Genomic DNA, 56,905 nt, shown 5'->3' with positions numbered 1-56,905 from the left:
AGACGTTGCTCTTCGGCTTCCGGATCTTCGCGGCGAACCTGAACGTGCGAGAGCACACGGATCGAGTCGCGCTTGATCGAATCGAGCAGCTCGGAGAACAGCGTGAACGACTCGCGCTTGTACTCTTGCTTCGGGTTCTTCTGGGCGTAACCACGCAGGTGGATACCGTGACGCAGGTGATCCATGGTCGACAGGTGGTCTTTCCACAGGTCATCCAGCACGCGCAGAACGATTTGCTTCTCGAAGGAGCGCAGTGCATCGGCACCGGCCTGATCTTCTTTCTCGTTGTACGCCGCCATCAGCTCGGTCATGAGCTTCTCGCGCAAGGTTTCTTCGTAGAGGTGATCGTCTTCGTCGAGCCATTGCTGAATCGGCAGTGTCACGCCGAAATCGCTGGCAATCGACGCTTCCAGACCGGCAACGTCCCACTGTTCCGGCAGCGATTGCGGCGGAATGTGTGCGCTGACGGTGGCGTTGAGCACGTCCTGACGGAAGTCGGCGATGGTCTCACCGATGTTGTCAGCGGCCAGCAACGTGTTACGCATGTGATAAATCACTTTACGCTGTTCGTTGTTGACGTCGTCGAACTCGAGCAGTTGCTTACGAATGTCGAAGTTACGGCCTTCAACCTTGCGCTGCGCCTTCTCGATCGCGTTGGTCACCATGCGGTGCTCGATCGCTTCGCCCGGCTGCATGCCCAGGGCTTTCATGAAGTTCTTCACCCGGTCAGAGGCGAAGATACGCATCAGGCTGTCTTCCAGCGACAGGTAGAAGCGGCTGGAACCGGCATCACCCTGACGACCGGCACGACCACGCAACTGGTTGTCGATACGGCGCGATTCGTGACGCTCGGACGCGATCACCTGCAGACCACCGGATTCCAGCACTTGCTGGTGACGCTTCTGCCAGTCGGCCTTGATCTGGGCGATTTGCTCAGGGGTCGGGTCTTCCAGCGAAGCAACTTCCACTTCCCAGTTGCCGCCCAACAGAATGTCGGTACCACGACCGGCCATGTTGGTGGCGATGGTCAGCGCGCCCGGACGACCGGCCTGCGCAATGATTTCAGCTTCTTTTTCGTGGAACTTGGCGTTGAGAACCTTGTGTTCGATGCCTTCCTTCTCGAGCAGTGCAGACATGTGCTCGGAGGTTTCGATGGTGGCAGTACCCACCAGCACCGGACGACCGGCAGCCATGCTTTCTTTGATGTCTGCAACGATTGCCGTGTATTTCTCTTCGGCCGTCAGGAACACCAGGTCGTTGTAGTCCTTGCGCGCCAGCGGCTTGTTCGGCGGAATGACCATGACCGACAGACCGTAGATCTGATGGAATTCGAACGCTTCGGTGTCAGCAGTACCGGTCATACCGGACAGCTTGGTGTACAGACGGAAGTAGTTCTGGAACGTGGTCGAGGCCAGGGTCTGGCTCTCGGCCTGAATGTTCAGACCTTCTTTGGCTTCGATGGCCTGGTGCAGACCTTCGGACAGACGGCGACCCGGCATGGTACGGCCGGTGTGTTCGTCGACCAGTACGACCTGGCCGTCCTGCACGATGTATTCGATGTTGCGGTTGAACAGTTTGTGCGCACGCAGACCGGCATAGACGTGGGTCAGCAGGCCCAGGTTATGCGCCGAGTACAGGCTCTCGCCTTCAGCCAGCAGGCCGACGCCGGTGAGCATGTCTTCGATGTACTGGTGACCGGCTTCGTTGAGTTCGACCTGACGGGTCTTCTCGTCAACGGTGTAGTGGCCAGCCTTGGTGACTTCGCCTTCAACTTCTTCGACGTGCAGTTCCAGCTGCGGGATCAGTTTATTGATCTCCATGTACAGCTTGGAGCTGTCCTCGGCCTGACCGGAAATGATCAGCGGGGTACGCGCTTCGTCGATGAGGATGGAGTCGACTTCGTCGATCACGGCAAAATTGAGTTCGCGCTGGAATTTTTCTTCCATGCTGAACGCCATGTTGTCGCGCAGGTAGTCGAAACCGAATTCGTTGTTGGTGCCGTAGGTGATGTCGGCGGCGTAGGCGATACGCTTCTCTTCCGGCGGCTGGAACGGCGTCACGACGCCGACGGTCAGGCCGAGGAATTCATACAGCGGACGCATCCAGTTGGCGTCACGGCGGGCCAGGTAGTCGTTCACCGTCACGACGTGCACGCCCTTGCCGGACAGTGCGTTGAGGTAAACGCCCAGTGTTGCCACCAGGGTCTTGCCTTCACCGGTACGCATTTCTGCGATCTGACCTTCATGCAAGGTCATGCCGCCGATCAGCTGGACATCGAAGTGACGCATACCCATGACACGCTTACCGGCTTCGCGGGCGACCGCAAAGGCTTCTGGCAGCAGTTTGTCGAGGGTTTCCCCTTTGGCGATGCGGGCCTTGAACTCGTCGGTCTTGGCGCGCAATTGATCGTCCGAAAGGGCCACCATTTGCTCTTCGAAGGCATTGACGAGCTGCACCGTCTTGAGCATGCGTTTGACTTCACGCTCGTTCTTGCTTCCAAAAAGTTTCTTTAACAAAGGCGCAAACATATCGGCAGGATCTTCCACACTAAAGGGATGGAGGGCGGCCCCGTGAGTCGCCCGAGCAGCCCTCATGGCCGCATGCGAACGAGCATTCTACCCGGAAACGGTGGTGAGGAAAGTGGCGATGTTCCACGATGCTGGCACTGCGCTTTGACGGGGCTCACTTAAAATAGGGGCGTTTTGCTCAACTTCAAGTCGTACGGAAAAGAAGTTAGTCGTTGATTTAATGGGTAAAGCAGGGGCAATTGCAATGGGCGAGTGAAAAGTCCGCTTTCTGCTACCATGGCGTTTCTGTTACTTCAGGTGTTCGATCATGGCATTTCGCCCTCTTACGGCCAGAGCACCCGCCGTTCTGCTTCGCGAAGCCAAACCGCTCAAGGCCATCCTCGGCCATGCCCAACGACTGGGGCATTTGCAACGCCTGCTCGAAAGCCAACTGCAACCCGCCGCCCGCGAGCATTGCCATGTGGCGTCGTGGCGTGAGGGCAGTCTGTTGCTGATTGTCACCGATGGTCATTGGGCCACGCGTCTGCGTTACCAGCAAAAGCGTTTGCAGCGCCAGTTGCAGATGTTTGATGAGTTCGCCAGTTTGACGCGGATTCTGTTCAAGGTGCAGCCGCCGACGATTCAGCGCGCGGTGGTGGGTAATACGATGGATTTGTCGACGGATGCTGCGGCGACGATTCAGGCGACGGCGGACGGGATCAGTGATCCGGGGTTGCGCGCGGCGCTGGAGCGTTTGGCGGCGCACGCTAAAGACAAGTCCTGAAGCTAGATCAAAAGATCGCAGCCTGCGGCAGCTCCTACAATTGGAAATGCATCCATCTGTAGGAGCTGCCGCAGGCTGCGATCTTTGCTTTCAGCGGCGTTTGCTGCCGCCTAATAAAGAGCCCATCAGGCCTCGTACCAATTGTTTGCCGAGGTTGTTCGCGGCTTGGCGCATCGCGGATTTCAGTGCCTGCCCGGCGGCGGTGCCGAGGAATTCTCCGGCTCTGTCGGCGAGGCTTGGCTCTTCAGCCGCAGGTTTTCCGGCAGGTGTCTCAGCCTCCGGCGCCAGGCCTTTGCGACCCATGAGGATTTCATACGCCGACTCGCGATCAATCGGCTTGTCATACCGTCCCTTGAACGGCGATCCGGCGATCAGCGTGGTGCGTTCGGTCTCAGTCAACGGCCCAATCCGCGATTGCGGCGGCGCCACCAGCACACGCTGCACCATCTCTGGCGTGCCCTTCTCTGCCAGCGTGCCGACCAGCGCCTCGCCGATCCCCAGCTCCGTCAGCACCGACAACGTATCGAACGCCGGATTCGGCCGGAAGCCGTCCGCCACCGCGCGCAGTGATTTCTGTTCCTTGGCAGTGAACGCGCGCAGACCGTGCTGGATGCGCAAACCGAGCTGCGCCAAGACGTCATCGGGCAAATCCGCCGGCGACTGCGTGACGAAATACACACCAACGCCTTTCGAACGGATCAAGCGCACCACCTGCTCCAGCCGCTCCTGCAAAGCCTTCGGCGTATCGCCAAACAACAAATGCGCCTCATCGAAAAACAGCGCCAGCAGCGGTTTGTCGGCGTCGCCGCGCTCTGGCAACTGCTCGAACAGTTCGGCCAGCAGCCACAACAGGAACGTCGCGTAAACCTTCGGCGCCTCATGCACCAGACGACTGGCGTCGAGCAAATGAATGCGCCCACGGCCATCAGCCGCCGGTTGCAGGATGTCTTCGAGTTGCAGCGCCGGCTCGCCGAACAAAGCTTCCGCGCCTTGCTGTTCCAGAGTCGCCAAACGGCGCAACAGCGCCTGACTGGAACCGGTGGTCATCAGCGCGGCGTCTTCGCCCAACAGCTGCGGATTTTCCTTGAGGTGATTGAGCAGCGCTTTCAGATCTTTCAGATCCAGCAACAACAACCCTTCGCGGTCAGCGACCTTGAACGCCGCGTACAGCGCCGACTGCTGACTGTCGGTGAGTTCCAGCAGGCTGCCGATCAGCAGCGGGCCCATTTCACTCAGCGTGGTGCGCAGTGGATGACCGGATTCACCGTGGATATCCCACAAGGTCACCGGGTAAGCCTGCGGCGTGTAGTTGAGCCACGGCATGCCGGCGATGCGTTCGGCGATCTTGCCCTGCGGGTTGGCGGCGGCACCGAGGCCGCACAAATCGCCCTTGATGTCGGCGGCGAACACCGCCACGCCGGCATCACTGAACGCTTCAGCCAGACGCTGCAAGGTCACGGTTTTACCGGTACCGGTCGCGCCGGCGATCAGCCCGTGACGGTTCGCCAGGCGCATGGCCTGGCCAATCGGTTGCCCCGTGAGATCGGCGCCGATTACGAGTTGCGATGAGTCAGGCATTTTGTCACCCATGGTTAATCTTTGATTCGCTTTGGCCGATAGATAAAACGTGAACCTGGCTGAAAAGTCGGTAGGACATTTCCCTAAGGAGAGACGGAAATATTCACGTGTACTCACCCTTGCCCATAGTGCGCGCCTTTATAAAAGCACGCCCAGGACATTAAGACCTTAGCGGAACCCCAAGCCATGAACAAAAATCTGCGCTTCAGCCATAAAATTTTGCTTGCCGCCGCCCTCATCGTCATTGCCGCTTTCGCCTCGTTTACGCTGTACAACGACTGGTTGCAGCGCAACGCGATCCGCGATGACCTGAACAACTATCTCAACGAGATGGGCGAAGTCACTGCCGGAAATATTCAAACCTGGCTCAACGGTCGCATCCTGCTGATCGAAAACGCCGCCCAGAACATCTCGATCAACCCCGAGCCCGCCAACGTCGCCAGCCTGCTGGAACAGAAAACCCTGACCTCGACGTTCATGGCCACCTACCTCGGCGACGCCACCGGCCACTTCACCATCCGCCCGGACACGAAGATGCCAGAGGGTTTCGATCCACGGGTGCGCCCTTGGTATAAAGGTGCCGAAGGCAGCAGCACCTCGACCCTGACCGAACCGTACATCGACGCGGCCACCGGCCAGTTGATCATCTCCATCGCCACCGCCTCGAAAAAGGCTGGCCAGAGTGTCGGCGTGGTCGGCGGCGATCTGAGCCTGCAATCGCTCATCGACACCCTCGCCGCCCGAGATTTCGACGGCATGGGTTATGTGTTTCTGGTCAGCGCCGACGGCAAGATCCTCGTGCACCCGGACAAGGCCTTGGTGATGAAATCACTGAAAGACGCCTTCCCGCAGGACACCCCGCGCATCAGCGGCGACTTCAGCGAAGTCACTGTCGACGGCAAAACCCGTATCGTCACTTTCGCGCCGATCAAAGGTTTGCCGTCGGTGAACTGGTACATCGGCCTGTCGGTAGACAAAGATCAAGCGTTCGCCATGCTCAGCGAATTCCGCACCTCGGCGGTGATTGCGACGGTGATCGCGGTGGCAATCATCCTTGCCCTGCTCGGCATGCTGATCCGCATTCTGATCCAGCCGCTGCACGTGATGACCCGCGCTATGGAAGACATCGCCGACGGCGAAGGCGACCTGACCAAACGCCTGACCATCGTCAATAACGATGAATTTGGTGTGTTGGGCACAGCGTTCAACCGTTTCGTCGAGCGCATTCATGGCTCGATCCGCGAAGTGTCGTCGGCCACCGGGCAAGTCAACGAAGTTGCGCTGCGCGTGGTCGCCGCGTCGAACTCGTCGATGTACAACTCGGATCAACAAGCCTCGCGCACCAGCAGCGTCGCCGCGGCGATCAATCAACTGGGTGCCGCCGCTCAGGAAATCGCCCGCAATGCCGCGCAGGCTTCGAACCAGGCCAGCGATGCGCGTGGCCTCGCCGAAGACGGTCAGCAAGTGGTGGATCGCAGCATCAAGGCAATGAATCAGTTGTCGAGCATGCTCAGTGCGTCGAGCAGCAATATCGAATCGCTGAACAGCAAAACCGTGAACATCGGCCAGATTCTTGAAGTGATCACCAGCATCTCCCAGCAAACCAACCTGCTGGCGCTCAACGCAGCGATCGAAGCGGCGCGTGCCGGTGAGGCCGGGCGTGGCTTTGCGGTGGTGGCGGATGAAGTGCGCAACCTCGCGCATCGCACGCAGGAATCGGCGCAGCAGGTGCAGACGATGATCGAAGAGTTGCAAGTCGGCGCCCGGGAGTCGGTGAGCACCATGAGTGAAAGCCAGCGTCACAGCCAGGACAGCGTCGAGATTGCCAACCTTGCCGGCGAACGTTTGAACAGCGTGACCCTGCGGATTGGCGAGATCGACGGGATGAACCAGTCAGTGGCGACGGCGACTGAGGAGCAAACGGCGGTGGTGGAGTCGATCAATGTTGATATCACCGAGATCAATACGCTGAATCAGGAAGGGGTCGAAAACCTGCAGGCGACGTTGCGGGCGTGTTCGGATCTGGAACAGCAGGCTTCGCGGTTGAAGCAGTTGGTGGGTAGTTTCAGGATTTAAGATCAAGAGCTTACCCCCTCACCCCAACCCTCTCCCCCAGGGGGACGAGGGGGAAAGGGAGCAGATCTTCAAGCCTTTCAAAACCTGAGCTCGACTCAGGTCTCTCACGTCGGCGTACCTCCAACATCCACCCCAATCAGTCCCCTCTCCCTCCGGGAGGGGTGAGGGGCTCTTCAAAACCTGAGTTCACCTCAGGTCTCTCAAGTCGGAGTACCTCCAGCATCCACCTCGGTCAGTCCCCTCTCCCTCGGGAGAGGGTTAGGGTGAGGGGCCGCTTCAGCGCGGATTCCGACCGAACCATCCATTGCGCACATAGGTCAACCAAGGGAGTACCACGCAGCGGAGGGTTGTTCACCGTGCACATCGCCGACATCACCATGTTTTACGCCCCGGCCAGCGGTGGCGTGCGCACGTATCTGGATGCCAAACATCGTCGTTTGGGCATCAAACCCGGCATTCGCCACAGCCTGCTGATCCCTGGCGCCCGCTTCGGCGAACACGACGGCGTTTACACGGTTCCCGCCCCCGCCCTGCCCTTCGGCAAAGGCTATCGCTTCCCGCTGCGCCTCGCGCCGTGGCGAAACGTCCTGCAGGATTTGCAGCCAGATCTCATCGAAGTCGGCGACCCCTACCTCACCGCGTGGGCCGCACTGGATGCCCGACGGCAATTGGATGTGCCGGTGATCGGCTTTTATCACTCGGATCTGCCGCTGCTGGTCGGCAATCGCATGGGCCATTGGGTTACGCCGAATGTCGAAGCGTATGTCACCAAGCTTTACGGCAACTTCGACCGCGTGCTCGCGCCAAGTCAGGTAATGGCCGACAAGCTTATCGGCCTCGGGGTGCGCAATGTCTTCGTGCAGCCGCTGGGCGTCGATCTGCAAACCTTTCACCCCGAGGCCCGCGACCCGAATCTGCGCGCAGAACTCGGCATCGCCGACGACACCCGCCTGCTGATCTACGCCGGGCGCGGTTCGAAAGAGAAAAACCTGCCGGTGCTGCTCAAATGCATGCAACGCCTCGGCCCGCGCTATCACTTGCTGCTGGTCGGCTCGTCGATGCCCGCCGTGGTGCCGGACAATGTCAGCGTGATAGATGAATTCTGCCCCGCACCGCGTGTCGCGCAATTGATGGCCAGCGCCGATGCGCTGATCCATGCCGGCGATCAGGAAACCTTCGGCCTGGTGATTCTCGAAGCCATGGCCTGCGGCCTTCCGGTGGTAGCGGTGGCGGCCGGGGCATTTGAAGAGATCGTCAACGAATCCTGCGGTTTGCTCTGTGCACCGAATAATCCACAGGCGATGGCCAATGCCGTGCGCGAAGTGTTCAGTCGCGGCACTGTGAAACTGGGCGAGCAAGCGCGACAGCACGTTGAACAGCATTACGCGTGGGACACGGTGGTCGACAGTTTGCTCGGCCACTATCACGCCGTCCTCGGCCATGCGCTGCCCAAGGTGGCCAATGGCTGAGGCGCTGAATCGCCCCGCCGTGTTGTTGGTGCTGCATGACGTGGCACCGTCGACGTGGGCGGATTACCAACCGTTTGTCGAAGCCGTCGACGCACTGGGCAGCGTGCCGATGACCTGGCTGGTCGTCCCCGATTTCCATCGGCGCAACGCCCTCAACGAGCATCCGGCGTTTTGTCGATTGCTCGATGAGCGTGTTGCCCGCGGCGATGAGTTAGCCTTGCACGGTTTTTTCCACGATGACCATGAACCAGGCCCGACCACCCCGCGCGACTGGTTCATGCGCCGTGTTTACACCCACGAAGGCGAGTTTTATCGTTTGTCCCGCGAAACCGCCCTCGCCCGTCTGCGCGATGGCATCGAAGTCTTCCAGCGCCACGACTGGCCGTTGCACGGGTTCGTCGCCCCGGCGTGGTTGATGAGCGACGGCACCCGCCAAGCCCTGCGTGAATTACCGCTGAGCTACACCAGTGATCCACAGCATCTTTATCGATTGCCGGATTTCACCGCCATCGACGCGCCGGGTCTGGTCTGGAGTGCCCGCAGCGCCTGGCGTCGCGGTTTATCGAAAATTGTCAGTGAGCAGCGGCAACAGCGTTGGCGCCAGGCGCCGGTGATTCGGCTAGGCTTGCACCCAGTGGACATGCGCCACGGTTTTTCCCGCGATTACTGGCTGCACACCTTGCAGCGACTACTGAATGAAGGACGCGTACCGATGACCAAAATCCACTGGCTCGCCCAACAGCGCGGTCAACTGGGATCCGCTGCATGAGTCGCGGCATTCTGTTGTTGATCGGCCTGCTCGCGGCGGTGTTGATCCCGGTGGTGCTCGGTGGCGGCGAAACCTGGGCGCGCCTGCAAAGTTTTCCACTGTTATGGCTGTTGATCATGTTCGGCATGATCCTGCTCTGCTGGGGCATTAATACCCTGCGCCTGCGCTTGTTACTCGGCGATCAGCGCGACCGCATCACGCCGCTGAAAAGCCTCGGCGTGGTAATGGCCGCCGAGTTCGCTTATTGCGCCACGCCCGGTGGCAGCGGTGGGCCGCTGACCATCATGGCGTTGCTCGCCCGCTGCGGCGTGCGTCCGGCCCGTGGTAGCGCGGTGTTTGCCATGGATCAACTCAGCGATTTGCTGTTCTTTCTCTGCGCCCTCAGTGGAATTCTGATTTATGCGTTGTTTCAACATCTGAGCGATCGCCTGGAATGGCTGCTGACAGTCAGCGCGATTTCGTTGTTTGGCGGCTTGTTCAGTTGCGTGTTGATTGCGCGTTATCACCGCGCGTTGATTCGTTTGAGTGGCCGCTTATTGGTGAGGATGAACGTTAAACCGGGCACTCGCCGTCGCTGGGCGCGCAAGTTGCTGCACTTTCTCGCGGCGTTTACCGACACGTTGAAGTTGCCCTGGCAAACCCTGATCAAGGTGTTCGCGCTGACGTGTGTGCATTGGTTATTGCGTTACAGCGTGTTGTATCTGGCGTTGCGCGGGTTGGGCGCAGACTTGCAGTGGGCCTGGAGTTTTCTGGTGCAGATACTTTCGCTGGGGGCCGGGCAGTTCAGTTTATTGCCGGGTGGCGCGGGGGCGGCGGAATTGACTTCGGCGGCACTGTTGGCGCCGATGGTGGGGAAATCCACCGCAGCGGCGGCGATTCTGATTTGGCGGGTGGTGACGTATTACTTTTATCTGCTGGTGGGGGGGCCGGTGTTTTTGATGATGTTGGGGCGGCCGTTGTTGCGCAAATTGATGAAAGTGCCGCAGACGTAAAAAGATCGCAGCCTTCGGCAGCTCCTACAGGGATCGCGTTTCAGGCATCGTTTTGTTTATCGTCGGACTCTTGCAACTGTTCCCACAACTCGGCCGCACCGGGAAACTCGGTGCCATCTTCCGGGGTCATGTCCTCGGGGTCGTAGCGACTCAAACAACCTTCGCCCAACGTCGCCGGTGCGTTGGACGTGGCTTTGTCCAGTGGATCACTCATGTAAGTTTCCTCGAGGCTTAAACGACAAAGGGTCTGAGCGATTGAACGCCCAGACCCTTGGTTTTTCAAGCCTGCGTGTGTTCGATCAGAACACCACAGTCTTGTTGCCGTGCACCAGCACGCGATCTTCGAGGTGATAGCGCAGGCCGCGAGCCAGCACCATCTTCTCGACGTCACGGCCGAAACGCACCATGTCTTCGATGCTGTCGCTGTGGCTGACACGCACCACGTCCTGCTCGATGATCGGGCCGGCGTCCAGCTCTTCGGTCACGTAGTGGCAGGTCGCGCCAATCAGTTTCACGCCGCGCAGCGACGCCTGGTGGTACGGCTTGGCACCGACGAACGACGGCAGGAAGCTGTGGTGAATGTTGATCACCTTGTGCGCGTATTCGCGGCACATGTCCGGCGGCAGGATTTGCATGTAACGCGCCAGCACCACTACTTCAGCGTCATGCTGTTTGACCAGACGCGACACTTCGTCGAACGCCGGTTGCTTGTCCTGCGGATTGACCGGGACGTGGTAATACGGGATGCCGTGCCACTCGACCATGCTGCGCAGGTCGTCGTGGTTGGAAATCACGCAGGAGATTTCGCAATCCAGCTCATCGCTGTGCCAGCGGTGCAGCAAGTCCGCCAGGCAGTGCGATTCGCGGCTGGCCATCAGCACTACGCGCTTCTTCTGCTCAGTGTCGGTGATGCGCCAGTCCATCGAGAACTCTTCGGCGATCGGCGCAAACTTCTCGCGCAATACTTCAATACCGAATGGCAGCGAATCGGCACGAATTTCGTGACGCATGAAGAACCAACCCACCTGATTATCCGAGTGGTGGCTCGCTTCGGTGATCCAGCCATTGTGGGCTGCCAGAAAATTACTGACTTTGGCAACGATGCCAACGCGGTCCGGGCAAGAAATCACCAGACGAAAAGTGCGCATGAGGGGAAGACTCCAGAACTTCGCAAAGGCCGCCATTCTAGCGACTGCGCGGGAAAACTGCAGTATTGATGAGCGCTGGCGTGGTCGGCGGCTGATACCCACACTTTTTTGACGGAAACAAACGCCAGAGGGATGGCGCTTTGCTGGCATTGTTAAACAGACATTTGTGAATATCTGTGCTGACGGCTTCACACTATTTAACTGAACAATCAATTTGCGGCTATTTCTCGTAACTAATTTAAATAAAAACCCCGGTTAAATGTTTACTTGATGAAACAGCCTGACTATTATTGCGCCACTGTCCCCTGTCATTCAGCATTCTACTAAGGTAGTAATCATGTCCTTGATCAACGAATATCGCGCCACCGAAGAAGCTATCAAAGAGCTGCAAGCCCGTTTGAAGAACCTGTCGCAAGACGACAAACTGCAAACCGAGCTGGAATTCGAAGGCAAACTGCGTACCCTGATGGGCGAATACTCCAAGTCGCTGCGTGACATCATCGCGCTGCTGGACCCAGAGTCGAAAACCAAAGCACCACGCGGCGGCGCAGTAAAAACTACCGGCACCAAGCGTGCTCGCAAAGTTAAACAATACAAAAACCCGCACAACGGCGAAGTCATCGAAACCAAAGGTGGCAACCACAAAACTCTGAAAGAGTGGAAAGCCAAGTGGGGCGGCGACGTGGTTGAAGGCTGGGCTACCCTGCTGGGCTAAGCCGCAACGCCTTCGCAGAGCGATCCGCGAAAAAAGAAACGCCAGCGAATGCTGGCGTTTTTTTATGCCTGACGTTTAGTAACAAACATGTTCGATTTCAAAGACCCAAACGTTTGCGCAATGCCTGGACATAACTCTGCCATTCATTGAGCACTGCGCTCTGCTCTGGCGTAGCACTAAGCAACCATTGCTCGGCCGCCTCGCTAAAAGATTTCAAGGTATTCGGCGCGCCGAATTCCGGGGCCGACAAACGTTGCTGACACAATAATTTCCAGCGTGCCTGTTCTTCAGAATTCAACGTATCGGCAAAGTTACGTGCGCGATATCGAAAGAGTAATTCAGGCAAACGTTCATCATCGAACGGCCATTGCTCTTGTGCCAAATGTGCCGGATCCGCGTTTCTCACTTGCTCACACAGACGCCGATCACGATCACCGATAAATCCGTCGTACAACTGTTGTTCCGGATCTTCACTCGGGGTGAAATCTTCGCTGGCATAAATAGCCGCGATTTTATCTTTCCAAACTTGTTGTGCGTCAGTTAGCCGCAGCGCGCGTTCCTGATAAAGCGCCATGTCCAGACCCAATCGTTGCTGATCGTCGGCGCGCAGTACTGATAACGGCGCGACGACCGGGCAGCGATTGATATGAATAATCTTCAGCGGCACCGGCAATTCGCCTTCAAGTAAATCGTCACGGCGCGTGTACAGACGCTGGCGCAGGGTTTGTGCATCGAGATCGAGCAAGCCCTGTGGATCGAGGTGCAAGTCGCAAACAATCAGCGCGTTGCGGTTTTTCGGGTGCCAGGCCAGCGGCATGACCACACCGACATAACTGCGCGCCGCCGAGAAGCGTCCGGAGATGTGCACCAGCGGCTGCAACAGGCGAATCTGATCCATCACCTTCTGTTTGCTGCGCAACTGAAACAGCCAGTCATAGAGCTTGGGCTGTTTCTCGCGGATCAGTTTCGCCAGCGCAATGGTCGCGCGTACGTCCGACAACGCTTCGTGGGCATGGCCGTGATCGATGTTATTGGCGGCGGTCAGGCGTTCGAGTTTGAGGGTCACGCGACCCTCGTCATCGGTCGGCCACACCAGCCCGTCCGGGCGCAAGGCGTAAGCAGCGCGCACTACATCGATCAAATCCCAGCGACTATTGCCGCCCTGCCATTCGCGGGCGTAGGGATCGAAGAAATTGCGATACAGGCTGTAACGGGTCATCTCGTCGTCGAAACGCAAGGAGTTGTAACCCGCACCGCACGTACCGGGCGCGGCCAATTGCGCGTGAACCCGGGTCATGAAATCGGCTTCGCTCAAACCTTTTTCGGCGAGTTGACTGGGGGTGATGCCGGTAATCGCGCACGCCGCCGGGTGCGGCAGAATGTCTTCGCTGGGCTGGCAGTAGAGGTTGACCGGCTCGTCGATTTCGTTGAGCTCGTGGTCGGTGCGAATCCCGGCGACCTGCAGCGGGCGGTCGTTACGCGGATTGATGCCAGTGGTTTCGTAGTCGTACCAGAAGATTGAAGTCACGGGCGGATCCTGAACTGAAGATCGGCAAAGTCTAGGCGCTCAACCGCCGTCGCGGCCAGTCTTGAAACATTCAAACACCTGGCGACACATGCTGTGCCATACATAGTTATGTCGTTTCCCCCCGAGAGGCTGCTAGCATCGGACGCACTTGCACTCAGAACAGGCGACATCAGGTAGCCCATGCTCGAGCCCACAGCACCGCCAAGGAAAGCACCGCTGGCCCCGCCGCTGGATACGCGGCATCAGGTCGAAACGCCGGAAGGCATCGACCTGCCCCTGCGCCCTGCCGGGTTAATGGTACGCGCCGTGGCGTTCGCCATCGATCTGGGCATTCGCGGTGTGATCATGGGCGTGTTATTTATCGCGTTGGCGTTCCTAGGCAAGCTCGGCATGGGCCTCGGTTCGCTGCTGCTGTTTGCGATCAGTTGGTGGTACATGGTGCTGTTCGAAGTGCTGCGGCAGGGACGCTCGCCGGGCAAACAGTGGATGGGCCTGCGCGTGGTGCACGATGACGGCACGCCGGTTGGCTGGTCGGCCTCGTTGTTGCGCAATCTGCTGCGCTTCGTTGATCTGCTGCCGTTCGGCTACTTCCTCGGCAGCCTCAGTTGCCTGCAACACCCGACCTTCAAACGCCTCGGCGACATCGCTGCCGGCACGCTGGTGGTTTACAGCGAACACCCGCTGACGCGCCCGCAATTGCCTGACGCCGAACCCCGGCGCTCGCCCGTGCCGCTATCGCTAAGCGAACAACGTGCAGTGCTCGGTTTTGCCGAACGTCAGGGCGAACTGTCACCGGCGCGGGTCAATGAACTGGCCGCCCTGCTCGCCCAGCCGCTGCATATCTCCGCGCCCAAAGCCGTTGCCGAACTCAATGGCATTGCGCGCGGCTTGTTGGGCCCGACATGAAGCAGAGCCTTTTCGAAAGTCGCCACAAGGCCGAATGGGAGCGTTTTGCGCTGGCCCTCGAACGCCTTGAACGCGGCAAGGACACCTCGCAAATCGCCGGATTCCCGAGAACCTATCGACGTCTTTGCCAACATCTGGCGTTGGCGCAGGAACGCGGCTACAGCAGTTTTCTCATCGACTCGTTGCAGCAACACGTACTGCGCGGCCATCAACAGCTGTACCGCCATCGCAGTCGCCTCGGCGCCAACCTGCTCAGTTTTATCCTCGCCGATTTCCCGCGACTGGTGCGCGCCGAATGGCCGTTTGTGCTGGTCGCCGCGCTGCTGTTTTTCGGCAGCCTGATCGGCGTAGGGGTGTTGGTGTATGTGTTTCCCGACCTCGTTTACAACCTGATTCCCGCCGATCAAGTGCGCGAGATGCAAGGCATGTATGACCCGGTCGCCGGCCACCTCGGGCGCCCCGCCGAACGCGCGGCCAGTGAAGACTGGGTGATGTTCGGCTACTACGTGATGCACAACATCGGCATCGCCTTTCAGACCTTCGCCAGTGGATTGTTGATGGGCGTGGGCAGCGCATTCTTTCTGTTCTACAACGGGCTGGTCATCGGCGCGGTGGCCGGGCATCTGACCGAGATCGGTTTCGGCCAGAACTTCTGGTCGTTCGTCATCGCCCATGGCGCCTTCGAACTGACGGCAATTGCCCTCGCCGGCGCGGCCGGTCTGGAACTCGGCTGGGCGTTGATCGCCCCGGGACGCCTTACCCGCGCCGAAGCCCTGAAACGAGCAGCGCGCAAAAGCGTGTTGCTGGTCTGCGGGGTGATGTTGTTCCTGCTGATCGCGGCGTTTATCGAGGCCTATTGGTCATCGAAAACCAGTGTCGCGCCGCTGACCAAATACCTGGTCGGCGCCGGACTCTGGACGTTGGTCGCGTGCTACCTGCTGTTCGCCGGAAGGACACGCCATGCGCCTGAGTGACGCCACCGTGGTGATCCGCCCGCGCACGACCTGGGAAGCCATGGATCTGGGCGTGCTCATGTGTCAGCAACATCGACGCTTGCTGATGACCAGTTGGGCGATCGTCACCTTGCCGCTGTTCGCCCTGCTCAGCCTGGTGTTTTGGGATTCGCCGACGCTGGCCGTGTTTATATTCTGGTGGCTGAAACCAGCGTACGAACGCCTGCCGCTGTACATCCTCTCCAAAGCGCTGTTCGGCGAAACGCCCACCCTCAAACAAGCGCTGCGCGAATGGCCGCGCCTGCTCAAACCGCAACTGTTGGCCAGCCTGACCTGGCGCCGCTTGAGCTTCAGCCGCAGCTTTCTGCTGCCGGTGGTGCAACTCGAAGGCCTCGACGGCAATGCTCGCCAACAACGCCTGCACGTGCTGTTGCAGCGCAACGCCGGCGCGGCGCAATGGCTGACCATCGTTGGCGTGCATCTGGAGACTGCGCTGTGGATCGGCTTGATGGTGCTGTTCTATCTGTTGCTGCCGCAGCAAGTGGAAACCGATTGGGACTGGCAGTCGCTGATTCTCTCGGCCGATCATGACTGGCGCTGGCTCGAACACCTGACCAACGCCTTTTACGCGCTGGTGCTGGTGGTCTGGGAACCGATCTACGTCGCCTGCGGATTCAGCCTGTATCTGAACCGCCGCACGCAACTGGAAGCGTGGGACATCGAACTGGTGTTCCGGCGTTTGCGCCAGCGCCTGAACAACGGCGTGCTCGGTCTGTTGCTGGCGATCTGTCTGGTGCTGCCGAATGTGCCCTCGGTCTGGGCGGCTGAACCCGACACCCGTCCGGATGCACCGCGTTTGTTAAATCAGCCGCTGACCAGTCAGGCCTCCCACGACAGCATCAAGGCCTTGCTCGAACAACCACCGTTCAAGAACAAGGAATCGGTCACCCGCTACCGTTTTGACGAAGACCCGGCAGCGCCGGCCAAAGACGCAAAACCCGGCGACGCACCGCAATGGCTGAAAACCCTGCTGGGCTGGCTCGACGGTCGACACTTCAATGGGCTGGCCAAGCTGATCGAGGTGCTGTTGTGGGGTGTGCTGATTGCCTTGATCGGCTGGCTGATCTGGCGTTACCGCGAGTTTCTCCGGGCCTTCGTCAGTCGCCGGCCGAAACTGCCAGCGCTGCCAAAACGAGCGGTGCCGCAGCAAGCGTTCGGTCTGGATTTGAACCGCGACACCTTGCCCGACGACATCGCCGCCAGCGCCGAACAACTCTGGTTCAGCCAACCGCGCGCGGCGTTGAGCCTGCTCTATCGCGGTCTGCTCAGCCATCTGCTGCATGACTTCGATCTGACGCTGAAACCTGCCGACACCGAAAATCAGGTGCTGGCGCGCGTAGAACAACTGCAGCGACCGGAGTTGCTCGCCTTCAGTCGCAACCTCACTGTGCACTGGCAGAACATGGCCTACGGGCATCGAATCCCGGCGGCGCATCTGCAACAGGAATTGTGCGACGGCTGGCGCGCCTTGTTTGGCCACGGAGCTGCCCGTTGAATCGCCGTACCCTGTGCTGGGTCGGCGCAGTGCTCGTCGCACTGCTGATCGCATTGAGCGTGTTTCTGTTTCTCAAGGCCAAGCCGTATCAGGAAGAAGTCGATCACGGCCCGTCCCCTGCTGCCCAAGCCAATCCGTATCTGGCGGCGGAAATGTTTTTGCGTGAGCGCGGCCTCAAAGTCAGTCATGCCGAAAGCCTTTCCGTGCTGCCGGATATCGACCCACGCCGACACACGCTGCTGCTGTTCAACGACCGCTCACGCATGACCCCACGTCAGGTCGAACAAGTGTTGAACTGGACGCGGGCCGGCGGGCGACTGGTGTTTGTCGCTGAATCGTTATGGGACGAACAGACCAAACAGAGCAACGACCTGTTGCTCGATCGCGTGCAACTGCATCAATCGCTGAGCAAGGATCTCAAGGATCCGCCCAAAGACCTTGAGCAAGACCCCTTCCCGAAATTGACCAAGCTGTATGTGGAAGATGAAGACGCGCCGGCCTATGCCGGGTTCGACACGGACTTCCACCTCGACGACCCGAAAAACCTCGCGCAAGCCTGGGCCAACAGCGGCAAAGCCACGCACATGATGCAACTGCCTTACAGCCTCGGCTCGATCACCGTGGTCACTGACGCCGAGCTGTGGAAAAGCCAGACCATCGCTCAATACGACAATGCCTGGCTGCTCTGGTACCTGAGCGCCGACACCGACGTCACGCTGATCTACAACACCGAACACGACGGCTTGCTGACCTTGCTCTGGCGCTACTTCCCGCAGGCCATCGTCGCCCTGCTCGCCTTGATCGGCCTGTGGTTGTGGCATGTCGGTGTGCGCCACGGCCCGCTTCAGGCACCGGCGCCGAGCGGCCGCCGACAATTGCAGGAACACCTGCGTGCCAGCGCGGATTTCCTGCTGCGCCACAACGGTCAGCAAGCGCTGCTGCAAGCCTTGCAACAAGACGTGTTGCGTCGCGCGCGCCGTCGTCATCCCGGTTTTGATCGATTGAACGTTGCCGAACAATGGCTGGCACTGTCACGCCTGACCCGCCAGCCCACCCGCGCCATCAGCCAGGCCCTGAGCCCGGTTCCGAACCAGCGTTTGTCCAGCGCCGAGTTCTGCCGTCAGGTTGCCCACCTGCAAACCTTGAGGAACACGCTATGAGTGAACAGACCGAGCCCGGCAGCGCCAGCCACGCCGCCCAGCAACGCCAGCGCGCCAGCCAACTGGCGCAAGCGGTTCGCAGCGAATTGCAGAAAGCCCTGATTGGCCAGAATCAGGTTATCGACGACGTGCTGACCGCACTGATCGCCGGTGGCCACGTGCTGCTCGAAGGTGTGCCGGGGCTGGGTAAAACCTTGCTGGTGCGTGCATTGGCGCGCTGCTTCGGTGGCGAGTTCGCGCGTATCCAGTTCACCCCGGATCTGATGCCCAGCGACGTCACCGGTCATGCCGTCTATGACCTGCAAACCGAGCAGTTCAAATTGCGCAAAGGCCCGCTGTTCACCAATTTGCTGCTGGCCGACGAGATCAACCGCGCCCCGGCGAAAACCCAGGCGGCGCTGCTCGAAGCGATGCAAGAAAGGCAAGTCACCCTCGAAGGCCGCGCCCAGCCCATCGCTCAGCCGTTCATGGTGCTGGCCACGCAAAACCCGATTGAACAGGAAGGCACTTACCCGCTGCCCGAAGCCGAACTCGACCGCTTCATGCTCAAGGTGCGCATGGATTACCCCGACGCCGATCAGGAGTTGAACATGGTGCGTCAGGTCAGTCGCTCGACCCGCGCCGACATGCTTGATGTGCAACCGTTGCGCACCGTGCTGCAAGCCAAAGACGTGCAAGCGCTGCAACGCATTGCCAGTGATTTGCCGCTGGACGATCAAGTCCTCGATTACGCCGTACGACTGGCGCGCAGCACGCGCAGCTGGCCGGGGCTGACCCTCGGCGCCGGGCCTCGCGCCTCGATTGCCCTGGTGCGCTGCGCCCGCGCCCGCGCCCTGTTACGCGGCGGCGAATTCGTCATCCCCGACGACATCAAAGGCTGCGCGTTGGCCGTGCTGCGCCACCGCGTACGCATCGCCCCGGAACTGGACATCGGAGGCCTGCAAGTCGATCAGGTATTGCAGCAACTGCTCGACCAGATCCCGGCGCCGCGCCTGTGAAATCCGTTTTGGGCAGAAAAGATCGCAGCCTCCGGCAGCTCCTACACATCACTCATGCAGGAGCCGTCGAAGGCTGCGATTTTTGCAACAGACAGCCCGGTGCCAAGCCATGAAACCATCAAAACTCTTACTAATCTGGCTAACACTGCTCATGGCCATCGGCATCGCCCTGGGCACCTTGCAGGCACTGCAAATCGCCCTCCCGCCCAGCCTGCCGGCGATCACCTGGGGCTTACTCCTCGCCCTGCTGGCCCTGGCCGCCATCGATGCCCTGCGCCTCAAACGCCTGCCCGCCATCCGCGTCAAACGGCACATGCCCGGCAGCCTCGCACTTGGTCGCTGGAGCGAAATCCGCCTGGACGTTGAACACCCCTTCAGCGAGCCACTGCACCTGCACATCTTCGATCATGTCCCGGAAGGCCTGAGCTTCGAAAACCTGCCGCTCAGCGTCGAACTGCAGCCCGGCAAAATCAGCCATGTCGGCTACCGCCTGCGCCCGCTCCAGCGCGGTCATTTCAGCTTTGAACGCTGCGAAATCAACCTGCCCAGCCCGCTGGGTTTATGGACAGGCAAACGCCTGCTCGACGTCACCGATCACACCCGCGTCTACCCGGACTTCGCCCGCCTCTACGGCGGTGAACTGCTGGCCGTGGACAACTGGCTCAGTCAGCTCGGCGTGCGGCAAAAGCAGCGCCGTGGTCAGGGTCTGGAATTTCATCAACTGCGCGAATTTCGCGAAGGCGACAGCCTGCGCCAGATCGACTGGAAAGCCACCGCCCGCCAGCGCACACCGATTGCCCGTGAATATCAGGACGAACGCGATCAGCAGATCATCTTCATGCTCGATTGTGGCCGCCGCATGCGTAGCCAGGACGACGAACTCTCGCACTTCGACCATGCGCTGAATGCTTGTTTACTGCTCAGCTACGTGGCCCTGCGTCAGGGCGATGCGGTGGGTTTGTGTACCCTGGCCAATGCCCAGCCGCATTACCTCGCACCGGTTAAAGGTGCGGGTCAGCTCAATATCGTTCTCAACAGTGTCTACGACCTGCAAAGCACTCAGCGCACGGCGGACTATCAAGCGGCCGTCAGCCAACTGCTGTCGCGGCAAAAGCGTCGGGCGCTGGTGATACTGGTCACCAACCTGCGCGATGACGACGACGAGGAACTGCTCACCGCCGTAAAACGCTTGAGCCAGCAGCATCGAGTGTTGGTGGCGAGCCTGCGTGAAGGCGTACTTGATCAAGTGCCGCAGAGCACCGTTCAGACACTGGATGAAGCGTTGACCTATTGCGGCACCGTGGACTATCTGAATGCGCGCAATGAATGCCATGAAAGGTTGACCGCACATGGCGTTCATACGCTGGATGTGCGGCCACAGTCGTTAGGGACTGAGTTGGTGACGCGTTACTTGAGCTGGAAGAAGGCTGGTACGTTTTGAAGGTGGTTTATTCCCACGCAGCATTTTCAACGGACTACTGATCCGATCTACAGCCTGTTCAATAGAAAGACGTAAACAATTTTCAAAGCGCTGCACCCGAAAACCGTTGCTATGCTTGTCTTTTCTCGAACGGAGTCGAACCAATGCCAGATGAATATTCGCTGTCTGATTTATTGGAAAGGATGTATCAGAATCAATTGGGTCTAGAGGCCGCCATCATGGAATTGACGCTGCACGCAGAGAAGGAGGGTTTAAATGAGGTTGGTGAAAACATCCGAGGTGCACTGAGTATAATTGGTGAAAATGCCGGCTACATTAAACAGGGCTTCGCCAAACTCAGAGTAAAAAAATGACAACGCTTATTGCAACAGAAGCATGAAAGGTTTTTAAAATCACTCAAGTCACACCCAAACAAGACCTGCCACTAATAATTTAATACCAAGTAGCTATACAGCTACTTGGCACCCTCCCTAAAACTTCCGAACTGATTTAAAAAAGCATAGCTCTCCATGATTCGGAGCATGTCTTGCCGGGGGATTCGGACTACAACGCTTGGCGCCGTTCCCTACACTCCCATCAGAACTGACTGACTTACACGCTAGGTGCCGCCCATTAAATTGATGCATGTCGCTGACGACCAGCGATCGGGTTTAGTCGCCCGGTGGATTAACAAGGTGCATCACATCATCTCGTAGGGTTTTCATACCCGCACTTGATGGTGGCTATGTGCAGGGCGCCCTAGGGCGCGCCGGAAAAGCCTTGTTTCCACCGGTCGACTAACCTGCGCATAGCCGCCACCCTTCCCTTAGTCGCGAAGCGTGTGGTGTCATCAAACAAGGAAACAAGGCAATGTTTAAAATTACACCAAATCCACCTGAAATAGATCCTACTGATACTTCCCCGTATGCTTCACAAGACTCAAGAAAACTCCACGAAGCAGCTGAACGCGCTTTAGACCACTATTTAAAACCTGATATACCTTCCCGTAACTCCGTAGACCGAGGTATGCAAATGTTTATGGTTTCTCCAGAAATCAATTCCGAAGCTATCGCTATCCAGACCTATGAAACGTTTTCGTCTGTGAGTATTCTTTTGCTGGATCTAGCGGACAGTTTGGAAGATAAGCCCCGCCATTTGGCAATGGCAATATATCAATTGAGCGAGATGGGATTGTTGCTAGCTGAAAAAACATTGGATAGTGAACGAGCGATTGCTAATAAAACTTAGAATTTGCAGTCTGCGGCAGCCACATTTATGCGCACTGCCCTGAGCTACCGCAGGCTGAATTTCCCCATTATCAGGCAGACGCCGGCAACGGCTGAAAACTGAAGTACTGCTTCAACGCTCGCACCAGTTGCCCATACTCGGCAGGCGGTCGGTGCAAACTGAAACCAGCATCGTAATGTTGCGGGGTTGCATCCTCGTGACACCACAAACAGCACGCCGAAAAGTCGATGACCTGGTGGCAACCATCACCCATGGGGATTTTCAGACGTAGCGCGAAATCAACTCCGATCATCATCGGTAACTGGCTGATAAGCATCAGCCCGTCTTCTGAAACGTTGCCGAGAAAGCCAATCGGTTTGTCGGTGACGCTGTTGAACACTCTCAAGAAGTACGGCAGTTGGTGCCGTTCAATCCGGCGGTCGGTAAACATGCGCAGTTCGCCATGCAGGGCTCCGTCACAGAGCCGCACCTTTGCTTCGGAACGAACCTGTTCGGCAGGCCCGCTCTCCCCGCTTCCGGTGTGACGGTCGCTACGTCGCCGTCACTTGACCACTTGCCAGTCGCAGGTGTTGCCCCGGATCAGAGACAGCGCTCTAAATCCGGATCATTCGACTATAGCTCAGCCTGTGCGCACGGCCAGATTTTGTATGACAACTGTCATCAGAAACGCGTTGGACGTACCACGGCTGCGGCGCTGCGCGTTGGGTAATGACCCAGGCTTTGTAGGGTCTCCAAACGGGCGCGGGCACGGTAGGCGTATTCGCTGTTGGGGTACGAGGCGATGATGAACTGATAGGTCTGCGCGGCATCGACAAACATACTTTGCCGTTCCAGGCACTGACCGCGCATCATCGACACTTCCGGCCACACGTACGGGCGGGCACGGCTGGCGCGTTCGACCTTGGACAGTTCGAGCATGACCTGCTCGCAATTGCCACGATCGTAGGCGCTGTAGGCGTTGTTTAAATGGTGGTTCATCGACCAACGGGTGCAGCCCGTGACGGCGAGGACGCTGAGGGCAAGGGCGGCAATGGGCAACAATCGCATGGGGGTTCTCCTGTCTTGTGCTCTGTATCGACCTTGCGTCGAAAATCTTCAGAACGGTTTGTGCCGATTGTCGCGTTCATGGCGTTCAATAAAGAAACTATTAACAAAGCCCTTCACAAAAAGTAGTGCATTCGAACAATGACTACACCCCAAGAGCATAGTAGCCTTCGCTTGCGCTTGAACTCAGGAGTCTTTGCATGTCCGTCCGTCGTACCAAAATCGTCGCTACCCTTGGCCCGGCCAGTAACTCGCCGGAAGTTCTCGAACAGCTGATTCTGGCTGGCCTGGACGTTGCCCGTCTGAACTTCTCCCACGGCACCCCCGACGAGCACAAGGCTCGCGCGAAACTGGTGCGTGACATTGCCGCCAAGCACGGCCGCTTCGTCGCCCTGCTGGGTGACCTGCAAGGCCCGAAAATCCGTATCGCCAAATTCGCCAACAAGAAGATCGAGCTGAAGATCGGTGACAAGTTCACCTTCTCCACCAGCCATCCTCTGACCGAAGGCAACCAGCAAGTGGTCGGCATCGACTACCCGGATCTGGTTAAAGACTGCGGCGTAGGCGACGAGTTGCTGCTCGACGACGGTCGTGTGGTCATGCGCGTTGATACCCAAACTGACGACGCATTGCATTGCACCGTGACCATCGGCGGCCCGCTGTCCGACCACAAAGGCATCAACCGTCGCGGTGGCGGCCTGACCGCTCCGGCCCTGACTGAAAAAGACAAGGCCGACATCAAGCTCGCCGCTGAAATGGAAGTCGACTACCTCGCGGTATCCTTCCCGCGTGACGCTGCCGACATGGAATACGCCCGTCAACTGCGCGACGAAGCCGGCGGCACCGCTTGGCTGGTGGCGAAGATCGAACGTGCTGAAGCCGTCGCAGACGACGAAACCCTCGACGGCCTGATCAAGGCTTCCGATGCGGTGATGGTTGCCCGCGGTGACCTCGGTGTGGAAATCGGCGACGCCGAGCTGGTGGGCATTCAGAAGAAAATCATTCTGCACGCACGCCGCCACAACAAGGCTGTGATCGTCGCGACCCAGATGATGGAGTCGATGATCCAGAACCCGATGCCGACCCGCGCCGAAGTGTCCGACGTGGCCAACGCCGTGCTCGACTACACCGACGCCGTGATGTTGTCTGCTGAATCCGCTGCAGGTCTGTATCCGCTGGAAGCGGTTCAAGCGATGGCGCGCATCTGCGTCGGCGCTGAAAAGCACCCGACCGGCAAGACTTCCAGCCACCGTATCGGCAAGGAATTCACCCGTTGCGACGAAAGCATCGCACTGGCGACCATGTACACCGCCAACCACTTCCCGGGCGTTAAAGCGATCATCGCGCTGACCGAAAGTGGCTACACCCCGCTGATCATGTCGCGCATCCGTTCCTCGGTGCCGATCTACGCGTTCTCGCCGCACCGCGAAACTCAGGCGCGCGCCGCGATGTTCCGTGGCGTGTACACCGTACCGTTCGATCCGGCTTCGCTGGAACCGCACGAAGTCAGCCAGAAGGCGATCGACGAGTTGGTCAAGCGCGGCGTTGTGGAAAAAGGCGACTGGGTCATCCTGACCAAGGGCGACAGCTACCACACCACCGGCGGCACCAACGGCATGAAGATCCTGCACGTGGGCGACCCACAGGTCTGATTGATCGGCTGTTGAAAAACGAAAGCCCCGCCATGTGAATGGCGGGGCTTTTTGTTTTCTGGTCAACACGCGTCGGGCAAATTATATGACCTGTAATTTCTGCCAGTAGGCACTGCTCAACTTCTCCGATTGAATGGCTTTCCTCGATCACCCGCCTTGGGTACTCGATCAGAGTTGGAGCGACAGGATGTTGATCAATACGACGCAACCGGCCCGCCGTGCAGGCGATCTGGACAGGACTTTTGGTCTCGACGGCGTGACCGTGCTTGAAGGCAGCGAGGTGAAAGCCATCACCGTGCTGAAAAGTTCTGGCTTGCAACAGGGCAAGATTGTCGGCGTGCTGCGAGACGGCAGCGACTTCAAACTGTTTCGCTTGAACAAGAATGGCGTGCTCGACACTTCCTTCGGGCTTGACGGTTACTCGCGCTGGGGATTTTTGGGAACCGCAGGCACTTCGATTCCTACCGGCATTCGTGAACTGAGTGCCGATAAACTCTTGGTGACCGGCTTCCTTCAGGAGGGCAGTCCGGCGACCCAAAACTACCCGGCAGTCGCACGATTCAATGGCGAGGGAACCATCGATCTACTGTTTGGAAAAAACGGCGTATTTGTTTTCAGAGAGCCTTTACCGACCGGTCTTCACTCGTCCGATATCGACTCAGGGGACATCGGTGAAGCCGCCCTTGCTGGCGCGATTATTCCTGCCAGTCACAAGCTGTTGCTGGCCTTCAACAGCCGTGGCCTCTGGCCGTATAACAATCAAGGGTTATTGATTCAGCTGACGCCAAACGGCCATCTGGACACACTGTTCAATAACACCGGTTATGCCTTCTTTCAGATCGAACAGCAAAGTACTGCCTCCGTCGGATTGATCATCCGGGATAACGGCCATTTTCTGGTAGCCGGCAATTCCGGCAATCGAGGATTTGTGGCTGATTTCGATGCGACGGGAACGATCAATCCGTTGTTTGGAACAAATGGTTTTACCCTGTTCAACCTGACTGGCGGGATCTTGAGACTCAATTCGCTGCTCCTGCAACCGGATGACAAACCTGCTGTAGCCGGCTCGTTTACCACCACCGGGTCAACGGTAAAAGGCTATGTGAACAGGCTTTCACCGAGCGGTCATCCCGACCCGGACTTCAATGCCGGTCAGGCACTTATCGTCGAGCGGCCATTTGTCAGTTTGCAGTTGAACAGTGCCGAACTCGACAGTGAACAGACCATCGTCGTCGCGGGTGAGTTGAATACTCGGGGTCTGGCGCTGGCGGGTCGTATCACCGCCCAAGGCAAAATGGATTCGACGTTCGGTATCGATGGGCTCACCGAAACACCGACTGAGGGTATTTTGAATTACACAAACAGCGTTACGACCGGGGATCTCCGGCAGGTTTTGATCGCTGGCAAAAAAGCCATGCGATCGGCTGTGAGTCGTTATCTGGGCTGATTGATGTGTTGACGGTGGCGACGCATTCGCGAGCAAGCCCGCTCCCACAGGGGAACGCATTCCAACTGTAGGAGTGAGCCTGCTCGCGATGGGGCCAATCCGGCCACCCAAAAATCAATGCCGTTTGATAAACCCGGTCAACGCCGCCAATGCCTCTGGCGACTTAAGGCGCTGGGTAAATAACACGCCCTCCTCCTCGATCACGTTGCGGATCAACTCACGATCCGGCGCCTTCATCAGTTGCTTGCTGATGCGCACCGCTTCTGCCGGCAAATCATCGAAACGTAGCGCCATTTCCCGCGCCTTGCTCAACGCAGCATCGCCATTGTCCAAAGCTTCAGTGGCAATGCCCCATTGCGCCGCTTGTTCACCGGTAAAGCCTTCGCCCAGCAACAGCAACTCCGACGCTTTGGCTTGGCCGAGCAAGCGCGGGAGGATCAGGCTGGAGCCGAATTCTGGGCACAAACCGAGGTTAACGAACGGCATGCGCAACCGTGCATCGCGGGCCACGTAAACCAGATCGCAATGCAGCAATAACGTGGTGCCGATGCCCACCGCCGCGCCGGCCACTGCGGCGATGACCGGTTTGTGGCATTCGAGCAGGTTGAGCATGAAGTGAAACACCGGGCTGTCGAGGTCGCTGGGTGGTTGCTGGATGAAGTCGGCGATGTCGTTGCCGGCGGTGAAGCACGCGGCGCTGCCGGTGATCAGCACGGCGTTGATTTCGGGGTCGCTGTCGGCACGCTTCAGGGCCTCGGCGAGGCGGCTGTACATGGCGCGAGTGAGGGCGTTTTTTTTGTCCGGGCGGTTGAGGCGCAGGGTGAGCAAACCGCGTTCACGTTCCAGCAGGATGGCTTCGGTCATGGTGGGTCTCGGCGATAGTCGGGCTCACGAAGTTCAAGTGGGGATAGTGCTTTCTTTGGCTAGGGGACTTTCTGTGGCCAGGGGGCTTTTGTGGTGAGGGGATTTTTGTGGCGAGGGGATTTATCCCCGCTGGGCTGCGCAGCGGCCCCAAAATCTTGTGAGCGCTGCGCACTCAAACGGGGATAAATCCCCTCGCCACATAATCCCCAGGCCACAAAATCTCCTTGCCACATAAATCCCCTTGCCACAAAAAATCCTCTGACCATAAAGACTTGGCCACAAAGAACCTATGAAACCCGATAAGCATTAGCGCTCAACCGCGGGACAGGAACACATCGGCCAGCAGTTGATTGCGCGGCAGTCCGGCCAGGTACAGGCGCCGGGCGAAGGCGTCGACACTGGCCGTCGAGCCGCAGACTAAAGCCAGGGTTTGTCTGGAGACAAGGCGCAGTTGCGCCAAAGCGGCGGCTGACTCGGCCGCCGTCCACAGTTCGACACTAAGGTTTTCACGCTGGGCAGCAAGCGCCGCAAGGGGTTTGGCCAGATAGTGTTCGCGATCGTCATGGGCCAGGTGAATGACACGGATTGCGCCTTGGTGATCCTGGCGCAACGCTTCACGCAGCACCCCGAACAGCGGGCCTAAACCAGTGCCTGCCGCGAGCAGCCACAGCGGCCGGTCATGCCAGTCGGGGTCGTAATGCAAGGCGCCGCCGCGCAGTTCGCCGAGGCGGATCGCATCGCCGATCTGCAAACGCCGGGCGGCGTCGCTGAATTCGCCGGGCTGGCGGCAATCAAGGTGGAATTCGAGAAAACGATCTTCTTCCGGCAGGCTCGCCAGCGAATACGGCCGGGCGATGTGATTGATCCACAGCACCAGATGTTGCCCGGCGCTGTAGCGCAATGGACGTTGCGGGGTCAGGCGCAGGCGCAGCACGCTGTCGCTGAGCCAATCCAGCGCTTCGACCACCGCCGGGCGACCGTCGACAATCGGGTCAAAGGTGTGTACCTGCAAGTCTTCAGTCACCTGACATTGGCAGGCCAGTCGCCAGCCCTCTTGCCGTTGTTCGGCACTCAAGGCATCCGGGCGACTGTCGGCAGGCAAACCTTGCACGCATTGCACCAGACACGCATGGCAACTGCCGGCGCGGCAGCTGTACGGCACGGCAACGCCATTCTGGTTGAGAGCGTCGAGCAGATTAGTGCCCGACGCCACCGACCACTGCCGTTCACCGACGCGAAGTTCAGGCATCGACGTTCTCCCACGCCGCCGCACAGCGATTACGCCCGTCGCGCTTGGCCCGATAGAGCGCCTGATCGGCGCGATGTAACGCGTCGTCCAGATCATCGCCCATTTCCAACAAAGTCATACCGACCGAAAGACTCAGGTTGCGCACATTCAGGCCCACCAGTTCGACATCGGCGAACGCAACGCGCAGACGCTCGCAGCACGCGGTCAACTGTTCGGCATCGCAGTTGGGCAGCAACACCACGAACTCTTCACCCCCGTAGCGCGCCAGCACATCACCGTCGCGCAAGCACGCTTGAGCAACGCCGGCGAACGCCTGCAACACTTGATCGCCGGCGGCATGGCCGTGCATGTCGTTGATGCGTTTGAAGTGATCGAGGTCGATCAGCGCCAGGCCGTGCGCCACGTCTTCGTCCATTTCATTGAGCTCGCGCGAGGCCAGACGCAGGAAATGACGACGGTTGAACAACCCGGTCAGCTCATCGGTGGCGACCAGATCTTCCAGTTGCCGCATCATCCCGCGCAGGGTGTCCTGGTGCGCCTGCAAGGCAAACCGGCGCTGACGCTGGCGTTGTCGCGAAACCTGAACGAAGCGTGCGTAGAGCACCAGCCACGCCAGCACCATCGCCAGAATGCACACTTGCAACGCGGCCAGTGCGGGCTCGGCCAAGCGGAAGTTGTAACCGTCCCACAAGGTGATGGCGCAGAAACTGAAGAACACCAGCAGCGCCGTTCGAATGAACGCGCGCCTGCTGAGATGGAACAGCCCGAACAGCAGGATCAGCACGTAAAAAACCAGAAAGGCGCCACGCGCCTCATCCAGATGGGCGATCAGCCAGGTTTGCCAGCCGAGGCCGAGCAGCACCTGCACTTCGGTCATGCTCGGATCGTCGAAGCGCTGGTTGCGCCCGGTCCAGAACAACACGAACAGGGTTGCCTGACTGATCACCACGAGGGCGCTGCCGACGGCCACAGTATTGAGGGATTGTTGGTAATGCCCGGTAAAAAACGCCAGCCACAGTAGCAGCAGAGCCAATCCATAGGTGGCTGCAGCAAGGGCAAAACGTTTGAGCAAAAGACGTTGTATGGCGTTATGGGTCAATCGTTGACTCACCGTGCGATAGGAGGCTGACTGAGTGTCCTACTCTACAGACCGGCAGCCACTTTAGAGGGGTAGTCGATAAATGACCACCGATTTTCGGGCCCGAAAATTGACGTCAAATGGCTGACCTGCCTACCTCGCATCTACGTCACGGCGAGCCCCCCTGTGGCGAGGGGATTTATCCCCGTTGGGCTGCGCAGCAGTCGCTAAACCTGAACACTTGATTTAACTGGAACACCGCAGGGGGCCGCTTCGCAGCCCAACGGGGATAAATCCCCTCGCCACAGGGGTATGGTGGTGGCAGTCAGTGTGCGGTATGCGACCAACGAATGACTGCCGGCGCGTGTATGCCCCTTTGATGCGCGGTATACTGCCGCGCCTTTTTAGCGTCGCGCCAGCAGCCCCGGCGTGCCCGGCCCAAAGGGCCAGCTTCAAGTTGCAAGCTCCAGGCCGCAAGCGCAGGCAGTCCGCGTACTGTCGTAACTTGTCGCTCAAAGCTCGAAGCTCAAAGCTGCCCTATTAAAATGTTCCCGTCTTTTAGAGGAGCGCGACTCATGACCGTGATCAAGCAAGACGACCTGATTCAGAGCGTTGCCGACGCCCTGCAATTCATTTCCTACTACCACCCCGTGGATTTCATCCAGGCGATGCACGAAGCCTACCTGCGCGAAGAATCGCCAGCGGCCCGTGACTCGATGGCGCAGATCCTGATCAACTCGCGCATGTGCGCCACCGGCCACCGCCCGATCTGCCAGGACACCGGCATCGTCACCGTGTTCGTGCGCGTCGGCATGGACGTACGTTGGGATGGCGCCACCATGGGCCTGGACGACATGATCAACGAAGGCGTGCGTCGCGCCTACAACCTGCCGGAAAACGTCCTGCGTGCCTCGATCCTCGCCGACCCGGCGGGCGCTCGCAAGAACACCAAGGACAACACCCCGGCCGTAATTCACTACTCCATCGTCCCGGGCAACACCGTGGAAGTGGACGTGGCGGCCAAGGGCGGCGGTTCCGAGAACAAATCGAAAATGGCCATGCTCAACCCGTCCGACTCGATCGTTGACTGGGTGCTCAAGACCGTTCCGACCATGGGCGCCGGCTGGTGCCCACCGGGCATGCTCGGTATTGGCATCGGCGGCACCGCCGAGAAAGCTGCGGTGATGGCCAAAGAAGTGTTGATGGAATCCATCGACATCCACGAGCTGAAAGCCCGTGGCCCACAGAACCGCATCGAAGAAATGCGTCTGGAGCTGTTCGAGAAGGTCAACCAGTTGGGCATCGGCGCCCAGGGCCTCGGTGGCCTGACCACCGTGCTCGACGTGAAAATCATGGACTACCCGACCCACGCAGCCTCGCTGCCGGTGTGCATGATCCCGAACTGCGCCGCCACCCGTCACGCGCACTTCGTGCTCGACGGTACAGGTCCAGCCTCGCTGGAAGCGCCACCGCTGGACGCCTACCCGGAAATCGTCTGGGAAGCCGGCCCGTCGGCCCGTCGCGTCAACCTCGACACCCTGACCCCGGAAGACGTGCAGAGCTGGAAGCCGGGCGAAACCGTCCTGCTCAACGGCAAAATGCTCACCGGGCGCGACGCCGCGCACAAGCGCATGGTCGAGATGCTCAACAAGGGTGAAACACTGCCGGTCGACCTCAAAGGTCGCTTCATCTACTACGTTGGCCCGGTTGATCCGGTCGGTGACGAAGTGGTTGGCCCGGCTGGCCCGACCACCGCGACGCGGATGGACAAGTTCACCCGTCAGATCCTTGAGCAAACCGGCCTGTTGGGCATGATCGGCAAATCCGAGCGCGGCCCTACCGCAATCGAAGCGATCAAGGACAACAAAGCGGTGTACCTGATGGCCGTTGGCGGCGCTGCTTACCTGGTGGCTCAGGCGATCAAGAAGTCGCAAGTACTGGCGTTTGCCGAACTGGGCATGGAAGCGATCTACGAGTTCGAAGTCAAAGACATGCCGGTCACCGTTGCGGTAGACAGCAAAGGTGAGTCGGTACACATCACCGGCCCTGCGATCTGGCAACAGAAGATTAGCGAAAGCCTGGCGGTAGAAGTGCAGTAAGTTTTTTTGCAGCACTGAAAAGGCCGGTTCATCTGCGAGGATGAACCGGCCTTTTGCATTTCGTGATAAAAATCTTGTGCAAGCATATAAATTGATCTTGCGCACCTGTCAGTCCAACTACGCATCACCACCGGGACGCCGGTAGGTGAATCGGTGAGAGAGTTTCTCGAACGGTTCGTAGACTTGAAAAAACCATGCTCAGCGCAACTGCTGACGTGGTCGAACCTGTGAATAATGAAAGTCTGGGAGCCAGATCCTCGATCAGTGGCTCGCTGAACGACTTCGCATCCGCAGCCGGTGATAGCGTTCAAGCAGATAACTCCTGGTGGACACAATTCAAAGGCTTCTTCAAAAGAGACAAGACCCCGAACCCAATCCCAATGGATTCCTTTGCGTAACCGAAGAAATCCGAGGTCACCGTACGATTACCTGCGCACTCATGGGCCGCCATGCCCGCCCATGCTATCTTTCCCGCCCGACCTGCCACCCATCTGCCCAGCATGCTGCCGACTTCCCGTACCTTGCGTCTGTCGTTGTATTCCCTGCTGATCGTCGCCGGGGCGGCCGTTGCCGCGACCCTTGCCATCCGCCACGCCGAACGTCAGGCGCTGGAGGAAGATGCGGCGCGTGCCAATCAGCAACTGGCGTTGTACGCCAACTCGTTGCACACCCTGATCGACCGTTATCGCGCCTTGCCCGCCGTGCTGGCGCTGGATCCGCAATTGCGCTCGGCGCTGGCAGGTTCAGTGGATGCCGAAGAGCAGGCGACGCTGAATCTGAAGCTGGAAAAGATCAACGGTGCGGCGCAGTCCTCGACCCTTGAATTGCTCGACCACACGGGCCTCGCCGTGGCCGCGAGCAACTGGCGCCTGCCGAGCAGTTACGTCGGCCACAACTACGGCTTCCGTCCGTATTTCAGTCAGACCCGCACCCAGGGCACGGGGCGTTTTTATGCGGTGGGCGTGACCAGCGGCATTCCCGGTTACTTCCTGTCCAGCGCGGTGCTGGGCGACAAGGATGAGTTTCTCGGGGCGATGGTGGTCAAGCTGGAATTCCCCGAACTGGAACGGGAATGGAGCCAGGGCAGCGACACGCTGCTGGTCAGCGATGCGCGCGGGATCATCTTCATCGCCAATCAGCCGGGCTGGCGCTATCGCTCGCTGCGACCGCTGAGTTCCAGCGACATGGCCGAGATAAAAGCCACCCGCCAATACGACAAGCAAGCGCTGGTGCCGCTGACGCATCTGGCGCTGCGCAGTTTTGACGACAACAGCGATCTACGCCGGGTTGAAGGCCCGCAAGGCACGGCGGATTATCTGTGGGAATCCCTGCCGCTGGCCGCCGAAGGCTGGACGTTGCATCTGCTGCGTCACCCGCAGGTGGCCTTCGAAGATTTGCGCAACGCCGGGCTCGCCGCTGCCGGGGTGTGGCTGGCGCTGGTTTTTTTGCTGTTGTTCCTCAATCAGCGCTGGCGTCTGGCGAAGATGCGCCAGCGCAGCCGCGCAGAACTCGAACAATTGGTCGAAGAACGCACCCGCGATTTGCGCACCGCGCAGGACGGTCTGGTGCAGTCGGCCAAACTCGCAGCGCTGGGGCAGATGTCGGCGGCGCTGGCCCACGAAATCAATCAACCGCTGACCGCTCAGCGCATGCAACTGGCGACTCTGCGGCTGCTGCTCGACCATGGCCGCGTCGACGATGCATACAAAGCGTTGAAACCGGTGGACGAGATGCTCACGCGCATGGCGGCGCTCACGGGCCATCTGAAAACGTTCGCGCGCAAGAGCCCGAGCGGTTTGCGCGAGCGGCTGGATCTGGCCACGGTGGTCGATCAGGCGCTGCAATTGCTCGATGCGCGTCTGCGTGACGAACAGGTCAGTCTGGTGCTGCACCTGACGCGGCCGGCGTGGGTGCGCGGCGATGCGATCCGTCTCGAACAAGTGCTGATCAATCTGCTGCGCAACGCCCTTGATGCGATGCAAGGCAAAACCTGCAAGCGTCTGGAGATTCGTCTGGAAGTCGACGAACAATTGTGGCGCCTGAGCGTCATCGACAATGGCGGCGGCATTGCCGAAGAGCATCTGAGTCAGGTGTTCGATCCGTTCTTCACCACCAAACCGGTAGGCGACGGTTTGGGTCTGGGGTTGGCGGTTTCCTTCGCCATCGTGCATGAATCCGGCGGTCGCCTGAGCGCCGACAATGGCGAGAGCGGCGCGGTGTTCAGCCTGACGCTGCCAATCGATCTGGAGGCGCATATCTGATGCTCAATTCGGTGATGGTGGTCGATGACGAAAGCAGTATTCGCAACGCAGTCGAGCAGTGGCTGAGTCTGTCGGGGTTCGAGGTGCAGTTGTTCAGCCGCGCCGAAGAATGCCTCGCCGCCCTGCCCGCGCATTTCCCCGGGGTGATCCTCAGCGACGTGCGCATGCCCGGCATCGGTGGCTTGGCGTTGTTGGCGGAAGTGCAAAAACGCGATGCTGATCTGCCGGTGATTTTGCTCACCGGCCATGGCGATGTGCCGATGGCGGTGGAAGCGATGCGCGATGGTGCGTACGACTTTCTGGAGAAACCGTTCAGCCCGGAAACGCTGTTGGGCAGCCTGCGCCGGGCGCTGGATAAACGCCGCCTGGTGCTGGAAAACCGCGCGCTGCACGAGCAAGCCGACAACCGCGCCAAACTCGATACGACGTTGCTCGGGGTGTCGCGTGGTTTGCAGACACTGCGTCGGCAAGTGCTCGATCTGGCGGCGCTGCCGGTCAACGTGTTGATCCGCGGTGAAACCGGCAGCGGCAAGGAACTGGTTGCACGTTGCCTGCATGATTTCGGCCCGCGTGCGGACAAGCCGTTTGTGGCGCTGAACTGCGCGGCGATCCCCGAGCAGTTGTTTGAGGCCGAGTTGTTCGGGCATGAGAGCGGCGCGTTTACCGGTGCTTCGGGCAAGCGCATCGGCAAGCTGGAATACGCCTCGGGCGGCACGTTGTTTCTCGATGAAATCGAAAGCATGCCGCTGGCCCAGCAAGTGAAATTGCTGCGGGTGTTGCAGGAACAGAGGCTCGAGCGCTTGGGTTCGAATCAAAGTATTCGCGTGGATTTGCGCATCGTTGCGGCGACCAAACCGGATTTGCTCGACGAGGCGCGGGCCGGGCGTTTTCGTGAGGATCTGGCGTATCGCTTGAACGTCGCGGAGTTGCGCTTGCCACCGCTGCGTGATCGTCGTGAAGACATCCCGTTGCTGTTTGAAACCTTTGCGCAGAGTGCGGCTGAACGCTTGGGGCGAACTTTTCCGCCGTTGAGCGGCGCGCAGTTGAGTCATCTGCTCAGCCACGACTGGCCGGGCAATGTGCGGGAACTGGCGAACGTCGCCGAGCGACAAGTGCTGGGGCTGGATGAACCGGCGCCGGGGATTGATCCGGGGCAATCGCTGGCGGCGCAGCAGGAAGCGTTTGAAGCGCAGTGTTTGCGCGCGGCGCTGACACGGCACAAGGGTGATGTGAAAGCGGTGCTTGAAGAGCTGCAACTGCCAAGACGGACGTTTAATGAAAAGATGCAGCGGCATGGGTTGAGTCGGGAGATGTTTTTGAGCGAGTGAGTCGGGCTTGGGATTGATCGTTCCCACGCTCCGCGTGGGAATGCAGCCCGGGACGCTCTGCGTCCCCACCAGAGCCGAACGCAGAGCGTCCGTTGAGGCATTCCCACGCAGAGCGTGGGAATGATCGGAGTGAGCGATATTCCGCTCATAGATCCTCTGCGATAAGCGGATTTCCGCTCACCCGATCCCGTCAACCCCTCTAAACCGCCCCTCCCCCCGTTGGCACACCTCCTGCTATAGCCCACGCAGGCTGCGTTTTAACGCGCTCCACAAAAACAATTAAACGAAGGATCCTTCAATGGATAACTCCAACGCCCTGCCTCTTGGGTCGGCTGCCGTGCCCGCCAAAGAAAGAACCACCGCCAGCCGGATCAAATCGATCTTCAGCGGTTCCGTCGGCAACATGGTCGAGTGGTACGACTGGTATGTGTATGCCGCCTTCTCGCTGTACTTCGCTAAATCCTTCTTCCCTGCCGGCTCCTCCACCGCACAACTGATGAACACCGCTGCGATCTTCGCCGTGGGCTTCCTCATGCGTCCGATCGGTGGCTGGCTGATGGGCCTCTACGCTGACAAGGTCGGGCGCAAGAAAGCGCTGATGGCCTCGGTCTATCTGATGTGTTTCGGCTCTCTGTTGATCGCGCTCAGCCCGAACTACGAAACCATCGGCATCGGCGCGCCGATCCTGCTGATCTTCGCCCGTCTGCTGCAAGGCCTGTCGGTCGGTGGCGAGTACGGCACCTCGGCGACTTACCTGTCCGAGATGGCGACCAAGCAACGTCGCGGCTTCTTCTCCAGCTTCCAGTACGTAACCCTGATCTCCGGCCAGCTCATCGCGCTCGGCGTGTTGATCGTGCTGCAAAACGTGCTGACCACTGAACAGCTGTACGCGTGGGGCTGGCGTATCCCGTTCGCCATCGGCGCACTGTGCGCAGTCGTTGCGCTGTACCTGCGTCGCGGCATGGAAGAAACCGAGTCGTTCACCAAAAAAGAGAAGTCCAAGGAAAGCGCGATGCGCACCTTGATGCGTCATCCAAAGGAATTGATGACCGTGGTCGGCCTGACCATGGGCGGTACTCTGGCGTTCTACACTTACACCACCTACATGCAGAAATATCTGGTGAACACCGTCGGCATGAGCATCTCCGACTCGACCACCATTTCGGCAGCCACGCTGTTCCTGTTCATGTGCCTGCAACCGATCATCGGTGGCCTCTCGGACAAGATCGGTCGTCGTCCGATCCTGATCGCTTTCGGCGTGCTGGGCACGATCTTCACTGTGCCGATCCTGATGACCCTGCACACCATTCAAACCTGGTGGGGCGCATTCTTCCTGATCATGGCGGCGCTGATCATCGTCAGCGGCTACACCTCGATCAACGCGGTGGTGAAGGCCGAACTGTTCCCGACTGAAATCCGCGCGCTGGGCGTCGGCCTGCCGTACGCACTGACCGTGTCGATCTTCGGCGGCACCGCTGAATACATCGCGCTGTGGTTCAAGAGCATTGGTATGGAAACCGGTTACTACTGGTACGTGACGGCGTGCATTGCCGTGTCGCTGCTGGTGTACGTGACCATGAAAGACACCCAAAAGCATTCGCGGATCGTGACTGACTGATTGGGTTTTCACAGCCACTGCAATGGTGGCTGTGATGGCTTCTTCGCGAGCAGGCTCGCTCCTACATTTGGAATGCGTTCCCCTGTAGGAGTGAGCCTGCTCGCGATTGGAGTCGACACACTCTCCAGCCCTGCATGAAAAATCTGTCACCCGCCCCCACCCGCCATTAATCGCTAATTAATACTGGCGCGGCATCCTGCCCCTACCTGATCGATGACCTGCGCGACGTTCGCTTCGACGACGTAAGCGATTTAAATGCGCCGCCCTTAACATCAGGTTAATCGATAGTTTTTAGCATTATTTTGCGCTTTTTAATCGAATTGATCGGCGTAGCATTAAACCCAAGCAAGACACACACCCCCAACGCATTCGGAGTACACAACCATGAAAACCAAACTGATCCTCGCTTTCGCCCTGTCTGTACTGGCTGCCAACACCTTCGCCGCCGACGGTTACGACCGCACCGGTTCTGCTGTGGCTGCTGATGGTTATGACCGCACGGGTTCTGCCGCTGTCGCCGCTGATGGTTACGACCGCACCGGTTCGGCGACTGTTGCTGAAGATGGCTACGACCGCACCGGCTCCGCGACTTTCGCAGCCGACGGTTATGACCGCACCCAATCCGCTTCCATCAGCTAATCGCTGCTGCACAGCGCACAGCCCGGCTTCGGCCGGGCTTAGTTATTTCTGGGGGCTGACAAATTTTCTGTAGGAGCTGCCGAAGGCTGCGATCTTTTGACTTTCAGAAGCAAAATCAAAAGATCGCAGCCTTCGGCAGCTCCTACATGGGATTTTTGTTTGGCTGGAAATATGTGGGGTTGGCTTGCACTATGACCACATACAGAACACAGACTCAGGATCCCCCCGCCATGCCCGATGACATCCATTTCTACGAACCCGTCCATGGCCACGGCCTGCCGCACGATCCGTTCAACGCCATCGTCGGCCCACGCCCGATCGGCTGGATTTCCTCGCAGGATGCCAACGGCCAACTCAATCTGGCGCCGTACAGTTTCTTCAACGCGTTCAACTACATTCCGCCGATCATTGGCTTCTCCAGCGTCGGGCGCAAAGACAGCCTGAACAACATCGAGCAGACCGGCGAATTCGTCTGGAACCTCGCCACGCGCCCATTGGCCGAGCAGATGAACCAGAGCTGCGCGATGGTCGCGCCTGAGGTCAACGAGTTTAAATTGGCGGGACTGACGGCTGTTGCGTCGAAGGTGATTTCGGTGCCGCGTGTGGCCGAAAGCCCGGTGTCCTTCGAGTGCAAGGTTACGCAGATCATTCAGTTGCAGCGTGCTGATGGCGAAACGGTGCCGAGCTGGCTGATCCTCGGCGAAGTGGTCGCCGTGCATATCGCCAAGTGGCTGTTGAAGGACGGCATCTACGACACCGCCGCAGCAGAACCGATTCTGCGCGGCGGCGGGCCGGCGGATTACTTCCAGTTGGGGCCTGAGGCCCTGTTCAAGATGTGGCGTCCGGGCGCAAACAAATAACGCGTTACCAGATCAACTCGGCTTCTTCGGTGACGCCTTTGAGGTTATCCAGCTCATTGATGGCAGCCTCATCGGCGGCGATGGCGCCGGGGAAGACCTGGTCATTCAGCAGTTTGTGAAAGCGTGGTGCACCGCCATCGACCAGGGCTTTGACCGCGATTGCCGCGTAATAGCCCTTGTTGCCACCCAGTTCGACGGGGACGACTGCGGATACTGCTTCGAAGTGTTCGAACTCTTTACGTGCCATGTCGCAAGTCCTGGCTCAGTCAATTAAGCCGGACATTAAACCCTCAACCGACGAGTTTGTGTACCGCTGCCGGAGATTGGCCGAGCGCTTGTGCCGCCGAGACGTCTTTGAAGGTGTGGAAATCCAGACTGTTGACCACCAGTTCCTGCACCAGCTCGGCGAAGATACCCATCGACGGGCTGTTGAAATATGCGGTCATCATTTGCTGATTACTCCAGAACCCGGAGACCAGCCACAACTCGGGATCACACTGCGAATGCTGCAAGGCAAAGCTCAGGCAACCGGGGGCGGCGCGGGACGGCTCGATCAACGCGCTCAGGCGTACACCGAGTTCCGCCGAACGCCCGGCGCGCGCCCGGACGAAGGCCATATGACTGACGGGAATCTGCTTGGACATGTTCAACCCTCCCAGGGAGTCGCGTGGCAGCCGGGGGACGGGCTGCGACAGGATCAAAGGTTAAGGGCCAGACGCTGAGTGCCGTTAGTCGATTCCTGCCGCCGCGTTGCACAATCCTGCGAGACTTGCCAAAAGCATCGCAGATGCCCGCTCCCCTATAGGAGCTGCCGCAGGCTGCGATCTTTTGACCTTAAAGACAACAATCAAAAGATCGCAGCCTTCGCCAGCTCCTACAGTCCGGCGTTGCGTCATGGTTGAGGAATAACGCGATGCAGAATCAGGCAAGCATTTCGCAGGATGTGTCTACCGCTGGCGCTTGCACAAACATATGCTCTGCTCCATTCCACCTCCCTTGCCGAGGATGCCGTGCATGACGTCATTCGATCGTTTTCAAGCCGAACCCAGCGCTGACATGGAAAAACAGCGTGCGGAACTGGCGGCGATCATCCGCCGCAACACCACCGACGACGGCAGCTACGAGACCGCCATCGGTTCGCTGTTTATGTCACGCCACACCAAATCCCACGACTTCGCCCCGGTGCTCGCGCAACCGGCGCTGTGCATCATGGCGCAGGGCCGCAAAGAGGTGCGGCTGGCCGACGAGTACTTCAATTACGACCCGCTGAATTATCTGGTGGTGTCGGTTTCGATGCCGCTGAGCGGGCGCGTGGTTAACGTGTCGCCGGAGGAGCCGATCCTCGCCGTGCGCCTCGATATTGATCCGGCGGAAATCACCGCACTGATCGCCGACGCCGGGCCGATGGGCGTACCGACTCGACCGACCGGACGTGGCTTGTACGTGGAAAAAATCGACAGCTCGATGCTCGACGCGGTGCTGCGTCTGGCGCGTTTGCTCGACGCACCGAAAGACATCGCCATGCTCGCGCCGCTGATTCGCCGGGAGATTTTGTATCGCCTGCTGCGCAGTCCGCAGGGTCATCGGCTGTATGAGATCGCGATTGCCAACAGCCAGAGCCATCGCATCAGCCAGGCGATCAAATGGCTTAACGGCAATTTTGAGCAACCGTTGCGCATTGATGATCTGGCCAAAGAAGTGAACCTGAGCGTGTCGACCTTGCATCACCGGTTTAAGGCGATGACGGCGATGAGTCCGCTGCAGTATCAGAAGCAGTTACGCTTGCAGGAGGCGCGGCGGTTGATGCTGGCGGAGGGGCTGGAGGCTTCGGCGGCGGGGTATCGGGTGGGGTATGAGAGTCCTTCGCAATTTAGCCGCGAGTACAGCCGGTTGTTTGGGGCGCCGCCGTTGCGGGATTTGGCGCGGTTGCGGTTGTCGGTCTGATCCGGAATGTCATTGGGCTTACAACCCTATCGCGAGCAGGCTCACTCCTACAGGGTCAGGTGTACACCCGCCCAATGTAGGAGTGAGCCTGCTCGCGATGAGGCCAGTTCAGACGAAAAAACCTCTGGATCAGACCGCCCGAATCACATGCTTGATCTCTTGAAACGCCGCCAATCCCCAAGGCCCTAACTCGCGGCCAATACTGCTCTGCTTGTACCCACCCCACGCCGCCTGCGGAAAAATTACCTGCGGTGCATTGATCCACACCATCCCCGCCTGCAACGCATTGGCCACACGATCCGCCGCTACAGCATCCGCCGTCACCACACTCGCCACCAAGCCAAACGGCGTGTCATTGGCCAGCGCAATCGCTTCGGCTTCGCTGCTGAAACTGCGCACACACAGCACCGGCCCGAAAATCTCTTCACACCACAATGCGCTGTCCAGCGGCACGTCGGTGAACACCGTCGGCTGCAAGAAATAGCCACGCGGCAGATCCGCCGGACGATTACCGCCGCAGACCAATCGCGCACCCGCGCTCAGCCCACGATCGATGTGCCCGAGCACGCGCTGGTACTGCGCCTGATTGACCAGCGCGCCCATTTCCACCTCAGGGTCGAACGGATCCGCCACACGAATCGCCTGCGCACGCTTCTGCAAACGAGCGAGAAATTCCTCTTCCAGCTCCTCAGCCACCAACACCCGACTGGTGGCCGAACACATCTGCCCGGCATTGAAAAACGCACCGCCACAGGCCAGCTCAACCGCCAGATCGAGGTCAGCATCCGCCAACACCAGCAGCGAAGATTTGCCGCCCAATTCCAGGCTGATGCCCTTCACCGTTTCCGCCGCGCGCTGCATGACCTGCACGCCGACCGCGTTGCTGCCGGTAAAGGAAATCTTGGCGATACGCGGATCTGCCGACAACGGCGCACCGACCGCCAATCCAGTCCCGCAAACCAGATTGAACACGCCATTCGGCAGTCCCGATTCAGCAATGATCGCCGCCAGTTCCAGCTCCGGCAGCGGCGTCACTTCCGACGGCTTGAGCACCACGCAGCAACCCGCCGCCAACGCCGGCGCAAGCTTCCACGCGGTGGTGACCATCGGGAAATTCCACGGCACGATCAGCCCGACCACACCGCACGGATCGCGGCGCAGGCGTGCGCTGAAATCATCGCTCGGCAGCGGCACATTGCTGTCCTGTTTCGCGTCGAGGCCTTCAGCGAGTTCGGCGTAATACTCGAACGTGGCGATCACGTCATCGACGTCGATGGCCGCTTCGAATTGCGGTTTGCCGTTGTTGCTCGATTGCAATTTCATCAAATGCTCGCGACCATTGCGCACACCGTTGGCGATGTTGCGCAGCATCGCACCACGCTCGGCACCGGTGGTTTGCGACCAGCTCTTGAACGCTTCGCTGGCGGCGGCGACGGCTTGATCGACCGCGTGCTCGTCACCGCCATTGACCGTGGTCAGCAACGCTTCGGTGGCCGGGTTGATCACGCGCAGATGTTCGCCACCCGCCGACCATTGGCCGTTGATGTAGAGGCCATCGAGTGTGGTTGGGAAACTGATCATTGCGCCACCGCCTGCATCCATTGGGTCTGGTCGATTTCAATCAGGGTCGGGCCCTGACGATCGCTTGCACTGCGCAACGCGCTACGCAGTTGTTCGATGCTGCTGATCGCTTCAGCCGCGCAGCCGAGGCCCTTGGCCACCGCGACAAAATCCGGGGTGTAGATGTCCACGCCGACCGGCTCGATGGCGCGGTTGACCATGTATTTCTTGATCTCTTCGTAACCCTGGTTATTCCACAACAGGACGATCACCGGCACCCGCGCTTCGACCGCGCTGGCCAGTTCCGGCAGGGTGAATTGCAGCCCGCCGTCGCCGATCAGGCACACCACCGGAGGGCGCGCACCTTTGTCGAGTTGGCCGCCGAGCCACGCACCGATCGCGGCCGGCAAGGCGTAGCCGAGGGTGCCGTAACCGGTCGAGGCGTTGAACCAGCGGCGCGGGTGATCGGGGTTGAACGTCAAGTTGCCGGTGTACACCGGTTGCGTCGAGTCACCGACGAACACAGCGTTCGGCAATTCATCGAGCACGGTGTCGAGGAAACGGGTTTGCGCGAGGGTCGGTGCGTCCCAGCTCGCGGCCAGTTCAGCGCGCAGTTTGCCGGCGCGAGCCTGACCCCAGTCGCTGCTGCGCTCGGCGAGTTTTTCCTGCAACAGGGTGTTCAACAAAGCCTGTGCAGCATTGCGTGCATCGGCCACCAGCGCCAGGTGCGGCGGGTAGTTGCGCACGGTCTGGTCGGCGTCGATATCGATGCGCAGCAGTTTGCCGGGAATCTCGAAACCGCCGGCGAAGGTCACGTCGTAATCGGTCTCGGCCAATTCAGTGCCGATGGCTAAAACCACGTCGGCATCAGCGACCAGCGCGCGGGTGGCGACCAGCGTTTGGGTCGAACCGATCAGCAGCGGATGGTTGCCCGGCAGCATGCCTTTGGCGTTGATGGTCAACGCCACTGGAGCGTCGAGCAACTCGGCAAGCTTGGTCAGTTCCGGCGCCGCGTCGATGGCACCGCCACCAGCGAGAATCAATGGACGTTTGGCTTCGGCCAACAGCTCGCTCATGCGTTTAACGGCAGCGGGCGCAGCACCGGCGCGGTCGATATTGACCGGCACACTGGCGAGCAAGTCATCGGCGTTTTCGACCAGCACGTCCAACGGAATCTCGATATGCACCGGACGTGGACGACCGGCCTGGAACAAAGCAAACGCACGCGCCAGCACCACCGGCAATTCAGCGGCGGACATCAACGTGTACGAGAACGCCGCAACACCGGAAACCAGTGCGCTCTGGTTCGGCAGCTCATGCAGCTTGCCGCGCCCGCCGCCCAATTGGCTACGCGATTGCACGCTGGAAATCACCAGCATCGGGATCGAATCGGCGTAGGCCTGGCCCATGGCGGTGGTGATGTTGGTCATGCCCGGGCCGGTGATGATAAAGCACACACCCGGTTTGCCAGCGGTGCGCGCGTAGCCGTCAGCCATGAAACCGGCGCCCTGCTCATGGCGAGGGGTGACGTGACGAATACTCGAACGCGCCAGCCCGCGATACAGCTCCACGGTGTGCACCCCGGGAATGCCGAACACCTGCTCGACCCCATAACCTTCGAGTAACTTGACCAGTACTTCGCCACACGTCGCCATGTCGATTGCCCTTCTTGTTCGCTGAAAACACAAGGCTTTTCTGTAGGAGTGAGCCTGCTCGCGATAGCGTCATCACATCCAACATCGCAGTGACTGATCTACCGCTATCGCGAGCAGGCTCACTCCTACATAAACGCCCTTCATGGCTTCATTGAACGGTCGGCAGGTAGCCGCAACAATCGATTAAAAGTCATACTAGCCATGTCCTCACGTCATACCTTGGATCCACATGAAACGCATGCCTCCCCTGCCCGCCCTGCACACGTTTTTGATCACCGCGCAGTGCTGCAACTTCACCCGCGCCGCCGAGCAGTTGCACATCACCCAAGGCGCGGTGAGCCGGCAGATCGCCGGACTGGAAGAGCATCTCGGTTATCCGCTGTTCATCCGTCTGGCCCGAGGTTTGGCGCTGACCGCCGAGGGACGCGAATGGCTACCGCGTGTGGAAAAAGTCTTCGGCCTGATCAGCGAAGCCACCGAGCAGATCGGTCTGCAGCGTGAAACCCTGCAACTCAAGGCGCCGAGTTGCGTGATGCGCTGGCTGCTGCCGCGCTTGCTGCAATGGCAGAAAGAACGCCCGGATGTGCCGGTGAAACTCACCGCGTCGTTGCAGCACGGGGTGGATTTTCAGCGTGAGCAATTTGATGCGGCGGTGATCTACGGGCCGCCACCGGATAACTCGCCGGGCGCTCTGCACCTGTTCGATGAGCAACTGACGCCAGTGTGTTCGCCGCTGCTGCTAAAGGGTTCGCCGGCACTGAATACTCCGGCGGATTTGCAACAGCATCTACTGCTGCACCCGACGCACGATATTCAGGATTGGTCGGTGTGGCTGAACGCCGCGCAGCTGAATTTGAACAACGTCAGCAGCGGCCAGCATTTCGAAACGCTGGATCAGGCGATGTCGATGGCGTCGCACGGCACGGGGGTGGCGATTGGGGATTGGTCGTTGATCGGCGATGACTTGCGCGCGGGACGGCTGGTGATGCCGTTTGAGTTGAAGGTGAAAACGGGGTTGGCGTATTACGTGGTGTTGCCGCCAGGAACCGAACCGTCGCCGCCGCTCGAAGAACTGATGATCTGGTTAGTTGAGCAGGCACATTTGCGGTGAGGCTGTTTTCCCTCACCCTAGCCCTCTCCCAGAGGGAGAGGGGACTGACCGGGGGATATTGAAGAGGTTCAGCGATCTGAACGATTGGCTTTGAATCCATAATCGACTGGATTTTTCAGGTCGATGTACAACGCCAGACACCTCGGTCGGCCCCCTCTCCCTCCGGGAGAGGGCTGGGGTGAGGGTAAAGCCGTATATCAATAACCAACAGTAAACCGTTGGCGGGAGTGCTTCGGTGTTTCCACTTCGTCGATCAGTGCAATCGCGTAGTCGGCAAAGGTGATCCAGCTACGGCCCTCAGCGCTCACCAGCAAGTGATCCTGGCCAACACGAAATTTGCCCGTGCGCTCACCTTCAACGAATTCCGCCGATGGCGACAGAAACGTCCAGTCCAGTTCCTTCTCCTGACGCAGCGCATCCAAAAACGCCGCCCCCGCACTGGCCTCGGTTTTGTACTCGGCCGGGAAACCCGCGCTGTCGATCACGCGTGTATCGTCCGGCAGCAACAGCGAACCGGCACCGCCGACCACCAACAGCCGCTTCACCCCCGCCTGCTTCACCGGCCCGACAATCGCCGATGCCGGCACCGTGGCGAAATGTGCGGCGGTGATCACCACATCGTTGCCGGTCACGGCGTCTCGCAGTGCCGCCGAATCCAGCACATCGACATTCTTGCTGACCACACCGGCGCGCGCACCGATCTTCGACGTATCGCGGGCGATGGCGGTGACGCTATGACCGCGACGCAGGGCTTCTTCCAGCAGTTGGCTACCGGCACGGCCGGTGGCACCAATGATTGCGATCTTGCTCATGACGTTCTCCAGTTGGCTTGAGTGTTTCAAATGAGGCACAAATCCATTAAGTGAAGATATTCCCTGTGCTGAGGAAACTTTGTGGCGAGGGGATTTATCCCCGCTCGGCTGCGCAGCAGTCGTAAATCCTGACAACTCGGTGTAACTGAAAAAATGCTGGGGAGCGCTTCGCACTCCAACGGGGATAAATCCCCTCGCCACAAAGGCAATCAGCAATCCTTGAGACCTCAGTATTCAGATGGAGCGGGTTACCACTTCATCTCGCCCTTCGCGACTTTCGCGCTCAGCTCCAGCGAGCTCTCTTCGCCCAGCGTCGGGTAGCGTTTTTTCATCGCGGCGATCAGCGCAGCAGCATCCTTGGCTTTCGCCGTTTCTTCATCGAAAGCTTTAATGTAGTCCGCAGTAAATTTCACGCTGGCCAGCGAGCGGCTGCTTTCCCCCAGATAGTGACCCGGCACCACGGTTGTCGGCTTCAGCGTTTCAATCGACTGCAGCGTCTCCAGCCAATCCGCATGAGATTGCGCGGTCTGCGTATCAGCCATCCACACATGAATGTTCTCGGCCACCACGACGCCACCGACCACAGCCTTGAGCGACGGAATCCACACGAAACTGCGATCCGGCTGCTTGCCATCAAGCCCGACCACCTGCAACTTCTGCCCTTCAAGCATCAGGCTATCGCCCTTTAGCACGCTCGGCACGATGGTTTTCGCTGGCTCATCGGCGCCCATTTTCGGCCCCCAGAACGCGAGTTTGCCGACGACGGTTTTATTGATGTGATCGACGGTCGGTTGCGAGGCCAGCACCTTGGCATTCGGGAACGCCTTGGTCAGGGTGTCGAGGCCGAAGTAGTAATCCGGGTCGCCGTGGCTGATGTAAATGGTGGTCAGTTGTTTGCCGCTGGCGCGGATTTTTTCCACCACTTGTTCGGCCTGGGATTTGCCGAACTGTGCGTCGACGAGGATCGCGTCTTTCTCGCCGCTGACCAGCACCGAGGTCACCGGAAAAATCGCGTTGGCGCCGGGGTTGTAAACATCCAGCGTCAGGTTGGCGGCCGCGGCATGCGCAGCGAAACCCAGCGAGGCGGTGGCGAGTAGAACGCGTTTGAGGGTGGTGAAGCCGATCATCTGTTGCTCCGGTGTTCGAATGCCTTGCTTGGCGATGGAACAGAGCTTAGTTGCCAGACTCAGTACAAAAAATGCGATGCTGGGACATAGTTTGTTTCTGAAAGCGGGCAAATCATGGATCGTCTCCAGGCAATGCGGGTGTTCGTCACGGTGGTGGATCTCGGTAGCCAGTCGGCCGCTGCGGATCATCTGGATCTCTCGCGGCCGGTGGTTTCACGCTACCTGGCGGAGCTCGAAGATTGGGTCGGCGCGCGCCTGATGCACCGCACTACGCGCAAGTTGAGTCTGACCGCGGCCGGCAGTGAAATTCTTCCGCGTTGTCGACAGATGATCGAACTGTCGAGCGACATGCAGGCCGCCGTCAGCGAACCCCATGACGCGCCGCGCGGATTGCTGCGGATCAGCGTCAGCACCTCGTTCGGTCAGGCGCAATTGGCCGATGCGATGGCCGCGTACGTCAAACGCTATCCGGGGGTGAGCATCGATTTGCAGATGCTTGATCGCACGGTGAACCTGGTGGACGAACGCATCGATCTGGCGATTCGCACCAGCAACGATCTCGATCCCAACCTGATCGCCCGGCGCCTGACTGTGTGCCGTTCGGTGGTGTGCGCGGCGCCGGCTTATCTGCAAGAACAGCCGATGCCTTTACGGGTGGAAGACCTGAGCCGCCACAACTGCCTGACGCACTCGTATTTCGGCAAGAGCCTGTGGCATTTCGACGAGGATGGCGAACCGGTTTCGGTGCCGGTGCAGGGCAATATCAGCGCCAACGAGGCCAGCACGTTATTGCGCGCAACGCTGGCCGGCGCCGGGGTGGCGATGCTGCCGACGTATCAGGCCGGCGTGCATGTTCACAGCGGCGAACTGGTACGCCTGCTGCCCCACGCCGAACCACGACAAATGAACATCTACGCGGTGTACGCCTCGCGCAAACACATGCCGGCGGCGCTGCGCAGCATGCTGGATTTTCTGGTGCAGCGATTCCCCGAGAACCCTGCTTGGGACGTGGGATTTTAAAAGTCAAAAGATCGCAGCCTGCGGCAGCTCCTACACGGATCCATGTAGGAGCTGCCGCAGGCTGCGATCTTTTGATCTTGTTCTATGCTGAAAGTAATACCGCAGGGTATTTCGTTCAGAGGTGAACGCCATGAACATCAAAACAAGAAGGTACGCCGCGATTTTCATCACCTGCGCTGCCACGCTGGCGCTGTACGGCACCGCGGCCTGGCGGGTCGAGCAGTTGCGACAGCTGCCGCGTGAATACGCGAGCTGCAATTTCGAGCGCTGCATTCCGCACAATGCGTCGCTGAACGCATTGCGCTGACTTTGTAGGAGTGAGCCTGCTCGCGATAGCGGTGTGTCATTCAGATAAATTTTGACTGATACACCGCTATCGCGAGCAGGCTCACTCCCACAGGGGGTTGTGGTGATTTCGGGTTACTGCTCGGTCTTCAAGCGATCGCGGAAGGCCTTTGGCGATATCCCCACCCGGCGCCGGAACAGGCGCGTGAAGTTGGTCGGATCGGAGAACCCCAACAACTCCGACATCTCATAAATGGTCATGCTGGTGTACGTCAGCAAACGCTTGGCTTCCAGTAATTGACGTTCGTGCATGATCTGCAACGCCGGTTGCCCCGCCAGTTCACGGCACGTGCCATTAAGGTGCGACACCGAGATCCCCAGCCGATGCGCCAGATCCTCGACCTTCACGTGCTGGCGGTAAGTCTCTTCCACCAACTGAATAAACCCGTTCAGGTATTCGCGTTGACGCTGCGGCCTTTGACTCGCGTTATGCCGCACGATTGCCTGGCGACTGACCCAGACCATGATCACGCTGACCAGCGAATGCATGAGCATTTCCCGCGCCGGTTGATGGCCGTTGTACTCGGCCTGCAACGCGGTGAATAAACTGTTGAGGTAATCGCCGTCCTTGCCCGCCGGATAATTCTCGGTCTGCGCCAAAGCGTGCACCGAGTCGCCCAGTTGCGCCTGCAAATGGTTGATCAGCGGTGTGGCGAGGGTGACGATAAAGCCTTCAACGTCCTCGGAAAAACGAAAGCCGTGCACCGATAACGGCGGCAGAACCTGGATCGCCGGGGTCTGCAACTGCGTGCGATGGCCTTCGATTTCAAGCTCTGCCTGACCTTTGAAGACGAAGAGCAACTGGCACAAATCGGCGTGGCGGTGGGGTTTGATTTCCCATTGATGTTCGCGACTGCGGGAGGAAATGGTTTCACAGTGCAGCAAGTCAGGGGTCGGCCAATCCAGGCTTTCACCGTAGAGCTTGAACACTGGAATCGAAGGCAGGTCAGGCTTGTTCATCACTTCAATCCAGGCCTCGAGGTTTGCGGGCGATAATCGCACCGATTGGCAGAATGTACAGGTATCGGCTCAGTTTTCACCTTCAATTGACAGACCCGCAAGGGAAAAATGCAAGCACTCGATCCATAAAAATAAATCAGCGGCGATTGTCGCGCGAAGCTTGCGAGTCATAAAAACAATGAAAACGCTAAAAACCCAAGTTGCCATCATCGGCGCCGGCCCGTCCGGTTTGCTCCTCGGCCAGTTGCTGCACAACGCCGGCATCGACACCCTCATCCTCGAACGCCAGACACCCGATTATGTGCTCGGCCGCATCCGCGCCGGCGTGCTTGAACAAGGCATGGTAGAGCTGTTGCGTCAGGCTGGGGTGAGTCAGCGCATGGACGCTGAAGGACTGATTCACGGCGGTTTCGAACTGGCGCTCGACGGGCGTCAGGTGCACATCGATCTGCACGCGTTGACCGGTGGCAAGACCGTGATGATCTACGGCCAGACCGAAGTCACTCGCGACCTGATGGCCGCTCGTCGGGACGCTGGCGCGCAGACAATTTATTCAGCGAGCAATGTCGTTCCCCACGGCATGAAAAGCGACGAGGCTTTTGTCACCTTCGAAAAGGACGGTGAAACCTGGCGCGTCGATTGCGATTACATCGCCGGCTGCGATGGCTTCCATGGCGTCGCTCGGCAGTCGATTCCTGAGGATTGCCTGAAAGTGTTCGAACGGGTTTATCCGTTTGGCTGGCTGGGCATTCTCGCCGACACGCCGCCGGTGCATGACGAGTTGGTCTACGCCCGCCACGAACGCGGTTTTGCCTTGTGCAGCATGCGTTCGGCGACGCGCACGCGTTACTACTTGCAGGTGCCGGCAGAAGAAAACGTCGCTGACTGGAGCGACCAGCGCTTCTGGGATGAACTGAAAAACCGCCTGCCAGTTGCATTGGCCGAGAAACTGGTCACCGGCCCTTCGATCGAAAAAAGCATCGCGCCGCTGCGCAGTTTTGTCGTTGAACCAATGCAGTACGGGCGGATGTTTCTGGTCGGCGACGCTGCACACATCGTCCCGCCCACCGGCGCCAAAGGTCTGAATCTGGCGGCAAGCGATGTCAGCACATTGTTCAATATTCTGCTGAAGGTTTACCGCGATGGGCGTATCGACTTGCTGGAGAAATACTCGGAGATCTGCCTGCGCCGCGTGTGGAAAGCCGAGCGGTTTTCCTGGTGGATGACTTCGATGTTGCACCGTTTTGATGATCACGATGCGTTCAGTCAGCGCATCAGTGCCTCCGAACTGGACTACTTTGTCAGTTCAGAAGCGGGCCGAAAAACTATTGCAGAAAATTACGTCGGACTTCCTTATGAGGCTATCGAATAGCTTCCTACCGACTTACACTGGCGAGCATCCCCGCTCGCCTGACGAACTGCGGGACTCTCACTGCCCGCAGGTTTTGCCCGTGACCAATCTCAATCACCCCGAAACGCCCAAACCGGCCATTCGCAGCGTGCTGGTGGCGCTGATGATGGCGATCTTTCTCGGTGCGCTGGATCAGACCATCGTCGCCGTGTCGATGCCGGCCATCTCCGCCCAATTCAAAGACGTCAGCCTGCTGGCCTGGGTGATTTCCGGGTACATGGTGGCGATGACTGTGGCGGTGCCGATCTACGGCAAGCTCGGCGATCTGTACGGGCGACGCAAACTGATGCTGTTCGGCATGGGCCTGTTCACCCTGGCCTCGCTGTTCTGCGGCATGGCGCAAAGCATGGAACAACTGGTGCTGGCGCGGATCCTTCAGGGCATCGGCGCCGGCGGGATGATTTCGGTGAGCCAGGCGATCATCGGCGACATCGTCCCGCCGCGCGAACGCGGACGTTATCAGGGTTACTTCAGCAGCATGTACGCGGTGGCCAGCGTTGCCGGGCCGGTGCTTGGCGGCTACATGACCGAATACCTGTCGTGGCGTTGGGTGTTTCTGATCAACCTGCCGTTGGGGCTCGGCGCTTACTGGGTTGCGCATCGCAACTTGCGCGGACTGCCGATTCCGCAGCGCAAACCGATCATCGATTATGTCGGCACCGTGCTGATGATCATCGGCCTGACCGCGCTGCTGTTGGGCATCACTCAGGTGGGTCAGGGTCATGCGTGGCGCAGCGCTGAAGTGCTCGGGTTGTTTGCCTGCGCGGTAGTGGTGCTGGCGATTTTCGTCTGGCACGAACGTCGGGCGCGGGAGCCGTTGCTGCCGATGCACCTGTTTGCCAACCGTAATGCGCTGCTGTGCTGGTGCACGATTTTCTTCACCAGTTTCCAGGCGATTTCCTTGATCGTGCTGATGCCGTTGCGCTTTCAAAGCGTCACCGGCGCCGGCGCGGACAGTGCGGCGTTGCACTTGCTGCCGCTGGCGATGGGTCTGCCGATCGGTGCGTACTTCGCCGGTCGCCGCACATCGGTGACCGGGCGCTACAAACCGCAAATTCTGACCGGCGCGATTCTGATGCCGATTGCCGTGTTGGGCATGGCCTTCAGTCCACCGGAGGCGACGTTGATCAGTGGATTGTTCATGTTGCTCTGCGGGATCGCCAGCGGCATGCAGTTCCCGACCTCGCTGGTCGGCACGCAGAACTCGGTGGAACAACGCGACATCGGCGTGGCCACCAGCACCACCAACCTGTTCCGCTCGCTGGGCGGCGCGGTAGGGGTGGCGTTGATGTCGGCGCTGCTGCTGGCGTTGTTGCAGGATTCCAGTTTCGCTCATTTGGCGAGCAGTTCGCTGATGAGTGAGGGGCACTCCGGGAATGTCTTGCTGGACGGCCTCAACGCGGCACCGGGGGATGCGCAGAATGCCTTGCGCGCGGAGTTGCTGGTGACGTTCCGGCATTTGTTGTGGGTGAGTGCCGCGGTGTCGTTGCTCGGGCTAGCGGCGGCGATTGCCATGCCGAACAACCTGCTGCGCGGGCGTGAACACGGCGCAAAATAACAGCAAAAGATCGCAGCCTTCGGCAGCTCCTACAGGATGACGGGCCCCATGTAGGAGCTGCCGCAGGCTGCGATCTTTTGATCTTCAAGGGCTGTAGTAACCGACCGCAACGAGGAAATGCCCGACCTTTTTCAGGTAGGCATGCTTATCCTCGATCTTGCCGGTCACCGGGTTTTTCCAGCGATACTCATACTCGCCTTCATCCTGCTTGCCGATCAGCGCCAGAATCGGCTCGCCCACCGGTTTGCCCTCGGGATCCTTGACCTTGCCGAAGTCGGTATTGATCAGCCGCAGATTGGTGCCGTGGGCAACATAGCGCTGGGTATTCAGGTCAACCACAAACACATACAAGTCATCCTGCAAATACCCGCCCTTGAGCGAGTTGATCGCCGTCAGCGTGCCCTTCTCGTCTTTGCTCAGATCCGTCGCAGCTTTATCCAGCAGGGCTTTGGCTTGTTCAGCGGAGGCGCGAGGCAGGTAGTAACCGACGGCCAGAATCCGCTGACCGATGCGCTGGTAAAACACGTGCTTGCGCTCGACTTTGCCGTCAGACCAATTCTGCCAGCGGTACTCCGCCTGCTGAATGCCATTGCCTTCCGGCACCAGCAACGCCTGCTTGAAGGCTTTCTGCAAATCCGGCCCGAGCACTTCGCTGACATCGCGGCCAATCAGCGCTGACGACGGCCCACCGCTAGCGAGCATCACGCCTTTGGTGTCGACCACAAACACGTAGCGATCCTTGTCGACAAACTCGCCCTGACGACTGAAGGCCGCGAAGGCCTTGTCGCCGTTGTCGTGGTAGTACGCCAGCGCTTTTTCCAGCAGGGCGATGGCCGCCTGGCTGTCATCCTTTGCGGCGGTCGCGGCGCTGGCCTGACCGAACCCGGCCAATACCAGCAAACAGAGCCAGGCGAATTTTTGCACAAACCCCATGACGCATCCCTCGTTCTTGTTGGTGTTTCAAGAGCGTAGACGGGTTGGCGTTAGACGGAGGTTGAAGATGAATCGAGAGATTGCCGCATCTTCCTGTGACAAAGGAGATTTCTGTGGCGAGGGGATTTATCCCCGTTGGGTTGCGAAGCAGCCCCAAAACCTGAGAACCCGGTACCACTGAAGGAAATGCAGGGGAGCGCTTCGCACTCCAACGGGGATAAATCCCCTCGCCACAAAGGCTCCCCCGTATTAAGTGATCTGAGTTATGGCCGGGAATTGATCTGCTGCTGCAAGTTCTGGATCTGCGCCTGCAAGGTGTTGATGGTGCGGGTCATCTGCCCGCGGAACGCGTCGAACTCGGCGGTGTTGCCGCCGCCCTGTGGCGCTGCCGGGCGATTGTCCTGCTCGCTTTTGAGCACAACGATGTCCTGTTCCAGACGCTCGATGGCCGCGCTCGGATTGCCTTGCTTCTTCAATGCCGCAATATCAGCGCCGAGGCTCTTGAACTGCGCATCGAAAGCCTTCAACTGCGTATCGACCTTGCTGGTGTCCGCCGGGGTGCTTTTCAGCGTCGCCAGTTCTGCGCTCAAGGCTTTGACCTGCGCCTGCAACTGGGTATTGGCGGTCTGCTGCTCGGTGGTCTGCGCGGTCATCTGCGCCAGACGCTTGTCCAGATCACTGGCCTGCCCCGCGACGCCTTGTTGCTGTTTGTTCTGATCGAGCAGTTTTTCTTCCAACTGCTTGATCTGCAACTTCAAGGCTTCGCTGTCGCTGGTGACGTTGCTCTGGCTGGCGACGACTTTGCCGGAAATATCCTGCAAGCGCCCCGCCGCTTCTTCACTGATCCGCGCGAAGCTTTCCTGAGTCGCGACCAGTTGCTGCTCCATCAAGGAAATCTGCTGAAAGCTCCACCAGGCCAGGCCGATGAAAGCAAAAAACAACGCGCCGACCAAAGCCCAGAGCGGCCCGGTGCTGGCGGCTTTGACCTTGACCACTGGCGCTGTGCGCGAATGCACGGTGGTGCGGGCGGTGGTCGGAATGTCATCGTCGTCGAAGGTGTCGGCACGCAGGCTCGGCACATCATCGAAATCGTCGTGGGCATCATTACGCATGGACATTGAGGCAACCTTTGTAAAACGCGGTGATGGCTAAATGCTGCGAAGTATAACCCGCTCAGCCGCAGGCATTGACCCTCGACCGAGGGCGCGGTTCAGTGCTGGCCGACCAAGTGAGCTCAACGAATGTCCTGGGCTTTCCACCAGCCGCAGAACTCATCGAGCGCCGTCCACAGGCTGACTTGCGGATCGTAGTCCAGATAATGCCGCGCGCGGCTGATGTCGAGGGTGAAATTTTTCTTCATCACTTGCATGCCCAACCGCGACAGCGTTGGCTCCGGACGCCCGGGCCAGAGTTTGCACGCGCCTTCATTCAGCGCCGCGACGCTGTAGGCCAGCCCGTAGGAACGGTACTTGGTGACCTGTGGGACTTCCATCTTGCGCATCACGTAATTGACCACATCCCACAACGGCACCGGCGCGCCGTTGCTGATGTTGTAGGCCTTGCCCAGCGCCGAACCGGCGGCGAGCAGACTGCTGAGCATCGCTTCGTTGAGGTTCTGCACACTGGTGAAATCGACTTTATTCAGGCCGTTGCCGATGATCGCCAGACGGCCCTTGCGCTGCATGTTCAGCAGACGCGGAAAGATGCTCATGTCGCCGGCGCCGGTGACGAAACGCGGGCGCAGGGCGATGGTTTCCAGCCCAAATTCCTGAGCGCCAAAAACCTTTTGTTCGGCCAGATACTTGGTCGCGGCGTAATGATGTTTGAAGCGCTTGGGCACTTGCTCTTCGGTCAGGTTGAGGTGGTCGCGGCCGTCGAAATAGATCGACGGCGACGACAGGTGCACCAGCCGCCGGACGCGCTGCTTCAGGCAGGCTTCGACGATGTTTTCTGTGACCTGCACGTTGCCCTGATGAAAGTCCTGATAGCGCCCCCACAGCCCGACGGCCCCGGCGCAGTGCACCACGGCTTCGACATCGCTGCAGAGTTCGCGCGCCAGCTCGGCATCGCTCAGATCGCCAGGCACAAACTCGGCGCCACGGCGTACCAGATGCTCGACGCTTTCGGCCCGGCGCCCGTTGACCCGCACGTCCAGGCCCTGCTCCAGAGCGAAACGCGCAAAGCGTCCGCCAATGAAGCCGCTTGCGCCGGTGACCAGAATTTTCATGCACAACTCCAACAGAAAAGCAGCTGCGAGCATCAAGCTTCGAGCTACAAGTAAAAACGGTGCGCAAGCCCACAACTTGCCGCTTGCAGCTTGACGCTTACAGCTGTTTCCAAGGCACTAGCCATTGTGCTGAAGCGCGCACCAATTGCTCGGTCAGTAAGCCGAGCAACTGACCGCCATTGCGCCAATGATGCCAGTACAGCGGCACGTCGATCGGTTTATCTGGCAACAGTTCGCGCAATTCGCCGCGTTGCAGTTGCTCGCGCACTTGCAGTTCCGGCACCAGTCCCCAACCCAAACCGGCTTCGGTCAGACGGATAAAACCTTCCGAAGACGGACACAAATGGTGCTCGAATCCGCCGTCGACACCCAGCGACGCCAAATAGCGATGCTGAAGAAAATCGTCCGGGCCGAACACCAGCGCCGGGGTGCGCGGCAGTTGCTCGGCGCGCACGCCATCGGGGAAATGCCGCTCGATAAACGCCGGGCTGGCCAGCGCGCGATAACGCATCGCGCCGAGCAACACGCTACGCGCACCCGCCACCGGTCGTTCGCTGGCGCACAAGCACGCGGCCACTTCACCGGCACGCATGCGTTTGAGGCCGACGGTCTGGTCTTCGACGATCAGATCCAGCAATAAATGTTGCTCGGCGCAGAAATCGCCGACTGCCTGCGCCCACCACGTCGCGAGGCTGTCGGCGTTCAGCGCAATGCGCAGGCGCTCCGGCAAGCCCTCTTCGTCCAAGGCCGGGACGAGGGTTTGCAGGTCGCGCTCAAGCAAGCGCACCTGCTGCACATGGTTGAGCAAACGCCGGCCGATTTCCGTGGGCGACGGCGGCGTGCCGCGCACCAGCACGGGTTGGCCGACCCGCGCCTCCAGCAGTTTGATTCGTTGCGAGATCGCCGATTGCGACAACCCGAGAATCTGCGCGGCGCGCTCGAATCCGGCTTGCTCAACCACAGCGGCCAGAGCAGACAGCAATTTGTAGTCGAACATCAGTTTTCCTAATGAGCGATCAGCACTATTGGTTTTTCTTATACAGGTTTCGCCCGGAGAATAGCCAGCAAGCACTCTTTATCAAGGAACACTGCAATGGCTGGCGAAACCTCTCTCACAACCTTGTTGCGCAGCATGAGCCCGCAACTCAACGCCGGCGAATACGTGTTCTGCACCCTGCGCGACAGCCAATTGCCGGAAGGTCTGGAGACCATCGGCAGCTTCCGCGAGCAGGAAGGTCTGACGGTGATTCTCGAACGTTCCCACGCTGAACAGGCTGGTTTCAGCTTCGACTACGTCGCCGCGTGGATCACCCTCAACGTGCATTCAGCGCTGGAAGCCGTCGGACTCACCGCCGCGTTCGCCACGGCATTGGGCAAGGCCGGGATCAGTTGCAACGTGATCGCCGGCTACTACCACGATCATTTGTTTGTCGGTCAGGCCGACGCCGAACGCGCGATGCAGGTCCTGCGCGATCTGGCGGCCAACGCGGAGTAATTGTTATGTGGCAAAGCTATGTGAACGGCCTGCTGGTGGCGTTCGGGCTGATCATGGCGATCGGCACGCAGAACGCGTTTGTATTGGCGCAGAGCCTGCGTCGCGAGCATCACTTGCCAGTGGCGGCATTGTGCGTGGTGTGCGATGCGCTGCTGGTCGCCGCCGGGGTGTTCGGGCTGGCGACGATTCTGGCGCAGAACCCGACGCTGCTGGCGATCGCTCGCTGGGGCGGCGCGACGTTTTTGATCTGGTACGGCAGCCAGGCGCTGCGCCGGGCGTGCTCGAAACAGAGCCTGAATCAGGGCGAGAATCAGACCGTGCGTTCGCTGCGCGCGGTGATGCTCAGCGCGTTGGCGGTGACGTTGCTCAACCCGCACGTTTATCTGGATACGGTTTTACTGATCGGTTCGCTGGGGGCGCAGCAATCGGTGCCAGGCGCTTATGTGGTCGGTGCTGCGAGTGCTTCGCTGTTGTGGTTTTTCACCTTGGCGCTCGGCGCGGCCTGGCTGGCACCGTGGTTGGCACGGCCGAGCACGTGGCGAATTCTCGATCTGGTGGTGGCGTTGATGATGTTCACCGTGGCCGGGCAATTAATTATCGCCAGCTGATTTATTCCAAAAGGCTCTGGAACCTCTATCCCACACAGTTGTTGCGTGGTTATGGCGCAACCCCGGTGCTATGATCCAACCCCTGCGCCGCAAAGAGTAAAAACTCGCCGGTGCATTTCTGGCCGCCCGTGATCGGCCTTGCGCTCACCGCAACAGACCTGATTAGGAGAATCATCATGGCTTTCGAATGGCCG

The 56,905-nt window shown here is 59.4% G+C and carries 51 protein-coding genes and 1 pseudogene (1 of these 52 running past the window's edge); 31 read left to right on the top strand and 21 right to left on the bottom strand.

Annotation, left to right across the window (positions count from 1 at the left end; genetic code table 11):
• Window positions 1–2,528 carry the 5' portion of a preprotein translocase subunit SecA gene (gene secA / locus ACIOMO_RS20525; RefSeq protein ID WP_053123112.1) on the bottom strand. It extends 208 nt beyond the left edge of the window, so only the first 2,528 of its 2,736 coding nucleotides appear in the window; the start codon lies at window positions 2,526–2,528; its stop codon lies beyond the left edge, outside the window.
• 307 nt (window positions 2,529–2,835) lie between these two features.
• On the opposite strand from secA, the gene ACIOMO_RS20520 reads away from it, so the two are divergent.
• A complete protein-coding gene (locus tag ACIOMO_RS20520) occupies window positions 2,836–3,291 on the top strand; it encodes a DUF721 domain-containing protein (RefSeq protein ID WP_053123114.1) in 456 nt (151 codons plus the stop codon).
• A 90-nt stretch (window positions 3,292–3,381) separates the two neighbouring features.
• On the opposite strand, the gene ACIOMO_RS20515 is transcribed toward ACIOMO_RS20520, so the two are convergent.
• Window positions 3,382–4,869, bottom strand: a complete 1,488-nt coding sequence (locus tag ACIOMO_RS20515) for a helicase HerA-like domain-containing protein (RefSeq protein WP_159812540.1) — start codon at window positions 4,867–4,869, stop codon at window positions 3,382–3,384.
• A 186-nt stretch (window positions 4,870–5,055) separates the two neighbouring features.
• On the opposite strand from ACIOMO_RS20515, the pseudogene ACIOMO_RS20510 reads away from it, so the two are divergent.
• The 5 genes and pseudogenes from ACIOMO_RS20510 to ACIOMO_RS20490 form a co-directional block, all read left to right on the top strand.
• Window positions 5,056–6,087 (top strand): annotated as a pseudogene (locus ACIOMO_RS20510) (cache domain-containing protein); the annotation flags it as partial.
• A 93-nt stretch (window positions 6,088–6,180) separates the two neighbouring features.
• Window positions 6,181–6,945 carry a methyl-accepting chemotaxis protein gene (locus tag ACIOMO_RS20505; RefSeq protein WP_371262383.1) on the top strand — a complete coding sequence of 255 codons (765 nt, stop codon included), beginning with the start codon at window positions 6,181–6,183 and terminating at the stop codon, window positions 6,943–6,945.
• Window positions 6,946–7,322: 377 nt separating this feature from the next.
• A complete protein-coding gene (locus tag ACIOMO_RS20500) occupies window positions 7,323–8,414 on the top strand; it encodes a glycosyltransferase family 4 protein (RefSeq protein WP_401243273.1) in 1,092 nt (363 codons plus the stop codon).
• A complete protein-coding gene (locus ACIOMO_RS20495; RefSeq protein WP_053123118.1) occupies window positions 8,407–9,183 on the top strand; it encodes a DUF2334 domain-containing protein in 777 nt (258 codons plus the stop codon). The genes ACIOMO_RS20500 and ACIOMO_RS20495 overlap by 8 nt, the downstream gene beginning before the upstream one ends.
• Window positions 9,180–10,175: a lysylphosphatidylglycerol synthase transmembrane domain-containing protein gene (locus tag ACIOMO_RS20490; protein ID WP_053123120.1), complete on the top strand. Its 996-nt coding sequence runs from the start codon at window positions 9,180–9,182 to the stop codon at window positions 10,173–10,175. Before ACIOMO_RS20495 ends, ACIOMO_RS20490 begins: the two co-directional genes overlap by 4 nt.
• A gap of 40 nt (window positions 10,176–10,215) precedes the next feature.
• On the opposite strand, the gene ACIOMO_RS20485 is transcribed toward ACIOMO_RS20490, so the two are convergent.
• Both ACIOMO_RS20485 and purU read right to left on the bottom strand, forming a co-directional pair.
• Window positions 10,216–10,389 (bottom strand): hypothetical protein, encoded by a 174-nt coding sequence (locus ACIOMO_RS20485; protein ID WP_172680144.1) that lies wholly within the window; start codon window positions 10,387–10,389, stop codon window positions 10,216–10,218.
• A gap of 85 nt (window positions 10,390–10,474) precedes the next feature.
• The gene (purU, locus tag ACIOMO_RS20480; protein ID WP_007912774.1) at window positions 10,475–11,323 is read right to left on the bottom strand and encodes a formyltetrahydrofolate deformylase; all 849 of its coding nucleotides are present in this window, start codon (window positions 11,321–11,323) and stop codon (window positions 10,475–10,477) included.
• Between the two features lie 337 nt (window positions 11,324–11,660).
• Here purU and mvaT point away from each other — a divergent pair, with 337 nt between their 5' ends.
• Complete coding sequence (gene mvaT / locus ACIOMO_RS20475; protein ID WP_007933316.1) at window positions 11,661–12,038, top strand: histone-like nucleoid-structuring protein MvaT; 378 nt, start codon at window positions 11,661–11,663, stop codon at window positions 12,036–12,038.
• 97 nt (window positions 12,039–12,135) lie between these two features.
• Here the strand turns inward: mvaT and sbcB are convergent, their stop codons facing one another.
• Window positions 12,136–13,566, bottom strand: a complete 1,431-nt coding sequence (gene sbcB / locus ACIOMO_RS20470; RefSeq protein ID WP_159812544.1) for an exodeoxyribonuclease I — start codon at window positions 13,564–13,566, stop codon at window positions 12,136–12,138.
• A gap of 180 nt (window positions 13,567–13,746) precedes the next feature.
• Between sbcB and ACIOMO_RS20465 the strand changes: the two genes are divergently transcribed.
• From ACIOMO_RS20465 to ACIOMO_RS20430, 8 genes are all read left to right on the top strand, one after another.
• Complete coding sequence (locus ACIOMO_RS20465; protein WP_401243247.1) at window positions 13,747–14,472, top strand: RDD family protein; 726 nt, start codon at window positions 13,747–13,749, stop codon at window positions 14,470–14,472.
• Window positions 14,469–15,446, top strand: a complete 978-nt coding sequence (locus ACIOMO_RS20460; protein ID WP_401243245.1) for a stage II sporulation protein M — start codon at window positions 14,469–14,471, stop codon at window positions 15,444–15,446. Before ACIOMO_RS20465 ends, ACIOMO_RS20460 begins: the two co-directional genes overlap by 4 nt.
• Entirely contained in the window at window positions 15,433–16,980 is a 1,548-nt protein-coding gene (locus tag ACIOMO_RS20455) for a DUF4129 domain-containing protein (RefSeq protein ID WP_401243242.1), read from the top strand. Before ACIOMO_RS20460 ends, ACIOMO_RS20455 begins: the two co-directional genes overlap by 14 nt.
• Window positions 16,977–18,140: a DUF4350 domain-containing protein gene (locus ACIOMO_RS20450; protein WP_401243239.1), complete on the top strand. Its 1,164-nt coding sequence runs from the start codon at window positions 16,977–16,979 to the stop codon at window positions 18,138–18,140. Before ACIOMO_RS20455 ends, ACIOMO_RS20450 begins: the two co-directional genes overlap by 4 nt.
• Window positions 18,137–19,138, top strand: coding sequence for an AAA family ATPase (locus ACIOMO_RS20445; RefSeq protein WP_401243237.1), 1,002 nt, complete (start codon window positions 18,137–18,139; stop codon window positions 19,136–19,138). The genes ACIOMO_RS20450 and ACIOMO_RS20445 overlap by 4 nt, the downstream gene beginning before the upstream one ends.
• A 109-nt stretch (window positions 19,139–19,247) precedes the next feature.
• A complete protein-coding gene (locus ACIOMO_RS20440; RefSeq protein WP_401243234.1) occupies window positions 19,248–20,579 on the top strand; it encodes a DUF58 domain-containing protein in 1,332 nt (443 codons plus the stop codon).
• A 143-nt stretch (window positions 20,580–20,722) separates the two neighbouring features.
• The gene (locus ACIOMO_RS20435; protein WP_053123251.1) at window positions 20,723–20,932 is read left to right on the top strand and encodes a hypothetical protein; all 210 of its coding nucleotides are present in this window, start codon (window positions 20,723–20,725) and stop codon (window positions 20,930–20,932) included.
• A gap of 496 nt (window positions 20,933–21,428) precedes the next feature.
• Window positions 21,429–21,806 (top strand): DUF6124 family protein, encoded by a 378-nt coding sequence (locus ACIOMO_RS20430; RefSeq protein WP_053123253.1) that lies wholly within the window; start codon window positions 21,429–21,431, stop codon window positions 21,804–21,806.
• 70 nt (window positions 21,807–21,876) lie between these two features.
• Here the strand turns inward: ACIOMO_RS20430 and ACIOMO_RS20425 are convergent, their stop codons facing one another.
• Window positions 21,877–22,236 carry a PilZ domain-containing protein gene (locus ACIOMO_RS20425; protein ID WP_053123255.1) on the bottom strand — a complete coding sequence of 120 codons (360 nt, stop codon included), beginning with the start codon at window positions 22,234–22,236 and terminating at the stop codon, window positions 21,877–21,879.
• Between the two features lie 230 nt (window positions 22,237–22,466).
• Complete coding sequence (locus ACIOMO_RS20420; RefSeq protein ID WP_053123257.1) at window positions 22,467–22,853, bottom strand: tol-pal system YbgF family protein; 387 nt, start codon at window positions 22,851–22,853, stop codon at window positions 22,467–22,469.
• Window positions 22,854–23,050: 197 nt separating this feature from the next.
• Here ACIOMO_RS20420 and pyk point away from each other — a divergent pair, with 197 nt between their 5' ends.
• Window positions 23,051–24,502, top strand: coding sequence for a pyruvate kinase (gene pyk, locus ACIOMO_RS20415; RefSeq protein WP_008080434.1), 1,452 nt, complete (start codon window positions 23,051–23,053; stop codon window positions 24,500–24,502).
• A gap of 187 nt (window positions 24,503–24,689) precedes the next feature.
• Window positions 24,690–25,949, top strand: coding sequence for a hypothetical protein (locus ACIOMO_RS20410; RefSeq protein ID WP_401243229.1), 1,260 nt, complete (start codon window positions 24,690–24,692; stop codon window positions 25,947–25,949).
• Between the two features lie 114 nt (window positions 25,950–26,063).
• On the opposite strand, the gene ACIOMO_RS20405 is transcribed toward ACIOMO_RS20410, so the two are convergent.
• From ACIOMO_RS20405 to ACIOMO_RS20395, 3 genes are all read right to left on the bottom strand, one after another.
• Window positions 26,064–26,813 carry an enoyl-CoA hydratase-related protein gene (locus ACIOMO_RS20405; RefSeq protein WP_401243226.1) on the bottom strand — a complete coding sequence of 250 codons (750 nt, stop codon included), beginning with the start codon at window positions 26,811–26,813 and terminating at the stop codon, window positions 26,064–26,066.
• 313 nt (window positions 26,814–27,126) lie between these two features.
• On the bottom strand, window positions 27,127–28,062 hold the full coding sequence (locus tag ACIOMO_RS20400) for an iron-sulfur-binding ferredoxin reductase (protein WP_400648801.1): 936 nt from the start codon (window positions 28,060–28,062) through the stop codon (window positions 27,127–27,129).
• Window positions 28,055–29,161 (bottom strand): diguanylate cyclase, encoded by a 1,107-nt coding sequence (locus tag ACIOMO_RS20395; protein WP_159812553.1) that lies wholly within the window; start codon window positions 29,159–29,161, stop codon window positions 28,055–28,057. The genes ACIOMO_RS20400 and ACIOMO_RS20395 overlap by 8 nt, the downstream gene beginning before the upstream one ends.
• Before the next feature lie 554 nt (window positions 29,162–29,715).
• On the opposite strand from ACIOMO_RS20395, the gene ACIOMO_RS20390 reads away from it, so the two are divergent.
• From ACIOMO_RS20390 to ACIOMO_RS20365, 6 genes are all read left to right on the top strand, one after another.
• A complete protein-coding gene (locus tag ACIOMO_RS20390; protein ID WP_008080438.1) occupies window positions 29,716–31,239 on the top strand; it encodes a fumarate hydratase in 1,524 nt (507 codons plus the stop codon).
• Window positions 31,240–31,739: 500 nt separating this feature from the next.
• Entirely contained in the window at window positions 31,740–33,500 is a 1,761-nt protein-coding gene (locus ACIOMO_RS20385) for an ATP-binding protein (protein WP_401243270.1), read from the top strand.
• Complete coding sequence (locus ACIOMO_RS20380; protein ID WP_401243222.1) at window positions 33,500–34,828, top strand: sigma-54-dependent transcriptional regulator; 1,329 nt, start codon at window positions 33,500–33,502, stop codon at window positions 34,826–34,828. The genes ACIOMO_RS20385 and ACIOMO_RS20380 overlap by 1 nt, the downstream gene beginning before the upstream one ends.
• A gap of 298 nt (window positions 34,829–35,126) precedes the next feature.
• Entirely contained in the window at window positions 35,127–36,446 is a 1,320-nt protein-coding gene (locus ACIOMO_RS20375; RefSeq protein WP_159812555.1) for an MFS transporter, read from the top strand.
• Between the two features lie 384 nt (window positions 36,447–36,830).
• Entirely contained in the window at window positions 36,831–37,085 is a 255-nt protein-coding gene (locus ACIOMO_RS20370) for a hypothetical protein (protein WP_400754762.1), read from the top strand.
• A 230-nt stretch (window positions 37,086–37,315) separates the two neighbouring features.
• On the top strand, window positions 37,316–37,945 hold the full coding sequence (locus ACIOMO_RS20365; RefSeq protein WP_401243220.1) for a flavin reductase family protein: 630 nt from the start codon (window positions 37,316–37,318) through the stop codon (window positions 37,943–37,945).
• Between the two features lie 4 nt (window positions 37,946–37,949).
• Here ACIOMO_RS20365 and ACIOMO_RS20360 read toward each other — a convergent pair whose 3' ends face one another.
• Both ACIOMO_RS20360 and ACIOMO_RS20355 read right to left on the bottom strand, forming a co-directional pair.
• Entirely contained in the window at window positions 37,950–38,192 is a 243-nt protein-coding gene (locus ACIOMO_RS20360) for a hypothetical protein (protein ID WP_053123283.1), read from the bottom strand.
• A 43-nt stretch (window positions 38,193–38,235) separates the two neighbouring features.
• Entirely contained in the window at window positions 38,236–38,589 is a 354-nt protein-coding gene (locus ACIOMO_RS20355; RefSeq protein WP_159812559.1) for an antibiotic biosynthesis monooxygenase family protein, read from the bottom strand.
• Between the two features lie 370 nt (window positions 38,590–38,959).
• Here ACIOMO_RS20355 and ACIOMO_RS20350 point away from each other — a divergent pair, with 370 nt between their 5' ends.
• Window positions 38,960–39,889: an AraC family transcriptional regulator gene (locus tag ACIOMO_RS20350; protein WP_212543919.1), complete on the top strand. Its 930-nt coding sequence runs from the start codon at window positions 38,960–38,962 to the stop codon at window positions 39,887–39,889.
• Between the two features lie 129 nt (window positions 39,890–40,018).
• Here the strand turns inward: ACIOMO_RS20350 and ACIOMO_RS20345 are convergent, their stop codons facing one another.
• Entirely contained in the window at window positions 40,019–41,467 is a 1,449-nt protein-coding gene (locus tag ACIOMO_RS20345) for an aldehyde dehydrogenase family protein (RefSeq protein ID WP_401243267.1), read from the bottom strand.
• Window positions 41,467–43,104 (bottom strand): 5-guanidino-2-oxopentanoate decarboxylase, encoded by a 1,638-nt coding sequence (locus ACIOMO_RS20340; RefSeq protein WP_401243216.1) that lies wholly within the window; start codon window positions 43,102–43,104, stop codon window positions 41,467–41,469. Before ACIOMO_RS20340 ends, ACIOMO_RS20345 begins: the two co-directional genes overlap by 1 nt.
• A 229-nt stretch (window positions 43,105–43,333) precedes the next feature.
• On the opposite strand from ACIOMO_RS20340, the gene ACIOMO_RS20335 reads away from it, so the two are divergent.
• The gene (locus ACIOMO_RS20335; protein WP_212543921.1) at window positions 43,334–44,215 is read left to right on the top strand and encodes a LysR substrate-binding domain-containing protein; all 882 of its coding nucleotides are present in this window, start codon (window positions 43,334–43,336) and stop codon (window positions 44,213–44,215) included.
• A gap of 197 nt (window positions 44,216–44,412) precedes the next feature.
• Here the strand turns inward: ACIOMO_RS20335 and ACIOMO_RS20330 are convergent, their stop codons facing one another.
• Both ACIOMO_RS20330 and ACIOMO_RS20325 read right to left on the bottom strand, forming a co-directional pair.
• A complete protein-coding gene (locus ACIOMO_RS20330) occupies window positions 44,413–45,027 on the bottom strand; it encodes an NAD(P)-dependent oxidoreductase (RefSeq protein ID WP_401243213.1) in 615 nt (204 codons plus the stop codon).
• Between the two features lie 248 nt (window positions 45,028–45,275).
• Window positions 45,276–46,154, bottom strand: coding sequence for an MBL fold metallo-hydrolase (locus ACIOMO_RS20325; protein ID WP_401243210.1), 879 nt, complete (start codon window positions 46,152–46,154; stop codon window positions 45,276–45,278).
• A gap of 114 nt (window positions 46,155–46,268) precedes the next feature.
• Between ACIOMO_RS20325 and ACIOMO_RS20320 the strand changes: the two genes are divergently transcribed.
• Together ACIOMO_RS20320 and ACIOMO_RS20315 are read left to right on the top strand one after the other, a co-directional pair.
• Entirely contained in the window at window positions 46,269–47,174 is a 906-nt protein-coding gene (locus ACIOMO_RS20320) for a LysR family transcriptional regulator (RefSeq protein ID WP_401243207.1), read from the top strand.
• A 130-nt stretch (window positions 47,175–47,304) separates the two neighbouring features.
• Window positions 47,305–47,481: a hypothetical protein gene (locus ACIOMO_RS20315; protein ID WP_212543925.1), complete on the top strand. Its 177-nt coding sequence runs from the start codon at window positions 47,305–47,307 to the stop codon at window positions 47,479–47,481.
• 113 nt (window positions 47,482–47,594) lie between these two features.
• Here the strand turns inward: ACIOMO_RS20315 and ACIOMO_RS20310 are convergent, their stop codons facing one another.
• Window positions 47,595–48,479 (bottom strand): helix-turn-helix domain-containing protein, encoded by an 885-nt coding sequence (locus ACIOMO_RS20310; RefSeq protein WP_053123335.1) that lies wholly within the window; start codon window positions 48,477–48,479, stop codon window positions 47,595–47,597.
• Between the two features lie 178 nt (window positions 48,480–48,657).
• Here ACIOMO_RS20310 and pobA point away from each other — a divergent pair, with 178 nt between their 5' ends.
• Both pobA and ACIOMO_RS20300 read left to right on the top strand, forming a co-directional pair.
• Window positions 48,658–49,851, top strand: a complete 1,194-nt coding sequence (gene pobA, locus ACIOMO_RS20305) for a 4-hydroxybenzoate 3-monooxygenase (RefSeq protein ID WP_401243203.1) — start codon at window positions 48,658–48,660, stop codon at window positions 49,849–49,851.
• A gap of 79 nt (window positions 49,852–49,930) precedes the next feature.
• Window positions 49,931–51,448, top strand: a complete 1,518-nt coding sequence (locus ACIOMO_RS20300; protein ID WP_053123339.1) for an MDR family MFS transporter — start codon at window positions 49,931–49,933, stop codon at window positions 51,446–51,448.
• An 84-nt stretch (window positions 51,449–51,532) separates the two neighbouring features.
• Here the strand turns inward: ACIOMO_RS20300 and ACIOMO_RS20295 are convergent, their stop codons facing one another.
• The 4 genes from ACIOMO_RS20295 to ACIOMO_RS20280 form a co-directional block, all read right to left on the bottom strand.
• Entirely contained in the window at window positions 51,533–52,381 is an 849-nt protein-coding gene (locus ACIOMO_RS20295) for a cache domain-containing protein (protein ID WP_400648813.1), read from the bottom strand.
• Window positions 52,382–52,644: 263 nt separating this feature from the next.
• Window positions 52,645–53,499 carry an ATPase gene (locus ACIOMO_RS20290; protein WP_400648815.1) on the bottom strand — a complete coding sequence of 285 codons (855 nt, stop codon included), beginning with the start codon at window positions 53,497–53,499 and terminating at the stop codon, window positions 52,645–52,647.
• A gap of 116 nt (window positions 53,500–53,615) precedes the next feature.
• Window positions 53,616–54,608: an NAD(P)-dependent oxidoreductase gene (locus tag ACIOMO_RS20285; protein WP_053123345.1), complete on the bottom strand. Its 993-nt coding sequence runs from the start codon at window positions 54,606–54,608 to the stop codon at window positions 53,616–53,618.
• Window positions 54,609–54,705: 97 nt separating this feature from the next.
• Window positions 54,706–55,605 carry a LysR family transcriptional regulator ArgP gene (locus ACIOMO_RS20280; RefSeq protein WP_053123347.1) on the bottom strand — a complete coding sequence of 300 codons (900 nt, stop codon included), beginning with the start codon at window positions 55,603–55,605 and terminating at the stop codon, window positions 54,706–54,708.
• A 96-nt stretch (window positions 55,606–55,701) separates the two neighbouring features.
• Between ACIOMO_RS20280 and ACIOMO_RS20275 the strand changes: the two genes are divergently transcribed.
• Window positions 55,702–56,103, top strand: coding sequence for an ACT domain-containing protein (locus ACIOMO_RS20275; RefSeq protein WP_400648817.1), 402 nt, complete (start codon window positions 55,702–55,704; stop codon window positions 56,101–56,103).
• A gap of 5 nt (window positions 56,104–56,108) precedes the next feature.
• Window positions 56,109–56,711 (top strand): LysE/ArgO family amino acid transporter, encoded by a 603-nt coding sequence (locus ACIOMO_RS20270; RefSeq protein ID WP_053123351.1) that lies wholly within the window; start codon window positions 56,109–56,111, stop codon window positions 56,709–56,711.
• The last annotated feature ends 194 nt before the right edge of the window (window positions 56,712–56,905 follow it).

This window comes from Pseudomonas sp. NPDC087804 (assembly GCF_044742965.1).
In the GTDB taxonomy this organism is placed as follows: Bacteria; Pseudomonadota; Gammaproteobacteria; order Pseudomonadales; family Pseudomonadaceae; genus Aquipseudomonas; species Aquipseudomonas rustica.
The sequence above is the reverse complement of the archived record's forward strand: the minus strand, read 5'-3'. Positions and strand labels throughout refer to the sequence as shown.

Excerpts from the sequence above, each read along its gene's own strand:
- ACIOMO_RS20520 (WP_053123114.1), top strand. The coding sequence starts at position 2,836 with ATGGCATTTCGCCCTCTTACGGCCAGAGCACCCGCCGTTCTGCTTCGC.
- ACIOMO_RS20515 (WP_159812540.1), bottom strand. The coding sequence starts at position 4,869 with ATGCCTGACTCATCGCAACTCGTAATCGGCGCCGATCTCACGGGGCAA.
- ACIOMO_RS20505 (WP_371262383.1), top strand. The coding sequence starts at position 6,181 with ATGTACAACTCGGATCAACAAGCCTCGCGCACCAGCAGCGTCGCCGCG.
- ACIOMO_RS20500 (WP_401243273.1), top strand. The coding sequence starts at position 7,323 with ATGTTTTACGCCCCGGCCAGCGGTGGCGTGCGCACGTATCTGGATGCC.
- ACIOMO_RS20495 (WP_053123118.1), top strand. The coding sequence starts at position 8,407 with ATGGCTGAGGCGCTGAATCGCCCCGCCGTGTTGTTGGTGCTGCATGAC.
- ACIOMO_RS20490 (WP_053123120.1), top strand. The coding sequence starts at position 9,180 with ATGAGTCGCGGCATTCTGTTGTTGATCGGCCTGCTCGCGGCGGTGTTG.
- ACIOMO_RS20485 (WP_172680144.1), bottom strand. The coding sequence starts at position 10,389 with ATGAGTGATCCACTGGACAAAGCCACGTCCAACGCACCGGCGACGTTG.
- purU (WP_007912774.1), bottom strand. The coding sequence starts at position 11,323 with ATGCGCACTTTTCGTCTGGTGATTTCTTGCCCGGACCGCGTTGGCATC.
- mvaT (WP_007933316.1), top strand. The coding sequence starts at position 11,661 with ATGTCCTTGATCAACGAATATCGCGCCACCGAAGAAGCTATCAAAGAG.
- ACIOMO_RS20465 (WP_401243247.1), top strand. The coding sequence starts at position 13,747 with ATGCTCGAGCCCACAGCACCGCCAAGGAAAGCACCGCTGGCCCCGCCG.
- ACIOMO_RS20460 (WP_401243245.1), top strand. The coding sequence starts at position 14,469 with ATGAAGCAGAGCCTTTTCGAAAGTCGCCACAAGGCCGAATGGGAGCGT.
- ACIOMO_RS20455 (WP_401243242.1), top strand. The coding sequence starts at position 15,433 with ATGCGCCTGAGTGACGCCACCGTGGTGATCCGCCCGCGCACGACCTGG.
- ACIOMO_RS20445 (WP_401243237.1), top strand. The coding sequence starts at position 18,137 with ATGAGTGAACAGACCGAGCCCGGCAGCGCCAGCCACGCCGCCCAGCAA.
- ACIOMO_RS20440 (WP_401243234.1), top strand. The coding sequence starts at position 19,248 with ATGAAACCATCAAAACTCTTACTAATCTGGCTAACACTGCTCATGGCC.
- ACIOMO_RS20435 (WP_053123251.1), top strand. The coding sequence starts at position 20,723 with ATGCCAGATGAATATTCGCTGTCTGATTTATTGGAAAGGATGTATCAG.
- ACIOMO_RS20430 (WP_053123253.1), top strand. The coding sequence starts at position 21,429 with ATGTTTAAAATTACACCAAATCCACCTGAAATAGATCCTACTGATACT.
- ACIOMO_RS20425 (WP_053123255.1), bottom strand. The coding sequence starts at position 22,236 with ATGTTTACCGACCGCCGGATTGAACGGCACCAACTGCCGTACTTCTTG.
- ACIOMO_RS20420 (WP_053123257.1), bottom strand. The coding sequence starts at position 22,853 with ATGCGATTGTTGCCCATTGCCGCCCTTGCCCTCAGCGTCCTCGCCGTC.
- pyk (WP_008080434.1), top strand. The coding sequence starts at position 23,051 with ATGTCCGTCCGTCGTACCAAAATCGTCGCTACCCTTGGCCCGGCCAGT.
- ACIOMO_RS20410 (WP_401243229.1), top strand. The coding sequence starts at position 24,690 with ATGTTGATCAATACGACGCAACCGGCCCGCCGTGCAGGCGATCTGGAC.
- ACIOMO_RS20405 (WP_401243226.1), bottom strand. The coding sequence starts at position 26,813 with ATGACCGAAGCCATCCTGCTGGAACGTGAACGCGGTTTGCTCACCCTG.
- ACIOMO_RS20400 (WP_400648801.1), bottom strand. The coding sequence starts at position 28,062 with ATGCCTGAACTTCGCGTCGGTGAACGGCAGTGGTCGGTGGCGTCGGGC.
- ACIOMO_RS20390 (WP_008080438.1), top strand. The coding sequence starts at position 29,716 with ATGACCGTGATCAAGCAAGACGACCTGATTCAGAGCGTTGCCGACGCC.
- ACIOMO_RS20385 (WP_401243270.1), top strand. The coding sequence starts at position 31,740 with ATGCTGCCGACTTCCCGTACCTTGCGTCTGTCGTTGTATTCCCTGCTG.
- ACIOMO_RS20380 (WP_401243222.1), top strand. The coding sequence starts at position 33,500 with ATGCTCAATTCGGTGATGGTGGTCGATGACGAAAGCAGTATTCGCAAC.
- ACIOMO_RS20375 (WP_159812555.1), top strand. The coding sequence starts at position 35,127 with ATGGATAACTCCAACGCCCTGCCTCTTGGGTCGGCTGCCGTGCCCGCC.
- ACIOMO_RS20370 (WP_400754762.1), top strand. The coding sequence starts at position 36,831 with ATGAAAACCAAACTGATCCTCGCTTTCGCCCTGTCTGTACTGGCTGCC.
- ACIOMO_RS20365 (WP_401243220.1), top strand. The coding sequence starts at position 37,316 with ATGCCCGATGACATCCATTTCTACGAACCCGTCCATGGCCACGGCCTG.
- ACIOMO_RS20360 (WP_053123283.1), bottom strand. The coding sequence starts at position 38,192 with ATGGCACGTAAAGAGTTCGAACACTTCGAAGCAGTATCCGCAGTCGTC.
- ACIOMO_RS20355 (WP_159812559.1), bottom strand. The coding sequence starts at position 38,589 with ATGTCCAAGCAGATTCCCGTCAGTCATATGGCCTTCGTCCGGGCGCGC.
- ACIOMO_RS20350 (WP_212543919.1), top strand. The coding sequence starts at position 38,960 with ATGACGTCATTCGATCGTTTTCAAGCCGAACCCAGCGCTGACATGGAA.
- ACIOMO_RS20340 (WP_401243216.1), bottom strand. The coding sequence starts at position 43,104 with ATGGCGACGTGTGGCGAAGTACTGGTCAAGTTACTCGAAGGTTATGGG.
- ACIOMO_RS20335 (WP_212543921.1), top strand. The coding sequence starts at position 43,334 with ATGAAACGCATGCCTCCCCTGCCCGCCCTGCACACGTTTTTGATCACC.
- ACIOMO_RS20330 (WP_401243213.1), bottom strand. The coding sequence starts at position 45,027 with ATGAGCAAGATCGCAATCATTGGTGCCACCGGCCGTGCCGGTAGCCAA.
- ACIOMO_RS20325 (WP_401243210.1), bottom strand. The coding sequence starts at position 46,154 with ATGATCGGCTTCACCACCCTCAAACGCGTTCTACTCGCCACCGCCTCG.
- ACIOMO_RS20320 (WP_401243207.1), top strand. The coding sequence starts at position 46,269 with ATGGATCGTCTCCAGGCAATGCGGGTGTTCGTCACGGTGGTGGATCTC.
- ACIOMO_RS20315 (WP_212543925.1), top strand. The coding sequence starts at position 47,305 with ATGAACATCAAAACAAGAAGGTACGCCGCGATTTTCATCACCTGCGCT.
- ACIOMO_RS20310 (WP_053123335.1), bottom strand. The coding sequence starts at position 48,479 with ATGAACAAGCCTGACCTGCCTTCGATTCCAGTGTTCAAGCTCTACGGT.
- pobA (WP_401243203.1), top strand. The coding sequence starts at position 48,658 with ATGAAAACGCTAAAAACCCAAGTTGCCATCATCGGCGCCGGCCCGTCC.
- ACIOMO_RS20295 (WP_400648813.1), bottom strand. The coding sequence starts at position 52,381 with ATGGGGTTTGTGCAAAAATTCGCCTGGCTCTGTTTGCTGGTATTGGCC.
- ACIOMO_RS20290 (WP_400648815.1), bottom strand. The coding sequence starts at position 53,499 with ATGTCCATGCGTAATGATGCCCACGACGATTTCGATGATGTGCCGAGC.
- ACIOMO_RS20285 (WP_053123345.1), bottom strand. The coding sequence starts at position 54,608 with ATGAAAATTCTGGTCACCGGCGCAAGCGGCTTCATTGGCGGACGCTTT.
- ACIOMO_RS20280 (WP_053123347.1), bottom strand. The coding sequence starts at position 55,605 with ATGTTCGACTACAAATTGCTGTCTGCTCTGGCCGCTGTGGTTGAGCAA.
- ACIOMO_RS20275 (WP_400648817.1), top strand. The coding sequence starts at position 55,702 with ATGGCTGGCGAAACCTCTCTCACAACCTTGTTGCGCAGCATGAGCCCG.
- ACIOMO_RS20270 (WP_053123351.1), top strand. The coding sequence starts at position 56,109 with ATGTGGCAAAGCTATGTGAACGGCCTGCTGGTGGCGTTCGGGCTGATC.